The sequence below is a fragment of the Roseivivax isoporae LMG 25204 genome, assembly GCF_000521865.1.
Lineage (GTDB): Bacteria > Pseudomonadota > Alphaproteobacteria > Rhodobacterales > Rhodobacteraceae > Roseivivax > Roseivivax isoporae.
Genome location: NZ_JAME01000016.1, coordinates 54,376 through 105,086, shown reverse-complemented (window position 1 = coordinate 105,086; position 50,711 = coordinate 54,376). Strand labels below are relative to the sequence as shown.

Below are 50,711 nucleotides of genomic sequence, written 5' to 3'. Positions count from 1 at the left end.
CGAAGCTCGCGCCGACCGGCAGGACCGCGCACGCGGTCCGCGTGTCGTTCGGGGCTTGCGCCGGACCCTCTCCTCTCTCTGAACCACAAAAGCGGCCCCGCGCCTCTCCCGACGTGCCTCCGAGGACACGGCGCTCGGCCGAAAGGTTGAGGCGGGTTTTCGGCCGGAGCGCGGGACCGGCCGGGCGCGATCCTCGGGCACAGCCTCCGCCAAAAGGATGAGGGGCATGGCCATTTGGGGGATTTTCGACGCGGAGCTGCCTCGGGGTATCCCGGTGGGGCAACAGAGGAAGCCCCCACGTGTCACCGCTCGACCTTTCCCGGACCGCGCGTCCGGCCGATGCACCGGCGATCGACCTTCTCGGCGTGCGGGTCACGTCGCTGAACCTCGACGCGGCGGTGGCGCGGATATCGGACGCGATCGCACGCGGGAGCAAGGGCTATGTCTGCGCCTGCGGCGCGCACGGCCTCGTGGACAGCCAGCACATGCCAGAGCTGCGCGCGGCCTATAACGGCGCCTTCCTCGTGGCACCGGACGGCATGCCGCTGGTCTGGGAACTGCGCCGGCGCGGACACCGCGACGCGGGACGCGTCTACGGCCCGGACCTGATGCTCGCCATGTTCGCCCGCGGCTACCGGCACGTCCTCTACGGGTCGACGCAGGAGACGCTCGACAAGCTCGAGGCCCGGCTCCGTGCACGCTATCCGCAGGCCCGGATCGTCGACGCCATCTCGCCGCCCTTCCGTGCGCTGAGCGCGGTCGAGGAAGCGGCCATGGTCGACCGCATCAACGCCGCCCGGGCGGACATCGTCTGGGTCGGTCTCGGCGCGCCCAAGCAGGAGATGTGGATGGCGCGCATGCACGACAGGCTCGATGCGCCCATCCTCGTGGGCGTCGGCGCGGCCTTCGATTTCCACGCAGGCAACACGCGGCAGGCTCCGGGCTGGATGCAGCGGAGCGGTCTCGAATGGCTGTTCCGCCTCGGCGCGGAGCCCCGCCGGCTGTGGCGACGTTACGTCCGGGTCGTACCAGGATACCTCTGGCTGCTGGCTTTGCAGCGCAGCGGACTGCGGCGATTCCCGGACCCCGGCACAAACCCGCACGCATGAAGGAGGCATTCCGGCAAGTTCACGCACACAGAGAAGCAACACTTAATCGTTTTGTGACACCTCACTGTCGGACGTATGTCGCGCCGCGGTAGCACGGCGAAGTTCCGCCATACCCGCATGAGTTGTTCACCCCACCTCAAGTATTTGGCGCTGATAGATTTCTCTCAGCGCAAGTCCTTATGTAGCGACTTGCGCATGGCGATCAGGCGGCTTCTTGCCTGTTTTGCGCTGATTGTTGCCTGCGCCGCAATATCTTCTATTTCCTCACCTTCCTCCGCCCAAGTCGTGGATGAAAACGCTTTCGGGGAGATTCCCGTAAGCGACATTCTGCCTGTCAAGGATTTTTCGGCCGCCCCGGTGGGCCGAGTCGATAAGGCTGAGTCTTTAGGGCATCCCTCCAGTTCCGCCTCGCAGCGGAGCATCTTGAGTTCCGGAGGGACAACCAGAATGACAACCTATTATGTTGCCACCACGGGCAACGACGGCGCCGCGGGGACAGCCGCCGCTCCGTTCCGATCCATCCAGCAGGCTCTCGATTCAGGCCTGCGCCCCGGCGACACCGTGGTCGTGAAACCGGGCACCTACAACGAAGCCCTGAACATCTCGACCGGCGGCAACGCTTCCGCAGACGTGACCATTCGCGCAGAGACGCCCGGAACCGTCCTGCTGCGGCCGCCATCGTCGGCGTGGAACGGGATCAGCGTGAACGCGAACCACGTCACCGTGCAGGGCTTCGAGATCGCCAACGCGCGCGGCGACGGGCTCGAGGCCAACAACGTCCACCACATCACCGTGCTGGACAACGTGATCCATGGCAGCGGCGAATCCGGCATCCAGTTCAACTGGTCGGAATTCATCCGCATCGAGAACAACACCACGTACGAGAACGCCTCGGACGGCTGGTTCTCGGGGATCTCGATCTACCAGAACCGCAACATCACCGGCGACACCACGACCGAGGGCTTCCGGACCATCGTCCGGGGCAACGTGTCCTATGACAACGTGACCTATTCGGGCCAGCACACCGACGGCAACGGGATCATCATCGACGATTTCCAGAGCACGCAGACCGGCGGCTACCCGAGCTACACCTACCCGACGCTGGTCGAGAACAACCTCGTCTACCAGAACGGCGGCAAGGGCATCCAGGTCACCTGGAGCGACAACGTCACGGTGCGCGGCAACACAGCCTACCACAACAACCAGGATCTCGCGAACACGGGCACCTGGCGCGGCGAGATCAGCAACTCGCAGTCGAGCGGCAACGTCTTCGTCAACAACATCGCGGTCGCCGATCCGGGCGTGAATCCGAACAACACCGCGCTCGACAACACCTCGTACGGCGGCTACCGGAACGACGTGTTCTTCGGGAACAACCTGACGTTAAACGGCCGTGCCGGCAACGCCTCGGTGCGCACCGACGGCAACAACTCCATGCCCAGCGCGGCCGACGGCAACCTCCTCGGCGTCAACCCGCTGTTCGTGAACGCGCCGAACGACTTCCACCTGCAGCCCAACTCGCCCGCCATCGATGCCGGCACCGATTCCTACGGGCTGTTCGGCGTGGACCTCGACCTGCTGGCGCGGGAACGCGGCGACGTGGACCTCGGCGCCTACGAACTGGGCTCCGGCCCGGTCCTGCCCGATCCCACGCCCGACCCGGAGCCGGATCCGGATCCGCAGCCCGAGCCCGATCCGGACCCGCAGCCGGAACCTGAGCCCGAGCCGGAACCCGAGCCCGAGCCGGAACCCGAGCCGGAGCCGGAACCCGAGCCGGAGCCGGAACCCGGCGCCGGCCAGGGAACAGCCGACGACGGCATGTGGTCCGACAGCGTGACCCCGAACGTTCCGGTGCACACGGACGATCGCGCGCTCGAGGTCGGCATGCGCTTCACCGCCGACGAGGCGGTCGAGATCGAGGGCATCAGCGTCTACCGCGGTGCGGGCGCGGAGGGCCTGCGGTCCGTCACGCTCTGGACCGAGGACGGCACGCGGCTCGCCACGAGCCAGGTGGCCGAGACCCCGGGCGCGGGCTGGCAGCACGTCACCTTCGACAAGTCGGTGCAGCTGCAGGCCGGCGAGAAATACGTAGCCTCGTACTTCACCACGGACGGCAAGTACGCGGTGAGCACGAACTACTTCACCGAGCACACCGACGGCGGGCCGATCAGCGTCGACGAGGATGCCGGCGTCTACCGCTACGGCAGCTTCAGCGGCTTCCCGACCGCGTCCTACGATTCCAGCAACTACTGGGTCGATGTCATGGTCGCGGGCGCCGACGAGGTGCGCGAGGATGACGGCGCCGGCACGCCGGCCGACGACGTGATCGGCCAGGCGGGCGTCGCACGCTTCGCGCAGCCCGATGCCAACACCTGGCACCGGGTGACCTTCGACGAGCGGCTCGACGATCCCGTCGTGGTCATGAACGCGATGTCCGACAACGGCGCCGACCCCTACGCCATCAGGGTCCGCAACGTCGATTCCACGGGCTTCGAGTACCAGATCGACGAGTGGGACAACCTCGACGGCGCGCACATTGCCGAGGATATCGGCTGGGTCGCTATCGAGCAGGGCACCCACACGCTGGCCGACGGCCGCGTGGTCAGCGCCGGGCACGCCATGGCCGGCGAGAACTGGACAACGGTGTCCTACGGGCACGACTTCGACACGGCGCCGGTGGTGCTGGGTCAGGTCGTGGGTACGCAGAACGCGCATGCGGTCACCGACCGGATGACCGTGACCGAGACCGGCCTGCGCGCCCGGGTGGCGGATGCCGAAGGCTCCACCGCCACGGTCGCCCGGACCGGCTTCGACTGGATCGCGATGGAGGCGACGGACGACGGCGCCACTGGCGCGCTCGCCGGCAAGACCGGCCGCACAGTCGACCATGGCGGTCACGTCGTCGACTTCGACGGCACCTTCGCGGACGACTTCGCCTTCGTGAGCGACATGCAGACCCACCGGGGTGCCGACACCTCGACGCTCGTCGCGAACGTCCTCGGCGACCAGAGTGCGCTCCTGCGCGTGGCCGAGGAGACGACGAACGACGCCGAGACCGCCCATACGGACGAGGTCGCGGGCTACGCGGGCTTCGAGATCGGCCTGATCTCCGGCCTCGCGGACGACCTGCCGATCTGATCACGCGACGCGGGCGCGGCCGGGCCATCCGGCCGCGTCCCCACCCGGCGGCTTCGCCGAAAGTGCCCCCTCCGGCGCTTTCGGCGGCCCGGGTACCCCTCCCCTGAACAATCGGATGAGGCGGGCTGCCCGATCGGCGGCTTTCGCCGGAGAACGTTCTCTCCGACCGTCCCGCCATGACGATGCCGCAGGCCGATCTTTCCGGTCGCGTGCGGTGAGCATCGGAGGGACAACGTTTGGCGATACGTGATTGCGACATCGCGCCGACGGCGCGGATTTTTCAACCCGATCTTGTTAATCTCTACGGCTGCAGCATCGGCGCGGACAGCCGCGTCGGCCCGTTCGTGGAAATCCAGTCGGGATGCGTCATCGGCGCGCGCTGCAAGGTGTCCTCGCACTGCTTCCTGTGCGAGGGCGTGACCCTGGAGGACGAGGTGTTCGTCGGCCACGGCGTGATGTTCACCAACGACCGTTTCCCGGCCAGCACGAACCCCGACGGCAGCCTCAAGGGCGCGGCGGACTGGGTCTGCGAGGAGACGCTGATCTGCCGCGGCGCCTCGATCGGATCGAACGCGACCATCCTGCCCGGCCTGCGCGTCGGCGTGGGCGCCCTGGTGGGCGCGGGCGCGGTCGTGACGACCGACGTTCCCGATCACGCGATCGTCGCCGGGGTGCCGGCGCGCGTCGTGGGCGACACCCGCACGCAGCCGGCCGCGACCGAGCTGCGGCAGGCCGCCGGGATGGTGCGGTCATGATCTCGGTCGGAATCGCCGGATACGGCTACTGGGGTCCGAACTTGGCGCGGGCCGTCGCCGAAAGCGGGCTCGCCAAGGTCGAGATGATCGCCGACATGGCGCCCGCCGCGCTGGAACGCGCCGCCCGGCGCCATCCCGCGGCCCGGATGACCGCGGATATCGGCGAGATGATCCGCGACCCCAAGGTCGACGCGATCATGATCGCGACACCCGTCCACACCCATTTCCCGCTCGCCCGAGAGGCGCTGTTTGCGGGCAAGCACGTGCTGGTCGAGAAGCCCATGACCGACGATGTCGGGCAGGCGCGCTTCCTCGTCGAGGAAGCGGCCAGGCGCGGCCGCGTACTGATGGTCGACCACACCTTCGTCTACACCCCGGCAGTGCGGGCGATCTCCTCGATGATCGCCGCGGGCGAACTGGGCGAGGTCTTCTACTACGACTCGACCCGTGTGAACCTCGGGCTCTTCCAGCGCGACGTGAACGTGATCTGGGACCTCGCGGTGCACGACTTCGCCATCGTGGACCACCTGCTCGACCAGCGGCCGGTGGCGATCTCGGCCTCCGCCGCGCGCTTCGTGCCGGGCAGCCCCGAGAACATGGCCCAGCTGACCGTTCACTACGACGGCGGCGCCATGGCGCACCTGAACGTCAACTGGCTCGCGCCGGTGAAGATCCGCCAGACGCTGATCGGCGGCAGCCAGAAGATGGTCGTCTGGGACGACATGCAGACCAGCGAGAAGGTCAAGGTCTACGACCGCGGCGCCTCGCTGAGCGAGGCCGGCCCCTACGAGCACATGGTGTCCTATCGCCTGGGCGACATGCACGCCCCTGCCCTCTCGACCAAGGAAGCGCTGCTGACCGAGGTCGAGGAATTCGTCCGCTGCGTCGAGACGGGGGCTGCGCCCCTCACGGACGGCCATGGCGGCCTGCGGGTGGTCGAGATGCTCGCCGCCGCGTCCCGGTCCTGCGCGCTGCGCGGACATCCCGTCGACCTCACGACCCTCAAGGTGGCTTCATGACCGTTCCCTTCCTCGATCTCAAGCGGCAGTACGCCGGGCTCGTCGACGAGCTCGAGGCGGCCGCGCTGGCCGCGCTGCGGAGCGGCGCCTACGTCCTCGGCGAACCTGTGGAACGGTTCGAGGCGGCCTTTGCCGCCTATTGCGGGACCCGGTTCGCCATCGCCACCAGCACCGGCACCTCGGCGCTGCACCTGGCGCTTCTGGCCGCGGATATCGGTCCGGGCGACGAGGTCATCACCGTGCCGACCACCTTCGTGGCGACCTCGGCCGCGGTGATCTATGCCGGTGCCACGCCGGTCCTGATCGACGTGGACCCGGTCACGCTGACCATGGATCCCGCGCGCATCGAGGCGGCGATCACGCCGCGCACCAAGGCGATCCTGCCGGTCCATTTTCACGGCCGGCTGGCCGACATGGCCGAGATCTGCCGCATCGCAGATGCCCACGGGCTGACGGTGATCGAGGATTCGGCGCAGGCCCACGGCGCACGGCGCGGGGGCACCCGGGCAGGCGCCTTCGGCGCCATGGGATGCTTCAGCTTCTATCCCGGAAAGAACCTGGGCGCGGCCGGCGAAGGCGGTGCCGTGACCACGGACGACCCGGACCTCGCCGCTCGCCTGCGCGCGCTGCGCGACTGGGGCCAGAGCGAAGCGCGGTCGGTGCACACGTTGCACGGCTTCAACTACCGCATGGATGCGATCCAGGGCGCGGTGCTGGACGTCAAGTTGCGCCACCTCGATGCCTGGAACGCTGGAAGGCGCCAGGTCGCACGCGAATACGGGGCGCGGCTCGGCGACGGCGTGGGCAAGCCCCTGCCCTCGACCTTCGAGGATCACGTCTGGCACGTCTACGCCATCACCACCGACGACCGCGACGGCCTGCGCGCCGCGCTGACCGAGGCGGGGATCGCCACCAACGTGCACTATCCCCGCCCAGTCCACCTGCAGCCGGCCTATGCGCATCTCGGCAACGGCGTCGGCAGCTTTCCGGTGGCCGAGGCCTACGCGACGCGCACGCTGTCGCTGCCGATCTTCCCCGAACTCATGGCGCGCGAGATCGACCGCGTGGTCGACGCCGTCAACGCCGCCGCCCCGGGCCGCAGCGCCCGGCGCGCAGAACTGAAGGAAGTTGCCCAATGACCGATCTCGGCAGGATCGAAGGCGCCCGCGTGCTCGTCACCGGCGGCAGCGGCTTCGTCGGCTCGCACATCGTCGACCAGCTCGTCGCGGCGGGAGCCGCCGAGGTGGCGGTGATCGACAACATGGTCCGGGGCCGGCGCGCGAACCTCGCCGCCGCCCTGGACAGCGGGAAGGTGCAGCTGGTCGAGGGCGACATCCGCGACCGCGCGCTGATGGACGGCCTGATCGAAGGCCGGGACATCGTGTTCCACCAGGCCGCCCTGCGCATCACCCATTGCGCGGCGGAACCCGACCTCGCGATGGAGGTCATGGTCAACGCGACCTACGACATCCTGCAATCCTGCGTCCGCCAGAAGGTGAAACGCGTGGTCATGGCGTCGTCGGCGTCCATCTACGGGCTCGCGCAGACCTTCCCCACGCCCGAGAGCGACAACCCCTACGGCAACCGCACGCTCTACGGCGCGGCCAAGAGCCTGGGCGAAGGGCTCCTGCGCAGCTTCAACGACATGTACGGGCTCGACTACGTCGCGCTGCGCTACTTCAACGTCTACGGCCCGCGCATGGACCTGTACGGCAAGTACACCGAGGTCATGATCCGGTGGATGGAACGCGTGGCCGCCGGGCAGCCGCCCATCGTGTTCGGCGACGGCCTGCAGACCATGGACATGATCAACGTCCGCGACGTGGCGCGCGCCAACATCCTTGCCGCGGCGAGCGACGTGACCGACCGCGTCTACAACGTGGGCTCTGGGACCGAGACCTCGCTCCTGCAGCTCGCGCACATGATCGCCGCCGCCATGGACCGCGAGGGACTCGTGCCGGAACACGCGCCCGAACGGTCGGTGAACCCGGTCCCGCGGCGCCTGGCGGACGTCAGTGCGGCTGCGCGCGACCTGGGCTTCACCTACCAGATCCCGCACGACGAGGGGATCCGCGACCTGGTGCGCTGGTGGCAGTCCGAGCGTGACGCGCTCGCCGCCAGGGATGCCGCCGAATGATCCCCATCGCGAAACCCCTGCTCGGCCCGGAAGAGGCCGAGGCGGCCAGCCGCGCGGTGCTGTCGGGCTGGGTGTCGCAGGGCCCCGAGGTGGCGACCTTCGAGGCAGAGTTCGCGCGCTATGTGGGCGCGGACTTTGCCTGCGCGGTGTCGAACTGCACGACGGGTCTGCACCTCGCGCTGCTCGGCGTGGGCGTGCGGCCGGGCGACGAGGTCATCACGGTCAGCCACTCCTTCATCGCCGGGGCGAACGCGATCCGGCAATGCGGGGCCATGCCGGTCTTCGTGGACATCGAGACGGACGGCTACAACATCGACCCGACCGCGGTCGAACTGGCGATCACGCCGCGCACGCGGGCGATCCTCGTGGTCCACCAGATGGGCATGCCCTGCAACATGCCCGCGATCCTGCGCGTGGCGCGCAACGCGGGCATCCCGGTCGTCGAGGACGCAGCCTGCGCCGCCGGGTCCGAGATCCGGCTCGGAGACACGTGGCGCCGCATCGGCCATCCGCTCGGGGACGTCGTCTGCTTCTCGTTCCATCCGCGCAAGGTGATCACCACCGGCGAGGGCGGGATGCTGACCACGAACCGCGCCGATCTCGATGCCGCGTTCCGGCTGCTGCGGCAGCACGGCATGTCGGTGTCCGACACCGCGCGGCATTCGAGCCCGCAGGTCGTGTTCGAGGACTACCCGGTCCGCGGGTTCAACTACCGCATGACCGACATCCAGGCCGCCATCGGCCGGGTGCAGCTGACGCGCCTGCCGGGCATCGTCGCGCGCCGCCGGACGCTTGCCACCCGCTACGGCGAAAAGCTCGCGCTGGTGCGGGGCATCACCGCGCCAAACGAACCCCGCTGGGCCCGGTCCAACTGGCAGAGCTACTGCGTGCGGCTGGCCGAGGGCATCGACCAGAAGGCGCTGATGCAGGCGATGCTCGACCGGGGCGTGGCGACGCGGCGCGGCATCATGAACATGCACCAGGAAGCGGCGCACGGCGACCTGCCCACGGTGAAGCTTCCCCGGTCGGTATCCGCCCGCGACACCGCGATCCTGCTTCCGCTTTATGCGCAGATGACGGACGCCGACCAGGACCGGGTGCTGTCTGTCCTCGACTCGAGCCTCGCCGCGGTACGGCGCCGCCGCACGACGCGTCCATTAGGCCTGGTCGACACGCCCTGATGAAGCGGCGCCCCGTCCGGCCAGCGGCCGGGCGGGGTTTCCAGCGACGACCGTGTCCGGCGGCACGTCCCGGACGACGACCGATCCCATGCCGACCAGCGCCCGGTCCCCGATCGTGACGCCGTTCCGGATGGCGCTGCCGCTGCCGATGTAGCAGCTGTCACCGATGGTCACGCCGCCCGCGATGACCACGTTGGCGCCGATAACGGAATGGTCACCGAGACACACGTCATGGTGGATTATGGAGCGCGGCATCACCAGCACATGTCCGCCGATCGTCGCGTTCGAGGTGACCAATGCCCCGGAATAGAGAACGCTGCCGGTACCGATTCGCGCCTGGGGAGAAAGCTCTGCCGAGGGATGGACGAAGATCCCGAATCGATCCGCGGGGATGCCCGACCGGGCGATGATCGCGGCGCGCAGGCGGAAGGTCCGTTCGGAGGCGATCAGGCAGAGGAAGTGCGCATCTGGGAAATTTTTCCAGCAACTTACCGGCAGAACGGGCACGCCGAGAAGGTCGCGGTCCCGCCATGCCTCGCCGTCGTCGAGGATTGCCGGCAACGAGAACGAGGTCCGCAACGAATCGATGATCTCGCGGCTGTTCCCGCTGGCGCCCATGAGAATCACGCTGGACCCGGCGGGGGTCACGCTGGCTGACCCAGAGTCAACTGAGGCGTTTGCTTCCAAATTCAAGATACAATCCTAAGTTGATTAATTGCTCTCATCATTGCTTCAAGTTGTAACAATAAGCGCTTGGGCGTTCACTTCTTAAGGAAGTCTGCAGAGAAGGAATCCTCGGCGCCAGAGTTTTCGAGTAACACTTTGTTAACGGTTGGTCGCCTCGCCGGGCGGAAGGTCTCGGTGTGATTTGAGAGGCAACAGAAACCGTTGTGTATCGTTGTTGCAAGCGGGGGCCTATTTTTCAGGAGGCTTGAAAAAAACTTCGTGCCGGCATCGTTCTGACAGAGGGGATTATGTCGCTTGCTGGCGCAGACGCATTTCGAATTAAGCGCGCGTTTTTGCGCATTGGAGAATTTGAAACCATGACGAGCCTTGCGGGAGCCAGCTATATGCGGCCGACCGGTGCCGCCAAGACGATCTCAGGGATGGACCGGGACGGTAGCCGTTCCTTGTCACGAAAGATCATAAGCATGATCTGTGAACATCAGTTCGAGCGGGAGATCCTCGCCCGGACACTCGAAGCGGTATTTCCCGAAGCGGAGATACGCCATTTCGGGTCGCCAGCGGAATGGGAAGCCGAGCGATCTCGGGATGCCGAGAATGAGATCGTCCTCTACAATATCGGAGATCGGTGCATCTCCGACAACGAGACCAAGTCGGAACTCAAGAAGTTCATCCAGAAGACGGGCGACAGCCGCGTCATCGTGATTTCGCGCAACGACGATTACATGGCGGTTTTCGACGCCATCGATTGCGGTGCGTCGAGCTACATCTCGTCCGGCGTCGGGTTCGACGAACTGGTCGAGGCGATGCGCCTGTCGTCGTCCAAGAGCGTCGTGATTCCGCGGCGCAGCATGATGGCGCTGAGAGGGGCGATGCCTGCTCCGACGCCGTCCGGGCCCGGGCTCGAGCGCTACTTCACCGAGCGGCAGCTCGCGGTGGCGCAGGCGCTGAAACGCGGCGCGGCGAACAAGACGATCGCCTACGAACTCGGCCTCTGCGAAAGCACGGTCAAGGTCCACATCCGGACGATCATGCGCAAGCTGAAGGCGACCAACCGGACCCAGGCCGCCTTCAGGTTGAACGAACTCGACAACGGCAGCACCGACATCGACCTCGCACCGGACGACTGACCGGCAGGTCATGCCCCTGCGCGCTGGCGCAGGGGCAGTCGGCTGACGAGCCGCCCGGCAAGGGCGGCTATTTCCGACGCCAGCGGATTTCCCACCACGAACAGGCAGGCGCACCATGCGCCTGCCGCTCCTCCCAGGGCGAGGCCGGTCAAGGCCATGCCGGGGTCCCGTCCTGCCGCCAGCACGACGGCCATGGGAACAGCCGCGGCCGCGACCGTCACCGCCCCCGCCCGCGCGAGACCCGCCCCCAGCGCCCGGATCTCGAACCCCGCGTGGCGCTTTGCGAGCCACAGCATGGCGGCACCCTGAACGACGTTCACCGGCACCAGCGCCCACGCGACCGCAGACAGCCCGAAGGTCGAGGCGACGGCCAGCGCGCTCATGGAAAGCGGGACGAGCACCGCGTTCAGGAGGGCGAAGTCCCGGATCCGCCCCATCGACACCAGCAGCGGAAAGATCAGCGTCGCGGGAAACAGCGCCATGCCCGCCACCGCCGTCACCTGCAACAGCGGCACGACCGCGGTCCACTGGGCGCCGAGCATGATCGCGACGATGGGATCGGCGAGGATGGCGAGACATGCGAGCGCCGGCCACTGGAAGGATGCGATGATCGTAAAGGCCGTGACGCAGGGCTGCCGCAGGTCGCCGCCCTCGCGCAGGCGCGCGGCGAAGGTGGACAGGACCACCGGCTGCGCCGCGCCGAGCAGCACCTTGTCGGGCAGCTGGGTCAGCGACACCGCGCGGGAAAAGACACCGACGGCGCCGAATCCGAGCAACCGGCCGAGCAGGAGCCGCGGCATGCTCTCGTTCAGGATGCCAAGCAGTGTCACCAGCGTCGACCAGAACCCGAACGGCACGATCTGCCGCCACGCCGCCAAGGCCGGGCGGAAGGCCTCGGGCGCGGGCCGGGCGATCAGCGCACCGATGGCGGCGACCGCCGCGGTCGCAACCGACCCCCACGACAGCGACACCGCGCCCCAGCCCGCGGCTGCCAGCGCGATGGCCGTCAGCACTCCCGCCAGGTTGGCCGAGATGCCGATGACCGCGACTGCGCCGAATGCCATGTCGCGCCGCAGGAGCGCCAGCCGCACGCCGCTGATCGGCGCGAAGAGAAAGCCCAGCGCGGCCACCTGGAGAAGCGTCGCGATCTCGGGCGATCCGTAGAACCCGGCGACCCAGCCCGCGCCCGTAAAGACCACGACCCCGAAGACCGCGGACAGGAGCGTGACGATGGTCGCGGCGCTGCGCACGATCACCGGCGTCAGGTTGCGCTCCTGCACGATGCAGGCGGCGACGCCGAAATCGCGGAACGTCTCGATCAGGATCACCGCCGCGCTGGCGACCAGGAACAGGCCCACCTCGGCGGGCGTCAGCAGGCGCGACACGATCACCATCATGCCGACGCTCAGAAGCGTGCCGACCGACTTGTCGGCGAAGGCCAGGAAGAGCGAACGGCGCATGGTGGCAAAACTCCGGAGGAGATGGACCGGGCGGGATCGCCCGGAATCAGCGGCGCGCGATGCGCGACGTCATGGGCCAGGTGACGGCCGCGGCCAGCTGCCGGGCGCGCCTGCGGCCCGCCGGTGGCAAGAGCCGCCGGCCGAGCGTGTCGCGCAGGTGCCGCGCATAGCCCATGCCCGGTGCCGCCGGCACCGCTGGCCGCAGCGCACCGGCGCCCACGGCGGCAAGCGCGCGGTCGACGAGGCGCAGCGCGCGGTCCCGCAGACCGGCGCGCGGCGCCACCGTCCCGAACGGCGGCTGGCCGCACCGTAGAAGGATGTCGTCGAACCAGGCACGGTACGCCTCGGCCGACCGCACGGGCACGTCATGCACGCTGGTCCCACCCCTGGGCGCAGGACCCGACGCCGCCGGGGCTCCTCTGGCGAGCCCGGACAGCAGCGCGCGGACGTGGCGCAGTTCGACATGGTCGGCATCGGGATAGCGGTCGCGCAGCGACAGCGCGTGATCCGTGCGCCCGTCCGCCACCAGTGCGGCGAGGTAGAGCGCCCATTCCGCCGGATCGGGCCGCGTCGCGCCGTAATCGGCGAGCGTCGTCGCGATCATCCGGGCCAGCCGGTTGACCGCAGCACCCGCGCGCCCGGTCTCGAGATCGCAGAGCGCGAGGCCGTACTGTGCCTCGGGCAGGTAGCCGACATAGCCGAGCGCGGTCTGGTAGGCCGCGCGCGCCTCGCCCGGTTCGCCGCGGGCGCGCTTGCGAGCGCCCTCGCGCAGTGCGACTCGGTCGAGACCGGTGGCCGGCAGATGGCCATGGCGCGTGCCCTCGGCCGCGATGCGCAGGGGCTCGAACGGACCGGGCTGCACGATGCAGTCTCCCGGGCGCAGGCGGCGGTTCAGTTCGAACCATTCGCGGATCTGCGTTCGGTGCGCCAGCGTGTGGCGCGCATGGACCAGGTCGTGCCCGGCGGCGATCACCGCGCGCATCCGGTCCTCGTCGCGGAACATGGCATCGACGCGGTCGAGCACGTCGGACGCATCCGCAAGAATGCAGTTCTCACCGTCGCGGAAGCCCGCCGCCTCGAGCACCGGCGTACGCTCGGCGACCAGCAGACAGGCCGAACCCGGGATCTCCAGATGCTTGCGTACCAGTTCGTGGCCCATCGTACCGCAGGCCGGCGACAGCCAGCTCGCGTTCAGGGCGCGGGCATAGCTTTCGCCCGCGAGCATCCGTCGCGCACCGCCGTCCTCGTAGCGGAAGGGCGGCGTCACGAGGCTCGGATAATGCGCCGCAAGCGTCTCGTGCACGGCCTGCCGCCAAGGATAGAGCCCGTAGGCCTGTCCCGTCAGCATCACCGGCACCACCTTCTGCTGGCCGTAATCGCGGAACACCTCGGGGTCGATGAAGTTCGGCCAGACGAAGGTCCGCTCCGCCAGCGTCGGCATGTAGGCCGGAGTCGCGGTGCCGATCGCGAAGACCGTCTCGATCCCCCAGTGCTCCATGTCGGACAAAAGCCCCGCCCGCCGGTCGCACCACGGATCGCCGTTGTGCAGGGCGACCTTCGGCACGTCCGGATGGGCGCCGGTCCCGGTGATCCGGATCCGGCGCGAGCCATGCGTCCGGTAGCCCGCCTCGAACAGCGCGAGATCGGGCCGGACCCTGTCGCACACCTCGGCGTAGTCGCAATCCTCTGCGATCACGGTCACGTTGAAGCTGTGCGCGAGGCACCGCACGTGGTGCTGCATGTGCAGCGCCAGGAACCCCGACGCCGCGCCGTTCGGCCGGTGATCCCACTGGAAGAACACCAGCCGGGGCTTGGGATCGGGGCGCGTGGTCATGGCAGCGCCGCGTGGGTCGTCCCGTTCGCGCGCGCCGCGGCGGTCGTGCCGCGGACGTGGTCCACCGCAACACGCCGGGGCGTGGCCGAGGCGGCGGCACGGGTCAGCACCTCGTCGAAATGCTCGATCGTGCGGATCAGACCCTCGCGCAGCGCGATCTTCGGCTCCCATCCCAGCAATTCCTTGGCGCGGGTGATGTCCGGCCGGCGCTGGGTCGGGTCGTCCTGCGGCAACGGCCGGTAGACCATGCGCGACTGGGACCCGGTGAGCTCGTTGATGATCTCGGCCAGCTCGCGGATGGTGAACTCGCCGGGATTGCCGAGGTTGATCGGCATCGGCGTGTCGTCCGGTGCGTCCATCAGCGCGCGGAAGCCGCGGATCAGGTCCTCGACATAGCAGAAGGACCGCGTCTGCTGGCCCTCGCCATAGAGCGTGATCGGCTCGCCCTTCAGCGCCTGCACGATGAAGTTCGACACCACGCGGCCGTCATAGGGGTTCATCCGCGGCCCGTAGGTGTTGAAGATGCGCGCCATGCGAATGTTGACGCCGCATTGCCGCTGGTAGTCGAAGAACAGCGTCTCGGCGCAGCGCTTGCCCTCGTCGTAGCAGGAGCGCGGGCCGATCGGGTTCACGTTGCCCCAGTATCCCTCGGGCTGCGGATGCACGCGGGGGTCCCCGTAGACCTCGCTGGTCGACGCCTGGAAGATCTTGGATTTCGTGCGCTTGGCGAGGCCCAGCATGTTGATGGCGCCCATGACGCTGGTCTTGACCGTCTGCACCGGGTCGGTCTGGTAGTGCACGGGCGAGGCCGGGCAGGCGAGGTTCCAGATCTCGTCCACCTCGACCCAGAGCGGCACCGTCACGTCGTGGCGCAGCATCTCGAACCGGGGATGGTCGAGCAGGTGGCGCACGTTCTCGCGCGCCCCGGTCTGGAAGTTGTCGACGCAGAGCACGTCGTGGCCGTCGTCGAGCAGGCTCTCGCAAAGGAAGGAGCCGAGGAAGCCCGAGCCTCCGGTGACGAGAATGCGCTTGGTATCGAGCATGGTGTCGGTTCCCTTGAATGAAGCATGGCACCGCGCGTCGGGGACGCGAAGCGGCACCCGGTCGTGGATCAGTACGCGCCACGCCGGCCGAGCACGGCCGAGAAGGTGCGCAGGAGGATCGAGAGGTCGCCCCACAGGGTCCGCCCCGCGATGTAGTAGTCGTCCAGCGCCTGCTGGGTGGCGAGGTCGGCGCTGCTGCGTTCCGATATCTGCCAGAGCCCGGTCAGCCCCGGCACCACCGAGGCACGGCGGGCGCGGAACGCCGCGGGCATCGCCGCCAGGTGATATTCCGGGAAGGGCCGCGGCCCGACGAGGCTCATGTCGCCGCGCAGCACGTTCCAGAGCTGTGGCAGCTCGTCGAGGCTCGACGCCCGCAGGAACGACCCGACCATGGGCAGGATCCGGGGATCTCGGCGCAGCTTGAAATGCGTCTCCCATTCGGCGCGCGCGGCGGGATCGCGGGCCAGCAGGTCCGCCAGCATCCGGTCGGCGTCGAGGTACATGGTGCGCAGCTTCAGAACGCCGATGCGCCGCCCGTTCAGGCCCTCGCGGACCTGCACGTAGAAGGCCGGGCCGGGATCCACGCACTTGATGAGGATCGCGGCAAGCCCCACGACCGGCAGCGCGACGAACATCGCGGGGATGGCGATGAACAGGTCGAGCGCCCGCTTGAGCGCGGCGTGCCCGGTCGGAGCCTGCGGACGGGCGAGGCAGATCCCAGCCGCGCCACCGATCTGCGCGGGATGCAGGCCGGTCAGCTCAAGTTTCGGCAGGTCGGCGGTCAGGACCACGGTGCGGCCCGAGTGCGACAGCGCCTGCAACGTGCCCGGATCCGGCATGTCGCGCCCGGCCCAGAGCACGGTGCGGGCCTCGAGGATGTCGGACACCGGAACGTAGCCGAGCCAGCGCCGCGCCAGCAGTTCGCGCGCGAGCTCGGCCATCTTGTCCGGATCGCCCATCAGGACGACCGGTTCGCCCCACGCGCCACGGGAGGCCAGCACCGCCCGGACGACCCAGGCGGCCGCGACCTGCAGGACGCCCGCCAGCGCGAAGACGGCCCAGAAGATCGCGATCTCCTGCACGGTCGCGGGGACCAGTGCCAGTGCCGCCAGGGTGGCGACCCCGCCGGCGCAGGCCCAGCTCAGCGTGGCCCGGCGCAGCTGCGCCTCGGGCAGGAAGCCGTAGCCGGGATAGCCACCCGATGCCGCGATCGCCCCGACCTGGACCAGGGCCGCGATCTCGAAGAGGCCCGGCAGCAGGACGCCGGTGCCGGTTCCAGCGAGGGCGATCCCCGCCGCGCCCGCCGACGCCGCGAGGACCAGAAGATCGGATGCCGCAAGCGCGAGCGCCGGCAGCATCCGGCCGCGTCCGGCATGCGACCCGGGGATGGTCGCGCCGTGGGCGGCCTCCGCAGGAAAGGAGAAGTCGATGACGCTCATGCCGGCACCACGATCCGGGCATCGGAACAGAGGGGGACGCTCGGACTGGGACAAGGGCGCGGGTGCATGGCGTGTCCTTTCTGCGAAAAAATCTGTGGAGACGCTGACACCGCATCACGATCCGCGGAACATCTCCGATCGGGCATGGCCGCTGCCCGAGGGGTGGCGGTTCGGATGCGTCATTGACCTCTTCTTAACCTTTTGGCGGTTCACGCTTCGCGGCCCGTGCCGGACGACCAAAGGGGGTAGCGGGGGTGCCGGGCCTGCCTGGCCTCAGACCGCCGGAACGGCCGCGGCGCGGCGGCGCATCGCAGCGCGCAGGACGATCCGCTCACGCGCGACGGTGGCGATCGCGGCGCTGAGAATCAGCCAGAACACGTCGTTCTGCATCAACAGCGTGCTTTCGGACAGGTTCAGCACCAGCGAGGTGCCGATCACCAGGAGCGGCCACAGCGTGCCCTCGCGCGGCGCGGCGGAATAGAGGGCGAAGGCCTCGCGCCACGCGCGCACCACGACGTAGGCGAACAGGGCAAGGCCGGTCAGCCCGAGGCCCAGGAGGATGTCGCGGTAGCCGTTGTGGGCATGCGGCGCCTGCCAGCCGATGGTTTCCCAGATCCGCCAGGCATCGGTGTTCACGTCGCTCCAGAACGCGCCGAAGCCGTGGCCGAGGAGGGCGCGCTGCGCGATCTCGGCATCGACCAGCTGCCAGAGCGGAACGCGGCCGGTCAGCGTCGCGTCCTTGCCCAGCGCCTCGAGCAGGGGCAGCAGCGCCACGAAAAGCAGCATCAGCACGACCGCGCCCGCGATGAGCAGGCCCAGGTCCAGCACGAATCGCTCGAGGCCGCGCCGCCGGACCACCGCGTCGGCGGCGACGCCCATCGACAGCGCCACGACGGCGGCGAACAGGCTGGTGACCGAGGTGGACAGAATCACCCCGATCCAGCCGATCGCCAGCAGCACGAGCCCGGTGCGCCGCATGCCCCGCTCCGCGTCGCGCCGTGCGGCGATGCCGAACAGGATGGTGTAGGCGGCGGCCCAGCCCAGCACGTTCTTGTGCACGAAGATGCCGCGCAGGGCCGATTCCCCCGGCATGAACGAGAGGTGCGGCATCGCCCCCGCCATCAGGATGCTGAGGCCAGTCGCCGTCCCGAGCACCGTGCCGATCACCCGCATCTGGTCGCGCGGCGACAGGCGAGCCGCGAGCAGGAGCGCCACCGACATCGACAGCGCCAGCGCGATGGCGCGGCGCAGTGTCGTACCGGGACTGAGCGACCACGCCATGGACAGGAACGGCAGGACCACCAGCAGGACCAGCGGCAGGTTGCACGCCAGCACCGCCATGAGCCGACCCGGCCGCAGCGCGAGCAGCCCCAGCGAAGCGGCGTAGACCGGCAGCGCCAGCAGGCGCAGCTTGGAGCGGTCGCCGTCGTCGAGGATGCCGTCCGCCGCGAGGAGCAGCGGAAACAGCGCCCCCGACAGCACGAATAGCCCGATGGCAGCCACGCACACCTCGGGCCGCCGCCAGAACGGCGGCGCATTTGGCGGACCGGGACGCCCTCGCAGGTTCTTCATCGGTGCCCTCGCACGGACAGCGTCGCTCAGGGCTTACGATGCGGGCGCGCGCACGGAAAATGGCCGAAAGGCCGGGGGCTTCATCCGTTCGAGGGTCATGCGGACCCCTGCCCTGCCGGAAGGAGGTGCATCCGGTCGGGCAGCGTCCGAAAAGCGACATTTGCCTGCGCCGCCCCGCGTCGGAAGGTCCGGGACAGGTCCGCGCGCCCCCGCGCGGCCTCGCGAGGGACCGTCCGAGGAAGTCCATGCCGAACCGCACATGCCGCATCCCCACGCCGCCCCCTCGGCGGACCGGCCCCGCTTCAGCGGTCGCGGGCCTGCGGCATGTGGCCCTCGCGGCACTGGTATGGCTCGCCGGCGCGCTGCCCGCGCTCGCGGAGATCACCGTGGAACGGGGCGACGTCCTGCGGGTCGACGTGCTGAACGCGCCGGACTTCTCGCGCGATGCCCCGGTCGACGCGGACGGACGGATTGCCCTGCCCAATCTCGGCGCGCTCGTGGTGGCCGGTCGGCCGCCGCACGAGATCCGCGACCTCATCGCCGGGGAGCTCGAGAGCCGCCGGCTCGTCCACGCGCCGCTCGTGCTGGTGGAGGTCGCCGCCTACCGCCCGGTCTACGTGGGCGGCGCGGTCGAATCGCCCGGCGCCGTCGACTACACGCCGGGTTTGACCGCGCGGCAGGCGGTGATCGCAGCCGGCGGCCTGCAGACGCTGGCGCCCCGGGCGGCAGGCGACACCGACGCGCTCGACGCCATCGTGAGCAGGCGGTCGGTCGCGCTGGCGCTGGCGCAGGTCGAGGCGCGCATCGCCCGCCTGCAGGCCGAACTGGACGGTGCGGCCTCCCTGCCCGGCACCCTCGCGGGCATCGGCCCGGAGGGCGGGCTCCTGCCGGAGGATACCGCGCGGGCGGTAATCGCGTCCGAAGAGAGCCTGCTGAGCGACCGCCGGTCCGCGCGCGAGGCGGCCGATGCCCACGCGGTGCAGATGCAGGCGCTCATCGCCGGCGAGATCGACACCCTGTCGCGGCAGGCCGAACTGCAGGAGCAGGAGGAGGCGCTGCAGCTGCAGGAGATCGAGGATGCCCGCAGCCTCGTCGAGAAAGGCCTGATGCCGCGCCCGCGGCTGCAGGAGATGCTGCGCGAGCGCTCGCAGCTCAGCCGGGACCGGCTCGAGACCGCATCCTTCGTCGCGCGCGCCCGGCAGATGTCCGAGACGCTGCGCTTCGAGCTGGAGCGCGACCGGCTGCGCCGGCGCGAGGACATCCGCCTCGAGCTGCAGGAGACGCTCCGATCCCGCGCCGCTCTCTCGGCCGAGCTCGAGGCGCTGGATATCCGCGTCGTGGCCTACGGCATGAGCGCGGCTTTGCCCGAGGACATGCCCGAGCCCGCGATGGCCATCCACCGCACCCGCGGCGACGTCACCGAAACGCTGGCGGCGGCGCCCGACGCGCCGCTGCTGCCCGGGGATGTCCTCGAGATCACGATGGCGCGCGGCACGGGGCGCGCGGCGGCGTCCCCCGCCGGGTCGCCCCCAAGCGCGTCGCATTGAGCGGCCCAAACGAAAGCAGGACCATGTCGATCACACCCCAGGTCAGCGTCATCATCAACAACTACAATTACGGCCGTTTCCTGCCGCGCGCGATCGATTCCGCCCTCGACCAGACCGGGGTCGCGGCCGAGATCATCGTCGTCGACGACGGCTCGACGGACGACTCGCGCGCGATCCTCCGGGGCTACGGCGACGCGATCCGGCCGGTGCTGCAGGCCAATGCCGGGCAGGCCGCGGCGCTGAACGCGGGCGTCGCTGCGGCGCGCGCACCGCTGCTCGCCTTCCTCGACGCGGACGACTGGTGGTACCGGGACAAGCTCGCCCGGGTCTGCTTCGCCTTCGAGAAGGCGCCGAAAGCGGGCCTGGCCTACCACCGGCTGCAGCCCATGGACTCCGGCGAGCGGCCGGCCTTCGCCCCCATTCCCCGCACGCTCTGTTCCGGCGACCTCGCGCCGCGGCTCCTGCGCAGCGGCGGGCGCTGGCCCTTCCCGATGACCTCGTCGCTGACGGTGCGGCGCGGTGTCTGGGACGATGCGGGCGACATTCCCGCCGGGTTTCGGATCTCGGCCGATGCCTGGATCGCGGGCATCCTGCCCTTCCTCGCGCCGGTCGTCGCGCTGGCCGAACCTCTCGGAGCCTACCGCATCCACCAGAACGCCTGGTACCGCGCCAGCGACGACCACGCGATGCTCGCGCGGCGGCACGCGCACTGGGCCGAGACGGTCGCGGTCACCAACCGGGTGCTGGCGGCCCGCGGCCTGCCCGGTCGGCTCCGGATCGAGGACCACTTCGCCGCCAGCGTCGCCGCGGCGCGCCTCGGGCTCGACGGGGCGCCGGGTCCCGCAGCGCTCGCGCTGCGCGGGCTCCGCGACCGGGGCGAGCCGAACCTCCTGCGGCGCGCGCGCGACACGGTTGCGGCCCTTTCCGACCTGCGCCGCGACCGGCTCGCCGCGCGCGGAGAGCTGCACGCATCATGAAGGTCCTTCTCGTCGGATCGGAGCCGGTCGACCACGCCATCGCCTATGCCAACGGGCTGGCCCCGCAGGCGGACGTGCAGGCGATCCTGCCCCGCACGCGCTACGAGGCGCTGCTGCCCTGGATCGACCCGCGGCTCAATCTCGACCTCATCGACTGGCCGCGCACCCGCAGCCTGACCAATCCCGCGTTCCTGTGGGCGCTCACCCGGCGGATCCGGGCGTTCCGGCCCGACGTGGTGCACGTGCTCAGCAACACGACCCTCTGGCTGAACGCGGCGGTGCCGTTCTGGCGCCCCTACCCGGTCGTGACCACGGTGCACGACGTGACGCTGCATCCGGGCGACCGCGACACCGCGCAGCTTCCGGGATGGGGCGCGCGGATGATGGCACGCCAGTCCGGCGACCTCGTCGTGCACGGCGACCGGTTGCGGCGCGACGCGGCCGCGGCGTTCTCGAAGCCGCTCGAACGGGTGCACGTCCTGTCCCACCCGGCGATCCGGCGCTACGCCGACCTCGCCCGCGAGAAGGGCATGATGCGCGCGGGTCCGGCCGGCGAGGTGCGCGTGCTGCTCTTCGGCCGGATCTTCGCCTACAAGGGGCTGTCGACCCTCATCAAGGCCGAGGCGCTGCTCGACGACCTCGCGCAGGACGTGAAGCTGATCATCGCCGGGCGCGGCGACGATCCCTGGGCCATGCAGCCGCTCATGGGTCGACCGGAGCGCTACGACATCCGGCAGGGATTCGTGCCGGACGAGGACGTGGCGCGGCTGTTCACCGATGCCGACATCGTGGTGCTGCCCTACGACGAGGCATCGCAGAGCGGGGTCCTGCACCTTGCCGCCACCTTCGGGAAACCGGTGATCGTCACCGACGTGGGGGAACTGCGCGCGACGGTCGAGCCGAACGGCATCGGGCGGGTGGTGCCGCCGGGCGCGCCGGCGGCGCTCGCACGCGCGATCCGCGACCTTGTCGCCGATCCCTGCACCCGGGCCGCCATGGGACGGCGCGCGCGGCTCTGGTCCGAGGGGCCGAACGCGCCCGAAACCGTGGGCCGTGCCGCAATGAAGATGTACCGCGCGGTAACCGAAAGACGGGCCGGCCCTCCACCGAATTGATGCCCCCGGCTGGCCGCCGGGACGCTTGCCGCACGTGCCGCCGCAGCGCGAAATCAGCCAGAGATCCCCTCGTACCGAAGAGACCGCAGCATGCGATCACGCCCAGCCGATCCTCCCATTATCCGCCACCACGTGGCTGGCGGAACCGAACAGGGCGGCGGCATCGGCCGCCTCGTGGAACACGTTGTGGTCAGCCGGGAGACGACGCTCGCGCATCGCGCCGTGGACACGCGGGGGCCGCGCTTCCACCCCGTGGGCTCGATCCTGCCCTTCGCACGCGCGATCCGGACCATCGTCGCCGACGCGCTGAACCCGCGCCCGACCCTGCAGCACCTGCATGTGGCCGGTCGTGGCAGCACGGTGCGCAAGACCGTGCTGGCGACCGTCGCGCGGATCGTGGGGCAGCCCTACGTGCTTCACCTGCACGACTACGATTATGCCAGCGATCTCGACCGCCGGCCGCGCTGGCAGCGGGCGGCGGTCGCGTCCGCCTTCCGAAACGCGGCGGCGGTCATCGCGCTCGGCCGCCGCGACGCCGCGACGCTGGCCGACCGCCTGGGCGTGGCGCCCGAGCGGCTGACCGTGCTGCGCAACTGCGTGCCGGTACCGCCAGAGACGGCGCCGGCGACATCCGGCGCGACGGCGCGGATCCTGTTCCTCGGCACGCTTGGCGCGCGCAAGGGCGTGCCCGAGCTGGTCGCGGCACTCGCCCATCCTGCGATGCGGACGCAGACCTGGCGCGCGACGCTGGCCGGCGACGGCGCCGTGGACCAGTTCCGGGCAGAGGTCGCCCGCCGCGGGCTGGCCGACCGTGTGCGGCTGCCCGGCTGGGTCGGGTCGGAGGAAACCGCGCGCCTGCGCGCCGATGCCGACATCCTCGTCCTGCCCTCACATGCCGAGGGGTTCGCCATGGCGGTGATCGAGGGCCTGGCCCATGGGCTCGCGGTCGTGACGACCCGGGTCGGGGCCCATGACGAGGTCCTGGTGGACGGCGAGAACTGCCTCCTGGTCGCGCCGGGAGACGTCGACGGTCTGGCCGGGGCGCTGGCCAGGCTGGCCGGGGACCCGGCGCTCCGGCAGCGACTGGGGGAGGCCGGGCGCGCGCTCTACGCGCGGCATTTCCGGCTGTCGCCCTATCTGCGCGACCTCGAACGCCTGCACCGCGAGGCGCTGACCGACGCGTCGGCCCAGACGAGGTCGGCATGAGCTCGCACCTGACCCTGGTGTCCCCGACGCGCGGCGTGCCGGTGTCCCAAACTCCGGATCGGGAAGCGGGGTTCGGCGATACCTTCGGCTGGACGGACATCCTGCTGCTGGTCCGCCGGCGGCTGCGGATGATCGTGCTCATCGCGTTCGTGGTCAGCGTCGCCGCCCTGCCCTCGATCCTGGCGGTGCCGAAACTCTACTATTCCGAGACACGCGTCCTGCTGACGCCCTCGCCGGCCGCGACCGCCGACCCCCGCACGCCCGTCGCGGCGCTGACCATGGAGACCGAGATCGAACGGCTCCTGTCGCACGAGGTTGTGCGGTCGGTCATCGACCGGTTCGACCTCGCGTCGCGGGCGGAGTTCAACCCGCAGCTGCAGGCGCCCTCGCCGGTCGACCAGGCGTCCGCCCTCGGGCGGTCCGCGGTCCTGAACCTGCTCGGGCTGGCCCCGGCCGAGACGGGTGAGACGCCCCGCACCGAGAAGGTGACGCAGACCTTCCGCGAGTCGCTCGCCGTGTCCCGGCAGGGCACGACCAACGTCCTCGCCGTCGGCTTCGTGTCCGAGGATCCCGGCCTGTCGGAAACGATCCCGACCGCCATGATCGACGCCTACCTGTCGGCGAGCGGCCGCAGCCAGCGCGAGGCCACGCGCCAGTCCGTCGCCTGGCTCGACAACCGCATTGCGGTCGAGCGCGAGCAGACCGAGGCGGCGCGCCTGCGGCTCGACGGGTTCCTGCGGGAGACCGGCATCGCCTCCATGGAACGGCCCGAGGTCATCGGGTCGCGCCTGCGGCTGCTCGAGACGCGGCAGGAACAGGTGGCCCGCGAGCGGCGCGAGGTCGCCGCCGCCCGCAGGTCGGTGAAGCTCGCGCTGGCCTCTCCCGACCGGCCGGCACTGGCGGAGCCCGACCAGCTGGTCGACCTGCGCCGGGACCTGCAGCGCGAGATGCAGGAACTGGCCAAGACCGCATCCGTCTACGGCGAGGAATATGGCGGGGTGTCCGCCCGCAAGAACCGCATCGACGCCCTGAAGGCCGAGATCACGTCCGAGCTGAACACCTATTCCAGCACGCTCGACCTGCGTGCCGGAGCGCTGGCCGACGAGGCCGACGGGCTCGAGAGCGACATCGACCGGCTGAGCGCCGATCTCGGGCGGCTCGAGGATGCCCAGCCCGAGACCGACCGCCTGACCGAGGACCTGATCACGCGGCAGGAGATGCTGACCGATCTCGAGGGCCGCCGCGCGACCCTGTTGTCGATGATCGACGTGCCCCCGGTCGCGCTGGAGGTGCTGAAGCCCGCAAGCTATCCCAGCGACCCGCTGGGGCCCGGCCGCAAGGTCTACCTGCTGGCCGCGATGCTGGCGGGGACCGTGCTCGGGCTGCTGGCGGCGGCGCTGGCGGAACTCTGCGACCGCACCGTGCGCAGCCCCGAACAGCTGCCCGAGATGCCGCGCAGCCAGCCGCTGGGGCTTGTCCCGCGGCCGTCGCGACGGGCCCGGCGCACGATCCCGCGGCTCTTGAGCCAGGGATCGGGCGCGGACGTGCCGACCGCCGAGGGGATACGGGACGCGCTGTTCCTGCTCGGCTGCGCGGATGGCGGGCGTCTGCCACCCCTCGTCATCGTGGCGCCTGCGCGCCGCCGCGACGCGGTGGTGCCCGTGGCCGAATGGCTGGCCGCGGCCGTTGCCGGGTCCGCCATGCCGGTCTGGCTCGTCTCCACGGGCGCGCGGTACGACCGGCCGCGCACCGACGACGGCGCGGTGGTGCGGCTGACGCTCTCCGCCGAGGCCGAACGCCACGGCAGCACCGCGAAGGCGATCGAGGAACTCGCGGCGATGGCCCGGCAGCTCGGAGGCACCGTCTTCGTCGACGCGCCGCCGCTGCACACCTCGCAGAGCCTCGGGCTCGCCCGGGCTGCGGGGAACGTGCTTCTCGTACTCCGCTGGGGCCGCACGCCGCGCAAGGTCGCGGGTCTCGTGCTGCGGCTCCTGTCGCGGGTCGGCGCGGTGCAGGTGGCGACGCTCATCGTCGACGCCGACCCGGCACGGCACCGGCTCTACGGCTTTGCCGACCGCCTGTCGCTCGTCGCGCGGGACAGCGCGGGCCGCGGCTGATGCAGGACATCCCCGCATCATGATCCCGCGACATGTCGCACAAGACCCAGCAGCCGGCCTGACACACGGGCCGACCGCGTCTCCGCGGGCGTGGTCCCGCTGAGCGGACACGGCCAGAGAGGGAACGTTCATGGCCACACGGTACTTTCTCGCGGGGCATCGCGGCATGACCGGCAGCGCCATCCTGCGCGCGCTCGAGGCACGCCGCGCCGCCGGCGAGCCGATCGAGGTGCTCACGCGCGGGCGCGACCAGCTCGACCTGACGGATGCCGCCGCGGTGCGCCGCTTCCTCGCCGCCGAGCGGCCGGACGGGGTGATCCTAGCCGCCGGGCACGTGGGCGGCCAGCACGCCAATGCCACCTACCCGGCCGATTTCATCCGCCAGAACCTCGCCATCGGGCTGAACGTGATCTCGGCCGCGCACGAGGCCGACGTGCCGCGGCTTCTGCAGATCGGGCCCGGCTGCATCTACCCCGCGGACCCCCACGGCCGGATCCGCGAGGACGCCCTGCTGTCGGGTCCGCTCGCCCCCGTCAACGAACCCTTCGCCATCGCCAAGATCGCCGCGATCAAGCTCTGCGAGAGCTACAACCGCCAGCACGGGCGGGACTACCGGTCGATCGTGGCCTGCTGCCTCTACGGCCCCTGCGACTTCTTCCGCCCCGACAGCTCGCACGTCATCCCGTCGCTGATGCGCCGCTTCCACGAGGCGGCACGGCTCGGCGCCCCGTCGGTCACCATCCGGGGCGACGGCACGCCGCGCCGCGACGTCCTGCACGTGGACGACCTCGCCGCCGCCGCGCTGTTCCTGCTCACCCTGCCCGAGGTCAGCTACCGCGCCACCACCCGCCCGACCCTGTCGCACCTGAACGTGGGCAGCGGGACGGACGTGTCGGCGCTGGAGCTCGCGCAGATGATCGCGCGGGCGACCGGGTTCCGGGGACGGATCCTGACCGACCCGACGCGCAGCGAGGACGTGCCGCGCCGGCTGCTCGACACGGGGCGCCTGACCGCGCTCGGCTGGCGCCCCCGGATCGGGCTCGCGGCGGGACTCGAGGACACGTACCGGTGGTTCCGGGACCACGTCGACAGCGTGCGGGTCTAGCCATGGAAGACGTGATGGCCCTTCGTCCGGTTCTCCTCTGCCACGACGACGGCGGAACGCTCTGGCCGCTGGCCCGCAGCAGCCATCCCAAGCCCTTCGCGCCGGTCGCTGGCGGCGAGAGCCCGTTCCAGATCGCCGTGCGCTGCCTGTGCGTGCCGGGATCTGTCGAGCCGATCGTCGTCACGCCCGAGCGCTACCGCTTCGTGGTACAGGACCAGTTGGCGCAGGTGGGCATCGCCCCGCGCGCCATCCTGATCGAGCCGGCCGCACGCGGGGCGGCCGCGGCGACGCTTGTCGCGGCGGTGCACATCGCCGCGCAGGACCCCGACGCGATCCTCGTGGCGATGCCCGCCGACCATGTCATCACCGATCCCCACGCCTTCCGCGCCGCGATCATCGACGCGCTGCCGCGCGCCGGCGCGGACGAGATCGTCGGGTTCGACCTCGAGCTCGAGGAGCCGGACACCGGCAGACCCCTGCCCGAACCCGAACCCGCCAACGACGCGGGCGCGGGCGTGGTACAGCTTCAGCGGATGCGGCCGCGCGGCAACGGGGACCGGCCCCGCGCGTCCCGCCCGACCCACATGGTGGTCTGCCGGGCGGGCGCACTCCTCGCCGCGGTCACGGCGGCGGTGCCTGGCGCGGTCGAGGCGATGCGGGCGGCGCTCGACGCCGCGCGCAACGACCTCGGGTTCCTGCGCATGGCCGCGGACAGCTGGACGCCGCTGTCGCGGCAGGCCCTCGACCGGGCCATGGGCGCCGCCGCCTCGGCGCTGCCGGCGATCCTGCGCAGCGACACGCTGTCCGACGCCCGCGACTGGAACGAGATCTGGCGCATGGCCCAGCGCGACGAGAGCGGGACCGCCACCATCGGCAGCGCCACCGCCATGGGCTGCCACGACACGCTGCTGCGGTCGGATTCGCCGCATGTCGAACTCGTGGGGATCGGCCTGACCGACATCGTCGCCATCGCGCTGCCCGACGCCGTGCTGGTCGTCCGCCGGTCGGAGGCGTCCCGGGTGCCCGACGCGGTCGCGGCGCTTGCCGCCATGCGGGCGCCGCAGGCCACGCAGCTGCCGGTCGACAACCGCCCCTGGGGCTTTCTCGAGAACCTGTCCCAGGGCGCGCGCTTCCAGGTGAAGCGGATCGTGGTCAAGCCCGGCGCGGCCCTGTCGCTGCAGAGCCACCACCACCGCGCCGAGCACTGGATCGTGGTCGCCGGCACCGCGCAGGTCACGGTCGACGACGCGGTCTCGCTCGTGTCCGAGAACCAGTCGATCTACGTGCCGCTCGGCGCGCGGCACCGGCTCGAGAATCCCGGCAAGGTGCCGGTCACATTGATCGAGGTGCAGACCGGCAGCTATCTCGGCGAGGACGACATCGTGCGCCACGACGACCTCTACGCCCGCGACTGAGCCGATCACCTTTGCGAGACCGCGCGCCGCCCGGCTTGCCGGCGCGCCGGTCCTGCCACACCCTCCGCCGCGCAAGCGATTGGGGAGAGACCGCATGAAACGCCATCTGAGCGCGCTGTGCCTGTCGGCCTTCGGCACCCTCGCCGCGCTCCCGGCCCAGGCCGCAGAGATCGTCGTCGCGGGCGGCTGCTTCTGGTGCGTCGAGGCCGATTTCGAAAAGGTCGAGGGCGTGTCCGAGGTCGTGTCGGGCTATACTGGCGGCACCGTGGAGGATCCGACCTACAAGCAGGTGACCGCGGGCGGCACCGGCCATTACGAGGCGGCGCGCATCGAGTACGATCCCGGAACCGTCGACCGGCGCCAGCTCTACGACCTGTTCTTCCGCTCCATCGATCCCTTCGACGCGGGCGGCCAGTTCTGCGACCGGGGCGAAAGCTACCGCACCGCGATCTTCGTCGACGGCCCCGAGGCGCGCGCCGATGCCGAGGCGGCCAAGGCCGCGGCGGAACGGGCGCTCGGCCGCGAGGTCGTGACCCCCATACTCGACGCGGGCACCTTCTGGGAGGCCGAGGACTTCCACCAGGACTACTACAAGAGCGACGCGCGCACGCTGACGCGGTTCGGCTGGATCGACCGCGCGGACGCCTACGAACGCTACCGCGAAGGCTGCCGCCGCGACGAGCGCGTGCGCGAGATCTGGGGCACCGAGGCGCCCTTCGTCTGAGGCCCGCGCCGCGTCAGCCGAGCCGCATCGCCTGCACCTCGGCAAGATCGGGGATGACGTCCGCGGTGCCCGCGCGCGTGACCATCAGCGCCGCCGCCCGTGTGGCGAGGCCCAGGGCCTGCCGCATGGGCATGCCGCGGTCGAGGCCCGCGACGAGGTAGCCGGTGAAGGTGTCCCCGGCGCCCGTCGTGTCGACCGGCGTGACCGGCAGCGCCGGGATCGTGACCACCTCCCCGCGCGCGGTGGCGATCCAGCGGCACCCCTCGGATCCGAGCGTCACGACGATGTCCGCCACCGTCAGGTCCGACAGGTCCCGCCCGGTGGCCGCCTCGAGCTGCGCCGCCTCCACGGCGTTCAGCACCAGGAGGTCGAGATGCGGCAGCACCGCGCGCACCGCCTCCGCCTCGAACGGCGCCGCGGCATGCACCACCCGCAGGCCCCGCGCCGCCGCCGCCGCGGCCCCCTCCTCCTGCGCGCTCGTCTCGTTCTGGAACAGGAAGCTGTCGCCGGGCGCGGCCTCCTCCAGCGCCGCCGCGACGGTCTCGCCGGACACCTCCCGGTTCGCGCCCGGGTGCAGCAGGATCAGGTTCTCGCCCGCCGGGTCGACGGCGATGACCGCGTGCCCCGACGCCCCGTCGCGCGTCGCGATGCCCCGCGTGTCGACCCCGTATTCGAGAAGCCGCTCGACCATCCACGCACCGTCCCGCCCGACCGCGCCCACGTGCCGGACATGCGCCCCGGCCCGGGCGGCGGCGACCGACATGTTCGCCCCCTTGCCGCCCAGCCAGACCTCGCGCGCGGTGGCCGAAAGCGTCTCGCCCGGCGCGGGCAGGTGCGGCACCCGGTAGACGAGGTCGGCATTGATCGAGCCGAGGTTCCAGATGGTCATCGCGCGTCCCCTGCTTCTTCTTGGCCCAAATATCCCCGCCGGAGGCATCCCGCGCCGCCACGGGCACGGCCGCCGTGCGCGGGGCGCGGCGACCGCCTCACCCGACCTTGCATGCCGCCAGCACCGCCATGTTCAGGATGTCGCTCGCCGTGGCATTGGTCGAACAGATCTGGATCGAGTGGTCGAGCCCCGCGAGGATCGGCCCGATCACCGTGGCGCCGCCCATCTCCTGCATGAGCTTCACCGAGATCGACGCCGAATGCCGCGCCGGGACCACGAGAATGTTCGCGGACCCGGTCAGGCGCTGGAACGGATAGGCCTCGCGCGCACGCGGGTTCAGCGCCACGTCCACCGTCATCTCGCCCTCGTACTCGAAATCCGCGCCGCGCGCGTCCAGCACCTCGGGGGCAAGGTGCATCTTCTGCGCGCGCTCGGATACCGGGTAGCCGAAGGTCGAGAACGACACGAAGGCCACCCGCGGCTCGAGCCCGAGATGCCGCGCCACGGCGGCGGCGCGTTCGGCGATGGTGGCGAGGTCGTTCTCGTCCGGCCATTCGTGCACCAGCGTGTCCGAGATGAGCACGATCCGCCCGTGCGCGAGGAGCGCCGTCACCCCCGCCGCACCGTGCGCCGCGTCCGCGTCGAAAACATGGTTCAGGAGCCGCAGCACGTGGGCCGACTTGCGCGTGGCCCCTGTCACGAGCCCGTCGCCATGCCCGTGCGCGAGCATCAGCGCGGCAAAGACGTGGCGGTCCCGCGCGGCCAGCCGGTGGATGTCCTGCCGGTCCTGGCCGCGGCGCTGCAGCCGGCGGTAGAGGAATTCCTTGTAGGTCTCGAGATGCCGGGTATTGGCCGCGTTGACGACCTCGAGCTCGCGCACCGCGTCGCCCATGCCGGCCGCCTCGAGCTTGTCCTTCACGTCCGCCTCGCGGCCCACGACCAGCGCCTGCCCGAAGCCGCCGCGCTGGTACATGACCGCCGCGCGCAGCACCCTCGGGTCGTCGCCTTCCGCGAAGATCATCCGCGCCTGCGCCGCCCGCGCGCGCGAGGTGATCCCCTGCAGGATCGACGCGGTGGGATCGAGCCGGCTCTTCAGCCGCTGCACGTAGCCCTCCATGTCGACGATGGGCCGCCTTGCGGCACCGGTCCGCATGCCGGCCTTCGCGACAGCCGGGGGGATGGTGTAGATCAGCCGCGGATCGAAGGGCGTCGGGATGATGTAGTCGCGCCCGAAGCTCAGGCTGCGCCCGTAGGCCACGCCCACCTCGTCCGGCACGTCCTCGCGCGCCAGCGCCGCCAGCGCCTCGGCACAGGCGATCTTCATCTCGTCGTTGATCGCCCGCGCATGGATGTCGAGCGCGCCGCGGAAGAGGTAGGGAAAGCCCAGGACGTTGTTCACTTGGTTCGGATAGTCCGACCGCCCGGTGGCGACGATGGCGTCGGGGCGCACGTCCTGCGCCTCCTCCGGCGTGATCTCGGGGTCGGGATTGGCCATGGCGAAGATGACCGGCTTGTCGGCCATCGACTGGACCATCTCGGGCGTCACCGCGCCCTTGACCGACACGCCGAGGAAGACGTCCGCCCCCGCCATCGCCTCCTCGAGGGTGCGGGCCTCGGTGGCGACCGCATGGGCGGATTTCCACTGGTTCATGCCCTCGGTGCGGCCCTGCCAGATCACGCCCTTGGTGTCGCAGACGATGCAGTTCTCGTGCCGCGCGCCCATGGATTTCAGCAGCTCGATGCAGGCGATCCCGGCCGCACCCGCGCCGTTCAGGACGATCTTCACGTCCTCGATCTTCTTCCCCGACAGGTGCAGCGCGTTGATGAGCCCCGCGGCGCAGATCACCGCGGTGCCGTGCTGGTCGTCGTGGAAGACCGGGATGTCCATCTCTTCCTTCAGGCGCTGCTCGATGATGAAGCATTCGGGCGCCTTGATGTCCTCGAGGTTGATCCCCCCGAAGGTCGGGCCCATCAGCCGCACCGCGTTGCAGAATGCGTCCGGATCCTCGGTGTCGAGCTCGATGTCGATGGAGTTCACGTCGGCGAACCGCTTGAAGAGGACCGACTTGCCCTCCATCACCGGCTTCGAGCCGAGCGCGCCGAGGTTGCCGAGCCCGAGCACCGCCGTGCCGTTCGAGATCACCGCGACGAGGTTGCCCTTGTTGGTGTAGTCGTAGGCGCGCTCGGGATCCTTCGCGATCTCCTCGCAGGGCACCGCGACCCCGGGCGAATAGGCGAGGCTCAGGTCGCGCTGCGTGGTCATCGGGACCGTCGCCTGCACCTCCCACTTGCCGGGCTCGGGTTCCAGGTGGAAGGCCAGCGCCTCTTCCCGGGTGAATTTCTGACGCGCCATGATCCCTCCCTCGCCCGTGGCGGACCACGCTTAGCCGATGCCATGGCCGCGCTCAACAATCGCCGGGCGCGGTCCGCCAGAATGCCCTTTCTGACCGGCGCCCGCGTTTGTAAGGTCTGCCCCGGTGCGAGACGGGGGCGAGATGAACGCTGCGACGCCGATGATGGCGCAATACCTCGAGATCAAGGCGCAGTATCCGGACGCGCTCCTGTTCTACCGGATGGGCGATTTCTACGAGCTGTTCTTCGACGACGCCGTCGCCGCGTCCGAGGCGCTCGACATCGCGCTGACGAAGCGCGGCAAGCATGCCGGCGACGACATCCCGATGTGCGGCGTGCCGGTGCACGCGGCCGAAGGCTACCTGCTCACGCTCATCCGCAAGGGCTTCCGCGTCGCGGTCTGCGAACAGATGGAAAGCCCCGCCGAAGCGAAGAAGCGCGGCGCGAAATCGGTGGTCCGGCGCGACGTGGTGCGGCTCGTGACACCCGGCACGCTGACCGAGGACACGCTGCTCGAGGCGCGGCGGCACAATTACCTCGCCGCGCTCGCCTGCGTGCGCGAGGACTGGGCGCTCGCCTGGACCGACATCTCGACCGGCGCGTTCCGCGTGATGCCGCTCGGGCGCGCCCGCATCGGCGCGGAACTCGCCCGTCTCGCGCCGTCCGAGCTTCTCGCGACCGAGGAATGCGACGCGGCCCTGCGCCCGGTGCTGGACGACCTGGGGCTCGTCCCCACGATCCTCGGGCGCGCCTCCTTCGATTCCGCCGGCGCAGAGACGCGTCTCTGCGGGCTCTTCGGGGTGCAGACGCTCGATCCCTACGGCAGCTTCGCGCGGTGCGAGCTCGCGGCCATGGGGGCGCTCGTCGACTACCTCGACATCACGCAGAAGGGAAAGCTGCCCCTCCTCATGCCGCCCCGGCAGGACAGCGTGTCGCGGCTCCTGCAGATCGACGCCGCCACGCGGCGCAACCTCGAGCTGACGCACGGCGCGGGCGGCGGGCGCACGGGATCCCTGCTGTCGGTGATCGACCGGACCGCCACGGCGGGCGGCGCGCGGCTGCTCGAACGGCGCCTCTCGGCGCCCTCCTGCGAGCTCGCGACCATCCGCGAGCGGCAGGACGCGGTCGCCTGGGCGGTCGACGCGCCCCACGAGGCGCGCGCCCTGCGCGAGGCCCTGCGCAAGGTGCCCGACATGGAACGCGCCCTCTCGCGCCTCTCGCTCGAGCGCGGCGGCCCGCGCGACCTCGCCGCCCTGCGCAACGCGCTCGACCAGGCGGAGGAGATCGCGCGGCGGCTCGATCCCGAGACGCTGCCCGACGCGCTCGCGCGCGAACGCGCGGCACTGACGGGACACGATGCGCTCCGCGCGCTGCTCGACGAGGCGCTCGTCGCCGAGCCGCCGCTCCTCGTGCGCGACGGCGGCTTCGTCGCGGCGGGCTTCGACGACGATCTCGACGCCGCGCGCGAGCTGCGCGACGAGGGCCGCGGCGTCATCGCCCGCATGCAGGCGGACTATGTCCGCGAAACCGGCATCGGGTCGCTGAAGATCAAGCACAACAACGTGCTCGGCTACTTCATCGAGACGACCGCAACCCATGCCGAGCGGATGATGACGCCGCCCCTGAACGAGACCTTCATCCACCGCCAGACCACCGCGAACCAGGTGCGGTTCACCACGGTGCCGCTGTCGGATCTCGAGACGCGCATCCTGAATGCTGGTGCCCGCGCGCTCGAGATCGAACGCGCGATCTTCGACCGCCTGCGTGCCGAGGTGGTCGCCGCCGCGCCGGCCCTGGGCGAGGTGGCCGCCGCGCTCGCCGAGTTCGACCTCTCGACCGCGCTGGCCGACCTCGCGCAGGCGGGCGACTGGTGCCGGCCGCGCGTCGACGACAGCCGCAGCTTCGACGTCGTCGCCGGCCGGCACCCGGTCGTCGAGCGCGCGCTCGCCGCCCAGGGCGGCCAGCCCTTCATCGCCAACGACTGCACGCTCTCCCCCGAGGGCGACGCCGCCGCGCTCGAACTGCTCACCGGCCCCAACATGGCGGGCAAGTCCACCTACCTGCGGCAGAACGCGCTGATCGCGATCCTCGCGCAGATGGGGTCCTGGGTGCCGGCGGACCGCGCGCATGTGGGACTCGTCAGCCAGATCTTCAGCCGCGTCGGCGCGTCCGACGACCTCGCCCGCGGGCGGTCCACCTTCATGGTCGAGATGGTCGAGACCGCGGCGATCCTCAACCAGGCAGACGATCGCGCGCTCGTGATCCTCGACGAGATCGGCCGCGGCACGGCCACCTATGACGGGCTTTCCATTGCCTGGGCGACGCTGGAGCACCTGCACGAGGTCAACCGTGTGCGCGGGCTCTTCGCGACCCACTACCACGAACTGACCGTGCTCGCCGCCAAACTCGCGGGCGTCCGCAACGCCACCGTCGCGGTGAAGGAATGGCAGGGCGAGGTGATCTTCCTGCACGAGGTCCGGCCGGGCGCCGCGGACCGGTCCTACGGCGTGCAGGTGGCGCAGCTCGCGGGCCTGCCGCCCTCGGTGGTGGCACGCGCGAAATCGGTGCTCGAGGCGCTGGAGAAGGGCGAGCGCGACCGCGCCGCGCCGAAGGCGCTGATCGACGAGCTGCCGCTCTTCGCCGCCGTGGCCGAGGCGCGCCCGGCGCAGCCGGCCCCCGCCGCCTCCGCGGCCGAGGACCGGCTCCGGGCGCTCGATCCCGACGCCATGACGCCGCGCGAGGCCCTGCAGGCGCTCTACGACCTCAAGGCCGCGCTCGGGACATGAGAAACCCCGGTTTCACGTGAAACCGGGGCCCTGCTTCTTCTTGGTCGAAATATCCCGGGGGTCCGGGGGCGGAGCCCCCGGCGCGCCGCCGCGGTTCAGGAGGCGGGCGTCGAGCTGACGCCCACCTGCGCCGGACGCAGCAGGCGGTCGTGCAGCATGAAGCCCACGGTCGAGACCTGGATGATCTCGCCGGCCCGCGTGCCCGGCACCGGGGCCTCGAACATCGCCTCGTGCAGCTTCGGGTCGAACCGGTCGCCGGCCTGCGGCGCGATTTCCTCGATCCCGTGCTTCTGGAACACGTTGCGCAGTTCCTTCAGCGTCAGCTGCACCCCCTCGATCAGCGGCGAGGGCTCGGCGCCCTCCTGGTCGCCCGCGGCGGCCAGCGCGCGGTGCAGGTTGTCGTAGACGGGCAGCAGGTCGCGCGCGAGCCGCGTGCCGCCATAGGCCTCGGCGTCGCGCCGTTCCCGGTCGGCCCGCTTGCGCGCGTTCTCGGCGTCCGCAAGCGCCCGCATGAACCGGTCGCGCAGCTCGTCGCGCTCCGCGCGCAGTGCCGCAAGCTCGTCCGCCTCGACGTCGTCCGCCTCGATTTCCTCGGTTTCGGCAGCGTAGGCCTCGGCCTCGGCCGCCTCGACGTCGTCGAGAAACTCGTCTTTCTTCGAATCTGCCATGCTCTTCCTCTAGCTCCGGTCGGAGATCAGCTTGCCGACCAGCTGCGCCGTGTAGTCCACGATCGGCACGATCCTTCCGTAGTTCAGGCGCGTCGGGCCGATGACCCCCACCGCACCGATGATCTTCCGGTCCGCGTTCATATATGGAGAGACCACCAGAGAGGAACCCGAAAGTGAGAAAAGTTTGTTCTCCGAGCCGATGAAAATGCGCACGCCCTCGCCCTGCTCCGCCAACTCGAGGAACTCGGCGATGTCGCGCTTGCGCTCGAGGTCGTCGAAGAGCTTGCGGATCAGCTCCAGCTCCTCGGTCTGACCGTCCTGCCCGAGGAGGTTGGCGCGTCCGCGCACGATCAGCCGTTCGGGCTGCTGGTTGTCCTCCGACCAGACGGCGAGACCCGATTCCACGAGATCCTGCGCCAGGGTGTCGATCTCGCGCCGCCGCTTGCCGATCTCGTCGGCCACGTCGCGGCGCAGCTCGCTCAGCGTCTTGCCCTCCATCAGCGCGTTCAGGAAATTCGCGGCCTCGCGCATGGACGACGGAGTCTGTCCCGGCGGCGGGGTGAAGAGGCGGTTCTCCACGTGCCCGTCGGCGAAGACCAGCACCACGAGCGCACGGTCGCGCCCGAGGCTCACGAACTCGATGTGGCGGATCGGCGCCTCGTGTTTCGGCGTCAAAACCAGCGACGCGCCCTGCGTCACGCCCGACAGCGCGGCCCCTACCCGGTCGAGGAAGCCGCCCACGTCGTCGGTGTTCGACCCGAGCGTGCGGTCGATCTTCTCGCGGTCGTCGTCACCGAGTTCGCGCACCTCGAGCAGGCCGTCCACGAAGAGCCGCAGCCCGAGCTGCGTGGGCACCCTCCCGGCGCTCACGTGCGGCGAGTTCAGAAGCCCGAGATATTCGAGGTCCTGCATCACGTTGCGGATGGTGGCCGCGGACACCTGTTCGGTCAGCGTCCGGGTCAGCGTACGCGAGCCGACCGGTTCGCCGGTGTCCAGATAGCCCTCCACGACCCGGCGGAAGACCTCCCGCGAGCGGTCGTTCATCTGGTCGAGGATGTGGGTTCCCTCGTTCATGACTGCCATTCCCTCTGACGGCCATTAAACGGCGTGCGGTTCCGCGGTCAATCGTGCGCCGCGCGAACGGGCTTGCGGCGCCCCGCCCGGCTTGGGTATGGCGCGGTCACCATGACCAGGAGGATGCCATGCGGCCGTCGGGACGAAATCTAAGCGAGATGCGGGCGGTTTCAATCGAGACCGGCGTCACGAAACACGCGGAGGGCTCGTGCCTGGTGCGCGTGGGCGACACCCACGTCCTGTGCACCGCGACCATCGAGGACCGCGTGCCGCCCTTCATCAAGGGGTCGGGCCTCGGCTGGGTCACCGCGGAATACGGGATGCTGCCGCGGTCGACCACGTCGCGCATGCGCCGAGAGGCGAGCGCCGGCAAGCAGGGCGGCCGCACCATCGAGATCCAGCGCCTGATCGGGCGCTCCCTGCGCGCGGGCGTGGACCGAGTCGCGTTGGGCGAGCGGCAGATCACCATCGACTGCGACGTGATCCAGGCCGATGGCGGCACGCGCTGCGCGGCGATCACCGGCGGCTGGGTCGCGCTGAAGCTCGCCGTGAAGAAGCTGATGAAGGCCGGTGACGTGGTGAGCGACCCGCTGGTGTCGCCGGTCGCCGCGGTCAGCTGCGGCCTCTATGCCGGCCAGCCCGTGCTCGACCTCGACTATGCCGAGGACAGCGAGGCCGGCGTCGACGGCAACTTCATCCTGCGCGGCGACGGGCAGCTCATCGAGGTGCAGATGTCGGCCGAGGGCGCGACCTTCTCCCGGACACAGATGGACCAGCTCCTGACCCTCGCGGAAAAGGGCGTGGGCGAGCTTGTCGCCCTGCAGGAAGCGGCAGTCGCATGAGCGGACGCCGCCTGACCGAGGAGAGGCTGCTGGTCGCGACGCACAACCGCGGCAAGCTCGAGGAGATCGCGGCGCTTCTCGAACCCTACGGCGTGTCGGTCACGGGCGCAGCCGAGCGGAACCTGCCCGAACCCGAGGAAACCGGCACCACCTTCGTCGAGAACGCGCGCATCAAGGCGCACGCGGCGGCCAGGGCGACCGGCCTTCCGGCGCTCGCGGACGATTCCGGCATCGAGATCGACGCGCTCGACGGCGCGCCGGGGGTCTACACGGCGGACTGGGCGGAAACCCCTGCGGGACGCGATTTCGTCATGGCAATGACCCGCGCCCACGACGCGCTGGTCGCGAAGGGCGCGCCCGAACCCTGGACCGCGCGGTTCCGCTGCACCCTGGTCCTCGCCTGGCCCGACGGGCACGACGAGGTCTTTCCGGGCGTCATGGAAGGCCGCGTCGTCTGGCCGATGCGCGGCGACCAGGGTCATGGCTACGACCCGATCTTCCAGCCCGAGGGTCACGACATCACCTTCGGCGAGATGGACCGCTGGACCAAGAACGAGATGAGCCATCGCGCCGACGCCTTCCGGAAGTTCGTGGCCGGCTGCCTTGACTGACGCGGCCGGGCCCGACAGGCCCGAGGGCGGGTTCGGGCTCTACCTGCACTGGCCGTTCTGCGCGGCCAAGTGCCCCTATTGCGACTTCAACAGCCACGTGGTCCGCGACATCGACGAGGACCGCTGGGCCCGCGCGCTCGAGGCAGAGATCGCCCGCGTGGCGGAACGCACCGGACCCCGGCGGCTCGACACCATCTTCTTCGGCGGCGGCACACCGAGCCTCATGGAGCCCGACACCGTGCGGCGCTGCCTCGACGCGGCGCGCGCCGCCTGGGATCTCGCGCCCGATGCCGAGATCACGCTCGAAGCCAATCCAGGCTCGGTGGAGGCGGGACGCTTTCGCGCCTTCGCGGCGGCGGGCGTCAACCGCGTCTCCCTGGGCGTCCAGGCGCTGAACGACCGAGACCTGAGGCGTCTTGGCCGGATCCACGGCGCCGCCGAGGCCCGCCATGCCTTCGACATCGCGCGCGACGCCTTCGACCGGGTGAGCTTCGACCTCATCTACGCGCGACAGGAGCAGACGCTGGACGACTGGCGCGCGGAACTGACCGAGGCGCTCGCCATGGCGGTCGACCACCTGTCGCTTTACCAGCTGACCATCGAGCGCGGCACCGCCTTCTGGGACCGCGCGCGCCGGGGCACGCTCCGCGGCCTGCCCGACGAGGACCTGTCGGCCGACATGTACGAGCTGACGCAGGAGCTGTGCGATGCCGCGGGCCGTCCCGCCTACGAGGTGTCGAACCACGCGGTGCCGGGCGGGGAATCCCGCCACAACCTGATCTACTGGCGCTACGGCGACTATGCCGGCATCGGTCCGGGGGCGCATGGGCGCCTGACGTCGAACGGGTCCAAGCGCGCGGTCGCAGCGTGGCGCAATCCTGGGGCTTGGCTGGAACAGGCCGAGGCAGGCAACGGCGACAGGATCGACGATGCCCTGACGGCACAGGATCAGGCCGCAGAATACCTCATGATGGGTCTTCGACTGTCCGAAGGTCTAGATGTTGACAGGCTGCACGCACTCGACGCCAATGCCGCCCCAGAGGCGCGCATCGAGTCGCTTCGGGAACTCGGTCTCGTCACGCGGGACGGATCCCGGCTTGCGGCCACCCGCCAGGGGCGGATGGTGCTGAATCAGGTGATCGCGGATCTGGCGTCCGATCTGGACCTCTAGCGCGCCGCGCTCAGGATCGCGCAGAGCGCATCAAGCTGCTCGAGCGTGTCGTAGGCTATCGAGACGCGGCCCGCCTCGTGCCCCGGCTTGTGGTCCACGGTGACCTTCATGCCGAGCGCTGCGGACAGGTCGCCCTCGAGCGCCCGCGTGTCCGCATCCTTGTCCGCCGATCCCGCCCCGTTCGGACGCTGCGGCCGCGCCTGCGTCTGGTCCTCGCCACCGAACTTCGCCAGCCGCTCGGTTTCGCGTACGGACAACTTTTTCTGCACGACTTTTCGGGCCAGGGCCGAGGGATCCTGCGCGGTGATCAGGGCCCGCGCATGGCCGGCGCTCAACGCGCCCTCGGTGACGAGCGTCTGCACATCGTCCGGCAGGTTCAGAAGCCGTAACAGGTTCGCGATGTGCGACCGGCTCTTGCCGAGCGCTTCGGCAAGCTTTTCCTGCGTGTGTCCGAACTTGTACATGAGCTGACGGTACCCCGCCGCCTCTTCGATGGCGTTCAGGTCGGCACGCTGGATGTTCTCGATGATCGCGACCTCGAGAACCTCGGTATCGGTGAACTCGCGCACGAGCACCGGCATCTCGTGCAGGCCGGCAATCTGCGCCGCGCGCCACCGGCGTTCGCCCGCGACGATCTCGTAGGTCCCCTCCTCGCCCGGTTTGGCCCGGACGATGATCGGCTGGATCACGCCCTTGGCCCGAATCGATTCGGCCAGTTCGTCGAGCTGCCCCTGCGTGAAGGTCCGGCGCGGCTGGTCGGGATTCGGCGCGATCTTCTCGATCGGGATCAGCCGGTCAGGCCGACGGGGTTCCCGTTCCGCGCGCGCCTCGGTGGACACGGTCGGCTCCACGTCGGCCATGAGGGCGGAGAGGCCGCGGCCGAGGCCGCGACGGGGCTGGGATTTCTCTGACATCTGCTCGTCCTCCGGGTCAGGCCGCGAGTTTGGTGTTCTTTTTCAGGAGTTCTTCGGCCAGCTGCCTGTAGGCCCGCGCCCCGCGCGACGTCGTGTCGTAAGCCAGGACCGGCAGCGCGAAGGATGGCGCCTCGCTGACGCGGACATTGCGCGGAATCACGGCGTTGAACACGAGGTCACCAAGATTCGCGCGCGCATCCGCCTCGACCTGCTGCGACAGGTTGTTGCGCGCATCGTACATGGTCAGCACCACGCCCTCGATTCGCAGCGCGGGATTGGCAGAGGTCCGGACCTCGCGGATCGTCAGCATGAGCTGCGACAGCCCTTCAAGGGCGAAGAACTCGGATTGCAGCGGGACCAGCACCGAATCGGCCGCGACCATCGCGTTGACGGTCAGCAGGTTCAGCGACGGCGGGCAGTCGATCAGGATGTAGTCGAAGCCGAAACCGGCCATCGCCGCCTGCCGGAGCGCACCTCGCAACAGGAAGCTGCGCCGCTCGTTGGTATAAAGCTCGATGTCGGCGGAACTCAGATCCACCGTTGCCGGTACAAGCGACAGGCCGCCCACCTCGGTCGGGCGGATCACGTCCGACAGGTCGATGTCCTCGAGCAGAAGCTCGTAGGTGGTGTATTCGCGCTCGTCCGGCTCGATCCCGAGGCCCGTCGACGCGTTCCCCTGCGGATCGAGATCGACGATCAGCACGTTCAGCCCCTGCTCCGCCAGCGCGGCGCCGAGGTTGATCGTCGTCGTGGTCTTGCCCACGCCGCCCTTCTGGTTCGCGACCGCGATGATCTTGGGACCGCTGGCACGGGTCGGATCAGACATGCGAAACATCTCCAATTTCCAGGATGACGGCCTCGGGGTGTGTCATACTTCTATGCGGAATCGCGGTGAAATTCCATCTCGCGCGCGCCGCCTCGACCTCTTTTTCCCAGGTGGCACCCTTCGGGAACAGGGCTTTTCCGGCGGGCACGAGGTGCAGGGTGGCGAAGGTCAGCAGTTCGCCGAGGTCGGCCAGTGCACGGGCCGAAAGGCAGTCAGCCTGCAGCGGCGTCGTGCGCTCGATCCGTTCGGCGATCACCTCTGCCCGCACCCCGGTTTCGCGCAGCACGGTGCGCAGGAAGGTCGCCTTCCGGATGTCCGCTTCGACCAGGGTGAACCGCGTTTCCGGCATCAGCTCCGCTCCGGCGATCGCGCAGACGATCCCGGGCATGCCTCCACCGCTCCCCAGATCGCTCCAACGGGCTGGCTGCCCCGCCAGCGGCAGGAGCTGCAGAGAATCCGCGATGTGGCGCGTGCGAATTTCCGGAAGCGTGGACCGGGACACGAGATTGATCCGCGGATTCCACTTCCGCAGGAGCGTTTCGTAGATCTCCAGCCGCTCTGTTGTTTCACGTGAAACATCGGGAAGCGACGGACCGCTGCCGGCGACGGTCATGCGGGACGTTTCCGCTGTTCCCTTTGCAGACGGGACAGGATGATGGTCAGCGCAGCAGGCGTCATCCCGTCGACCCGTGCCGCCTGGCCCATGTTCGCCGGCCGTGCACGGTCAAGTTTCTGCTGCAACTCCCGCGAGAGCCCCTGAAGGTCCGCGTAATCGAATTCCGCCGGGATGATCGCGGCTTCCTCACGGCGCAGCGCTTCGACGTCCCGCGCCTGCCGGTCGATGTAGTTGGCGTAGATGGCGTCGTTGCCAAGCTGCCGCCGAATATCGGTGGAAACCTTTGCCAGTTCCGGATCGTGCGGAAGCAGCAGCTCGAAATCGGCCTCCGGCAGCGCAAGGATCTGCAGCCCGTTCCGCCGCGCGCCGTCGCGCGCCACGTTCAGCCCGGCATCGTTCAGCTGCGACGCGGTGATGCTGAGCGCGGACAGCCGTTCCCTGCCCTGCGCCAGCGCTTCCATCTTGGCGTCGAACTGCGCCTTGCGCTGCTCCGATACACAGCCGAGCGCGATGGCCTTGCCCGTCAGGCGCTGATCCGCGTTGTCCGCGCGGAGCGACAGCCGGAACTCGGCACGCGAGGTGAACATCCGGTAAGGCTCGGCAACCCCACGCGACGTCAGGTCGTCGATCATCACGCCGATATAGCTGTCGCTGCGGCTGAAGGTGATACGCTCCCGATCATTTGCCCGTGCCGCCGCGTTCAGACCGGCAACCAGACCCTGTGCTGCCGCTTCCTCGTACCCGGTCGTGCCGTTGATCTGGCCCGCAAGGTACAGACCCGGGAAAGCCCGCACCGAAAGATCAAGGTCCAGCGCCCGAGGATCCACGTAATCGTACTCGATCGCATAGCCTGGCTGCAGGATACGGGCATTCTCGAGGCCGGCGATGGAATGTACGTAGTCCTCCTGCACGTCCTGCGGCAGCGAGGTCGAAATGCCGTTCGGATAGATGACGTCGTCACTGAGGGATTCCGGCTCGAGAAAGATCTGGTGCGCGTCCTTCTCGGCAAACCGCACGACCTTGTCCTCGATCGACGGGCAATAGCGCGGCCCGACCCCGTCGATGTGACCGCCATACATGGCCGATCGCGACAGGTTCTCGCGGATGATCTCGTGCGTCCGCGCGTTCGTATGCGTGATCCCGCAGGACACCTGGCGGGCAGTCGGCGCATGCGACATGAACGAGAACAGCTCGGGGGTCTCGTCTCCCGGCTGCATGTCCAGACTGGACCAGTCGATGGTCCTGCCGTCGAGCCGTGGCGGTGTTCCGGTCTTCAGGCGGCCGAGCGGCAGGCCAAAGCTGTCGATTCGCTCAGCCAGCCGGACGGCAGCCTTGTCACCCATCCGCCCGCCGGATCGGCGTTCGTCGCCAATATGGATGACCCCGCGCAGGAATGTGCCCGTGGTCAGGACAACCGATGCGGACCGCAGCACCGCCCCGTCCGCCAGGGTGACGCCGCGGATCGTGCCGGTTTCGACCAGAAGGTCCACAACCTCCCCTTCGACGATCCACAGATTCGGCTGGCGTTCCATTTCCGCGCGCATTTCCGTACGGTAGATCCGGCGATCCGCCTGGGCGCGCGGTCCCTGCACTGCCGGACCCTTGCGGCGATTGAGCAGGCGGAACTGGATACCCGCACGATCCGCGACGCGGCCCATCACGCCGTCCATCGCATCAATCTCGCGCACGAGATGACCTTTCCCAAGGCCCCCGATGGCAGGGTTGCAGGACATCACGCCGATTCCGTCCGCGCTCATGGTCACGAGCGCGGTCTGCGCGCCCATGCGCGCCGCGGCATGGGCGGCCTCCGCCCCGGCATGTCCGCCGCCGATCACGACGACATCGAAGTCGCGATGTTTCACGTGAAACACTCCTACTTTCCGAGGCAGAAGCTGGAGAAGATCTCGTCGAGCAGCGTTTCCACACCGACACGGCCGATCAAGGCATCCAGGTTCCGAATCGCCGCCCGAAGCTCTTCGGCCGCGATATCATATTCGTCAGGTCCCTGCAGCACCACCAGCCGCGCGGTGTCCAGTCCTTCGAGCCCAGCTTGCATGGCCGCGCGGTGCCGTTCGCGGGTCACGAGGCCTGCGGCCGAGGCCCGTTCGGACAGGACTCGCGACAGGTCGGACAGGACGCGATCGATCCCCTGCCCCGTGACGCCGGAAATCCCGGTCTCGTCTCCGGTCAGGTCGGCCTTCGCACCGTAGTGCAGATCCCCTTCCCGGCTCTCCACCCCATCCGCGCTGCCGCCGAGGAACACCCGCACGTCCGCCGCTGCCGCCCGTTCGCGCGCCCGGGCCACGCCGATGAGTTCCACGGCGTCCCCGGTTTCGCGCAAGCCCGCGGTGTCGAGCAGCGTGACCGCCAGCCCGCTCAGATCCATTCGCACCTCGATCACGTCGCGGGTCGTGCCCGCGATCTCGGACGTGATCGCGGCTTGCCGGCCCGCGATTGCGTTGAGCAAGGTAGACTTGCCGACGTTCGGCGCGCCGACGATGGCGACCTCGAATCCCGACCGAACGCGTTCCGCGCTGCCAAATCCGTGCAGTTCCTGCCGGAGATCCGTCGCAACATGGTCAATCAGTTCAACCACCTCGCCCGAAACGTCGACCGGCACCTCTTCGTCGGCGAAATCCATCACCGCCTCGAGCAGCGCAGCCGCCCGCACCAGCCGCGTGCGCCAGGTCTCGACCTTGCCGCCGAGCGCACCGGAGAACACACGGAGCGCCTGCTGCCTCTGGGCCTCGGTTTCGGATTCGATGAGGTCGGCCAGCGCCTCGACCTGGGCGAGGTCCATGCGTCCGTTCTCGAGCGCACGCCGGGTGAATTCGCCCGGTTCGGCATGGCGCACGCCGTCATGGCTCAAGAGCTCGCGCAGGACCGCCTGAACGATGGCAACCGACCCGTGCAGGTGCAGCTCGGCACTTTCCTCCCCGGTAAAGCTCTGCCCCTCGGGAAACGTCAGGACAAGCGCCGAGTCGAGGAACGTCCCGTCGGCAGCGATCAGCCGTCGCAGGCTGGCGCGGCGGGGTTCGGGAACGGTTCCGCTCAGCGCGCGGACGGAGTCCCACGATCGCGGTCCGGACAGACGGACCACGGCGACGCCCGCCTTTCCGGCGGCCGAAGCCAACGCAAAGATCGTGTCCATGGCACTCCGCGCCCCCGCGCGGTCAGGTGTTCATCGAGTCGAAGAATTCCGCGTTCGACTTCGTCTGCTTCAGCTTCGACAGCAGGAATTCGATCGCGTCCGTCGTTCCCATCGGGTTCAGGATCCGCCGCAGCACAAAGGTCTTCTGCAGGTCGCCCTTGTCGACCAGCAGTTCTTCCTTCCGGGTGCCGGACTTGAGGATGTCCATGGCCGGGAACACGCGCTTGTCCGCCACCTTGCGGTCGAGCACGATCTCGGAGTTGCCGGTCCCCTTGAACTCCTCGAAGATCACCTCGTCCATCCGGCTGCCGGTGTCGATCAGCGCCGTCGCGATGATGGTCAGGCTTCCGCCTTCCTCGATGTTCCGGGCCGCACCGAAGAACCGCTTCGGACGCTGCAGGGCGTTGGCGTCGACGCCACCGGTCAGGACCTTGCCCGAGGACGGCACCACGGTGTTGAACGCTCTACCAAGTCTTGTGATCGAATCGAGCAGGATAACCACATCTCGCTTGTGTTCCACGAGACGCTTGGCCTTCTCGATGACCATCTCGCTGACCGCCACGTGGCGCGTCGCCGGTTCGTCGAAGGTCGAAGATATGACCTCGCCCTTCACGCTCCGCTGCATGTCGGTGACCTCTTCCGGCCGTTCGTCGATCAGCAGGACGATCAGGTAGCATTCGGGGTGGTTGCGCTCGATCGAGCTCGCGATGTTCTGCAGCAGAACGGTCTTGCCGGTCCGCGGCGGCGCCACGATCAGCGACCGCTGCCCCTTCCCGATGGGCGCGACGAGGTCGATGATGCGGGCCGAGCGGTCCTTGATCGTCGGATCCTCGATCTCCATCTTCAGGCGCTCGTCGGGATAGAGCGGCGTCAGGTTGTCGAAGGCGATCTTGTGGCGCGCGCGCTCGGGATCCTCGAAGTTGATCTGCGTGACGTCGAGCAGCGCGAAGTAGCGCTCGGTCTCCTCCGGTGCCTTGATCTGGCCTTCGACGGTGTCGCCGGTCCGCAGCGAGAACTTCCGGATCATGTCCGGCGAGACATAGATGTCGTCCGGGCCCGGCAGGTAGTTCGCCTCGGGCGACCGCAGAAAGCCGAAGCCGTCCTGCAGGACCTCCAGAACCCCGTCACCGTAGATGTCCCAGCCCTCGTCCGCGCGCTCGCGCAGGATCTGGAACATCATCTCGCCCTTCCGCATCGTCGAGGCGTTCTCGATCTCGAGCTCCTCGGCCAGCGCCAGGAGCGCCTTGGGGCTCTGCGCCTTCAGGTCGGACAGGTTGAGTTTCTCAAGGTTCATGGCGCTTTCCCGCGACCGGAAAACCGGAACGCAGCCTCTAGCTCGGAATGACGTGTATCGTTCTACGGAGAAACGCGGGTTCCCGGACGGGACCGCGTGACGAGCGATATAGAAAGCCCGGCGCGTGGAGTCAATCGGACAGGTCCGCGGCGCCACGGACCCTTTCTTCTCCATAACCAGAAAGAAAAGAAAGGTAGTTGGGTTTTGTAGGTCGCCCGGATCCTGTGGATCCTTCATCCCTACAGGATTCATGCACAAGTACGGGACCTGTGGATAAAATCCGGGACGGATTCTTGGACCAGGTCGGTGATAAGGAAAATAAAATTTCAAAATCAGATACTTGTGGAGATAAGTGAAACTGGACAGGCGGTGGAAAAGTCCGGGATTGTGCCGCGTCGCGGCGTCCGTGAACAGTCGCGGATCCATCCCGTCCACCGGCGGCACAACCCGCCTCGCGGCAGGGACGGAAGGGGACGAAAGCGGCGTCGCTTGCAATGAGACGCGTTTTTCCCCAGAACCGCCCCTGACCTCTTCCCCCTGTTGTCTTCCGGTTTGTCCACATGACAAAAGCGATCGTGCTGGCCTCGGGCTCGACCATCCGGTCCGAGATGCTGCGCCGCGCAGGCGTTCCGCACAGCGTGCGGCCCGCCCGGGTCGACGAGGATTCGGTGCGCGCGGCGCTTCGGGCCGAATCCGCGCCGCCGCGTGACGTCGCCGACGCCCTGGCCGAGACGAAGGCGCGCAAGGTCGCGGCCGCGGCGCCGCATGACCTGGTCCTCGGCTGCGATCAGGTCCTCGCCATCGACGGTGACATCCTCGCAAAGCCCGAAAGCCGCGCCGAGGCCGCCGACCAGCTGCGCAGGCTGCGCAACACGCACCACCAGCTCCTGTCGGCGGCGGTGCTCTATGAGGACGCGGCGCCGGTCTGGCGGCACGTGGGTGTCGCGCGCCTGTACATGCGCGATTTCTCGGACGCATTCCTCGAGGCCTATCTCGACCGGAACTGGCCCGAGGTGCAAAGCTCGGTCGGCGCCTACCGGATCGAGGAGGAAGGCGTGCGCCTCTTCTCGCGGGTCGAGGGCGATCATTTCACCATCATGGGCCTGCCTCTCATGGAACTCCTGAACCACCTGACGCTGCGCGGTGTGCTGCCCTCATGAGCGATGCCAGTGCACCCCTGCCCCGCATTCCGCTGGCCGGCGTGATCGGCTCGCCCATCGCGCATTCGCGCTCGCCGCGCCTGCACGGGCACTGGCTGCGCCGATACGGTCTGCCGGGACATTACGTTCCGCTCGACGTGCCGGCGGACAAACTGCTCGACGTCGTGCGCCTGATGCCGTCCATGGGCTTCGTCGGGGCGAACGTGACCGTCCCCTACAAGGAAAAGGTGATGGAGGTCGTGGACCAGGTCACCGACCGCGCGACGCTGATCGGCGCGGTGAACACGCTGATCTTCCGCAGCGACGGGCGCATCCACGGCGACAACACCGACGGGTACGGCTTTCTTGCCAACATCCGGCAGGAAGTGCCGGACTGGTCGGCGGCGGACGGCCCGGCCGTGGTGCTGGGCGCAGGCGGCGCGGCGCGTGCGGTGATCGCCTCGCTTCTCGATGCCGGCGTTCCCGAGATCGTCCTGACGAACCGCACGCGCCTGCGCGCCGAAACGTTGCGCGAGGCATTCGGCCACCGGGTCCGGGTCGTGGACTGGCTGCAGGCCGGCAACGCCTTCGACGGCGCGGCGACGGTGGTCAACACGACCTCGCTCGGCATGGTCGGCAAGCCCGAACTGCGCGTGCCGCTGGACGGACTGCGCGCGGGCACGCTCGTGACCGATCTCGTCTACGCGCCGCTCGAGACGCGGCTCCTGCGCGTCGCGGCCGCGCAGGGCTGCCGCACGGTGGACGGGCTCGGCATGCTGCTGCACCAGGCTGTGCCGGGGTTCGAGCGCTGGTTCGGCCGCCGTCCGGACGTCGACGCCGCAACGCGCGAGGCGGTCCTCGCATGACGTTGCGGGTCGGGCTCACCGGATCCATCGGCATGGGCAAGTCGACCACCGCCGCGATGTTCCGCGACCGTGGCTGCGCCGTCTGGGACGCCGACGCGGCGGTGCACCGTCTCTACGCCGCGGGCGGTGACGCGGTGCCCCCGCTCGGCGCGGCCTTTCCAGAGGCGATCGTCGACGGCGCCGTGTCGCGGGACCGCCTCAGGGCCGCGATCGACGCGGATCCGACCGCGCTCCGGCGGATCGAGGAGATCGTGCACCCGCTGGTGCGCGCCGACCGGGATGCCTTTGCCGCAGCGGCACGCGCACCGGTCGTCGTGTTCGACGTGCCGCTGCTTTTCGAGACCGGCGCCGATGCCGAGATGGACGCGACCGTCGTGGTCTCCGTTCCGTCCGATGTGCAGGAGGCTCGCGTGCTTGCGCGCGGCACCATGACCCGCCCGCAATTCGAGGCGATCCGCGCCAAGCAGATGCCCGACGCCGAGAAACGCGCGCGGGCCGATCATGTCATCGACACGACAAGCCTTGAGAGCGCCGCGCACGGCGTGCAACAGGTGCTGGACGCCCTCCTGCACCGCAGCTGACACGGAAAGGCCCAGGCCATGCGCGAGATCGTCCTCGACACCGAGACCACGGGCTTCGATCCCGAACAGGGCGACCGGATCGTCGAGATCGGCGCGGTCGAGCTCTGGAACCACGTGGCGACCGGCCGGCACTACCACCAGTACATCAACCCCGAGCGGTCGATGCCGCAGGAGGCATTCGAGGTGCACGGCCTCGGCGACGACTTCCTGCGCGACAAGCCGGTCTTCGCGCAGATCGCCGACGATTTCCTCGCCTTCGTGGGTGACGCGCCGCTGATTATCCACAACGCGTCCTTCGACATGAAATTCCTGAACGCCGAGCTGCGATGGGCAAAGCGGCCGCTGCTCGCCATAGACCGCGCCGTCGACACCGTGGGCATGGCGCGCAAGAAGTTCCCGGGCTCGCCCGCCTCGCTCGACGCGCTCTGTCGCCGCTTCGCGATCGACAACTCGGCGCGGACGCTGCACGGCGCGCTTCTCGACAGCGAGATCCTGGCCGAGGTCTACCTCGAGCTTATCGGCGGCAAGCAGCCGGATTTCGGCCTGTCGCAGGCGCAGGGGGCGACCGCCGGCGGCGACGATGCGGACTGGCGCCCCGGCCGGAGGCCCGAGCCGCTGCCCCCGCGACTATCGGACAGCGAAAAGGCGGCTCACGCCGCCTTTGTGGACCGCCTGGGCGCGAACGCCCTCTGGTCGCGGGTCTGATCGGCGATCAGGCCTGGCCGGTCTGGTCGGGCGACGCGGCCTGCGCGGCCTGACGGCGCTGGAGTTCCGCGCGGTAGAGCTGCACGAAATCGATCGTCTCGAGGTTCAGCGGCGGGAAGCCCCCGTCCCGGGTCACGTCCGCCACGATGCGGCGCACGAACGGGAACAGCATGCGCGGGCATTCGATCAGAAGGAACGGATGCAGCTGGTTCTCGGGCACGTTCTCGATGTGGAAGACGCCCGCATACTCGATTTCCATCAGGAACAGCTGGCTCGACGTCGCCTTCGCCTTGCTGTCGATCCTGAGCTTCATCACCACTTCGTACTGGTGCTCGGTGGTGCGCTTCTTGGCGTCGAGGTTCACCTGCACCTGCACGTCGGGCTGCGTGTCGCCCTGTGCGCCCTTCTGGGCCAGGATGTTCTCGAAAGACATGTCGCGGATGAACTGTGCAAGCACGTTCATCTTGACCTGGGGTGCCTGCTGGCCGGCTTCGGGCGGCGTGGCATCCCCGCCGTTGGCGTTCGTATTCGTGTCGCTCATGTGCGCGCTCCGGAAGAATAAGGCCCGCCGGGTCTAGCAGCCCGGGACCGTGGGCTCAATGCTTCGTCCAGCCGGAACCCGTGGTTCCCGGATGCGTCGGCCGCTTGGTCGGCGTGACGTCCGTGTAGTCGCCCTCGATCACATCGTCGTCCCGGCGCGGGCGCGGGGTCGGCCCCTGCGGTCCGGGACCGCGCGGACCCGCGCCCGTGTGCACGTGGAACTGCCGCGTGCGCACGTGCTTGCGGGCGTAGCGCATCACCGCCTGCCGCACCGGCGGCATCAGCAGCGCGAAGCCGACCGCGTCGGTGAAGAAGCCCGGCGTGAGCAGCAGCGCGCCCGCGATCAGGATCATCGCGCCATGTGCCAGCGGTTCGGACGGGTCGCGCAGCTCGTTGAACGAGCGGCGGATGTCGTTCATCGCGCCGGCGCCCTCGGAACGCACCAGCCACGTGCCGACCAGCGCCGTCAGGATCACGATCCCGAGCGTCGGCCACAGACCGATCAGGCCGCCCACCTGGATGAACAGCGCGATCTCGATCAGGGGCACCGCGAGGAATGCAACGAATAGCCACATGGGCACGACCTCCTATCCCGGGTCCGGCAGGTAGACTCGCCCGGTCCCAACTCCTACATAGGAATGCAAGCCAATCGTTTCCACGCACCCCTCACGCGAGGCCTTGATGAATTCTCAAATTCTGTCGCTTCTGGTCCTGGCTGGGATCGCGGTATTCCTGATCCTGCGCCTCAAGAGCGTTCTTGGCTCGCGCGAGGGATTCGAGAAGCCGACGGCATCCGCCTCGTCGCAGACGCGATCGGACCGGCCCAGCTTCGAGGTGATCGAGGGCGGACCGGATCACGACATCGTCGATCACGTTCCGGCGAACAGCCCCGCAGCCAAGGCCCTGGCGCAGATGAAGCAGGTCGAACCGAGCTTCTCCGTGAGCGAGTTCCTGTCGGGCGCCCGCGGCGCCTACGAGA

The 50,711-nt window shown here is 69.5% G+C and carries 43 protein-coding genes (1 of these 43 running past the window's edge); 25 read left to right on the top strand and 18 right to left on the bottom strand.

What is annotated here, in order from left to right; genetic code table 11:
* Positions 1–299: 299 nt before the first annotated feature.
* The 7 genes from RISW2_RS11910 (at position 300) to RISW2_RS11880 (ending at position 9,339) form a co-directional block, all read left to right on the top strand.
* A complete protein-coding gene (locus RISW2_RS11910; RefSeq protein WP_043771241.1) occupies positions 300–1,109 on the top strand; it encodes a WecB/TagA/CpsF family glycosyltransferase in 810 nt (269 codons plus the stop codon).
* A 447-nt stretch (positions 1,110–1,556) separates the two neighbouring features.
* Positions 1,557–4,247, top strand: coding sequence for a DUF4082 domain-containing protein (locus tag RISW2_RS23520; RefSeq protein WP_051491972.1), 2,691 nt, complete (start codon positions 1,557–1,559; stop codon positions 4,245–4,247).
* 236 nt (positions 4,248–4,483) lie between these two features.
* Complete coding sequence (locus tag RISW2_RS11900) at positions 4,484–5,002, top strand: acyltransferase (protein WP_051491971.1); 519 nt, start codon at positions 4,484–4,486, stop codon at positions 5,000–5,002.
* Positions 4,999–6,021, top strand: coding sequence for a Gfo/Idh/MocA family protein (locus tag RISW2_RS11895; RefSeq protein WP_043771238.1), 1,023 nt, complete (start codon positions 4,999–5,001; stop codon positions 6,019–6,021). The genes RISW2_RS11900 and RISW2_RS11895 overlap by 4 nt, the downstream gene beginning before the upstream one ends.
* The gene (locus RISW2_RS11890; protein WP_043771235.1) at positions 6,018–7,160 is read left to right on the top strand and encodes a DegT/DnrJ/EryC1/StrS family aminotransferase; all 1,143 of its coding nucleotides are present in this window, start codon (positions 6,018–6,020) and stop codon (positions 7,158–7,160) included. Before RISW2_RS11895 ends, RISW2_RS11890 begins: the two co-directional genes overlap by 4 nt.
* Positions 7,157–8,158, top strand: coding sequence for an NAD-dependent epimerase/dehydratase family protein (locus RISW2_RS11885; RefSeq protein WP_043771232.1), 1,002 nt, complete (start codon positions 7,157–7,159; stop codon positions 8,156–8,158). Before RISW2_RS11890 ends, RISW2_RS11885 begins: the two co-directional genes overlap by 4 nt.
* Entirely contained in the window at positions 8,155–9,339 is a 1,185-nt protein-coding gene (locus RISW2_RS11880) for a DegT/DnrJ/EryC1/StrS family aminotransferase (protein ID WP_043771229.1), read from the top strand. Before RISW2_RS11885 ends, RISW2_RS11880 begins: the two co-directional genes overlap by 4 nt.
* Here the strand turns inward: RISW2_RS11880 and RISW2_RS11875 are convergent.
* Positions 9,316–10,032, bottom strand: a complete 717-nt coding sequence (locus tag RISW2_RS11875) for an acetyltransferase (protein ID WP_244437554.1) — start codon at positions 10,030–10,032, stop codon at positions 9,316–9,318. The genes RISW2_RS11880 and RISW2_RS11875 overlap by 24 nt on opposite strands.
* A gap of 281 nt (positions 10,033–10,313) precedes the next feature.
* On the opposite strand from RISW2_RS11875, the gene RISW2_RS11870 reads away from it, so the two are divergent.
* Positions 10,314–11,153 (top strand): response regulator transcription factor, encoded by an 840-nt coding sequence (locus tag RISW2_RS11870; RefSeq protein WP_244437553.1) that lies wholly within the window; start codon positions 10,314–10,316, stop codon positions 11,151–11,153.
* 8 nt (positions 11,154–11,161) lie between these two features.
* On the opposite strand, the gene RISW2_RS11865 is transcribed toward RISW2_RS11870, so the two are convergent.
* The 5 genes from RISW2_RS11865 to RISW2_RS11845 form a co-directional block, all read right to left on the bottom strand.
* Positions 11,162–12,613 carry an oligosaccharide flippase family protein gene (locus RISW2_RS11865; RefSeq protein ID WP_043771221.1) on the bottom strand — a complete coding sequence of 484 codons (1,452 nt, stop codon included), beginning with the start codon at positions 12,611–12,613 and terminating at the stop codon, positions 11,162–11,164.
* 46 nt (positions 12,614–12,659) lie between these two features.
* Entirely contained in the window at positions 12,660–14,447 is a 1,788-nt protein-coding gene (locus tag RISW2_RS11860; protein WP_043771217.1) for a glycosyltransferase, read from the bottom strand.
* Entirely contained in the window at positions 14,444–15,490 is a 1,047-nt protein-coding gene (locus RISW2_RS11855) for a UDP-glucuronic acid decarboxylase family protein (RefSeq protein WP_051491969.1), read from the bottom strand. Before RISW2_RS11855 ends, RISW2_RS11860 begins: the two co-directional genes overlap by 4 nt.
* A 68-nt stretch (positions 15,491–15,558) precedes the next feature.
* Positions 15,559–16,929, bottom strand: coding sequence for a sugar transferase (locus RISW2_RS11850; protein ID WP_051491968.1), 1,371 nt, complete (start codon positions 16,927–16,929; stop codon positions 15,559–15,561).
* Positions 16,930–17,202: 273 nt separating this feature from the next.
* Positions 17,203–18,432 carry an O-antigen ligase family protein gene (locus RISW2_RS11845; protein ID WP_162164325.1) on the bottom strand — a complete coding sequence of 410 codons (1,230 nt, stop codon included), beginning with the start codon at positions 18,430–18,432 and terminating at the stop codon, positions 17,203–17,205.
* Between the two features lie 314 nt (positions 18,433–18,746).
* Between RISW2_RS11845 and RISW2_RS11840 the strand changes: the two genes are divergently transcribed.
* The 8 genes from RISW2_RS11840 (at position 18,747) to msrA (ending at position 28,707) form a co-directional block, all read left to right on the top strand.
* A complete protein-coding gene (locus RISW2_RS11840) occupies positions 18,747–20,048 on the top strand; it encodes a polysaccharide biosynthesis/export family protein (RefSeq protein ID WP_162164324.1) in 1,302 nt (433 codons plus the stop codon).
* 23 nt (positions 20,049–20,071) lie between these two features.
* Positions 20,072–21,025, top strand: coding sequence for a glycosyltransferase family 2 protein (locus RISW2_RS11835; protein ID WP_043771209.1), 954 nt, complete (start codon positions 20,072–20,074; stop codon positions 21,023–21,025).
* The gene (locus RISW2_RS11830; protein ID WP_043771204.1) at positions 21,022–22,140 is read left to right on the top strand and encodes a glycosyltransferase family 4 protein; all 1,119 of its coding nucleotides are present in this window, start codon (positions 21,022–21,024) and stop codon (positions 22,138–22,140) included. The genes RISW2_RS11835 and RISW2_RS11830 overlap by 4 nt, the downstream gene beginning before the upstream one ends.
* 90 nt (positions 22,141–22,230) lie before the next feature.
* Positions 22,231–23,346: a glycosyltransferase family 4 protein gene (locus RISW2_RS11825; protein ID WP_043771201.1), complete on the top strand. Its 1,116-nt coding sequence runs from the start codon at positions 22,231–22,233 to the stop codon at positions 23,344–23,346.
* Entirely contained in the window at positions 23,343–25,463 is a 2,121-nt protein-coding gene (locus tag RISW2_RS11820) for a GumC family protein (RefSeq protein WP_043771198.1), read from the top strand. The genes RISW2_RS11825 and RISW2_RS11820 overlap by 4 nt, the downstream gene beginning before the upstream one ends.
* A gap of 130 nt (positions 25,464–25,593) precedes the next feature.
* Positions 25,594–26,568, top strand: a complete 975-nt coding sequence (locus RISW2_RS11815; protein ID WP_043771194.1) for a GDP-L-fucose synthase family protein — start codon at positions 25,594–25,596, stop codon at positions 26,566–26,568.
* Positions 26,569–26,582: 14 nt separating this feature from the next.
* On the top strand, positions 26,583–27,983 hold the full coding sequence (locus tag RISW2_RS11810; protein WP_084615367.1) for a cupin domain-containing protein: 1,401 nt from the start codon (positions 26,583–26,585) through the stop codon (positions 27,981–27,983).
* 94 nt (positions 27,984–28,077) lie between these two features.
* Entirely contained in the window at positions 28,078–28,707 is a 630-nt protein-coding gene (msrA, locus tag RISW2_RS11805; RefSeq protein WP_043771188.1) for a peptide-methionine (S)-S-oxide reductase MsrA, read from the top strand.
* Between the two features lie 13 nt (positions 28,708–28,720).
* Here the strand turns inward: msrA and RISW2_RS11800 are convergent, their stop codons facing one another.
* Entirely contained in the window at positions 28,721–29,596 is an 876-nt protein-coding gene (locus RISW2_RS11800) for a ribokinase (protein ID WP_043771185.1), read from the bottom strand.
* A 97-nt stretch (positions 29,597–29,693) separates the two neighbouring features.
* Positions 29,694–31,949 carry an NADP-dependent malic enzyme gene (locus RISW2_RS11795; protein WP_043771183.1) on the bottom strand — a complete coding sequence of 752 codons (2,256 nt, stop codon included), beginning with the start codon at positions 31,947–31,949 and terminating at the stop codon, positions 29,694–29,696.
* Positions 31,950–32,091: 142 nt separating this feature from the next.
* On the opposite strand from RISW2_RS11795, the gene mutS reads away from it, so the two are divergent.
* Positions 32,092–34,734, top strand: coding sequence for a DNA mismatch repair protein MutS (gene mutS, locus RISW2_RS11790; protein ID WP_043771179.1), 2,643 nt, complete (start codon positions 32,092–32,094; stop codon positions 34,732–34,734).
* Positions 34,735–34,829: 95 nt separating this feature from the next.
* On the opposite strand, the gene RISW2_RS11785 is transcribed toward mutS, so the two are convergent.
* Positions 34,830–35,402, bottom strand: a complete 573-nt coding sequence (locus RISW2_RS11785; RefSeq protein ID WP_043771176.1) for a nucleotide exchange factor GrpE — start codon at positions 35,400–35,402, stop codon at positions 34,830–34,832.
* Between the two features lie 9 nt (positions 35,403–35,411).
* Complete coding sequence (gene hrcA / locus RISW2_RS11780) at positions 35,412–36,476, bottom strand: heat-inducible transcriptional repressor HrcA (RefSeq protein WP_043771171.1); 1,065 nt, start codon at positions 36,474–36,476, stop codon at positions 35,412–35,414.
* 128 nt (positions 36,477–36,604) lie between these two features.
* Here hrcA and rph point away from each other — a divergent pair, with 128 nt between their 5' ends.
* From rph to hemW, 3 genes are read left to right on the top strand one after another with little or no spacing between them, the layout of a single operon-like run.
* A complete protein-coding gene (gene rph, locus RISW2_RS11775) occupies positions 36,605–37,318 on the top strand; it encodes a ribonuclease PH (protein WP_043771165.1) in 714 nt (237 codons plus the stop codon).
* On the top strand, positions 37,315–37,929 hold the full coding sequence (gene rdgB, locus RISW2_RS11770; RefSeq protein WP_043771162.1) for an RdgB/HAM1 family non-canonical purine NTP pyrophosphatase: 615 nt from the start codon (positions 37,315–37,317) through the stop codon (positions 37,927–37,929). The genes rph and rdgB overlap by 4 nt, the downstream gene beginning before the upstream one ends.
* Positions 37,922–39,100: a radical SAM family heme chaperone HemW gene (hemW, locus tag RISW2_RS11765; protein WP_043771157.1), complete on the top strand. Its 1,179-nt coding sequence runs from the start codon at positions 37,922–37,924 to the stop codon at positions 39,098–39,100. The genes rdgB and hemW overlap by 8 nt, the downstream gene beginning before the upstream one ends.
* On the opposite strand, the gene RISW2_RS11760 is transcribed toward hemW, so the two are convergent.
* From RISW2_RS11760 to rho, 6 genes are read right to left on the bottom strand one after another with little or no spacing between them, the layout of a single operon-like run.
* Entirely contained in the window at positions 39,097–40,014 is a 918-nt protein-coding gene (locus RISW2_RS11760; protein ID WP_043771154.1) for a ParB/RepB/Spo0J family partition protein, read from the bottom strand. The genes hemW and RISW2_RS11760 overlap by 4 nt on opposite strands.
* A gap of 16 nt (positions 40,015–40,030) precedes the next feature.
* Entirely contained in the window at positions 40,031–40,840 is an 810-nt protein-coding gene (locus RISW2_RS11755; RefSeq protein WP_043771151.1) for a ParA family protein, read from the bottom strand.
* Positions 40,833–41,453: a 16S rRNA (guanine(527)-N(7))-methyltransferase RsmG gene (gene rsmG, locus RISW2_RS11750; RefSeq protein ID WP_043771148.1), complete on the bottom strand. Its 621-nt coding sequence runs from the start codon at positions 41,451–41,453 to the stop codon at positions 40,833–40,835. The genes RISW2_RS11755 and rsmG overlap by 8 nt, the downstream gene beginning before the upstream one ends.
* On the bottom strand, positions 41,450–43,318 hold the full coding sequence (mnmG, locus tag RISW2_RS11745; RefSeq protein ID WP_043771281.1) for a tRNA uridine-5-carboxymethylaminomethyl(34) synthesis enzyme MnmG: 1,869 nt from the start codon (positions 43,316–43,318) through the stop codon (positions 41,450–41,452). Before mnmG ends, rsmG begins: the two co-directional genes overlap by 4 nt.
* 11 nt (positions 43,319–43,329) lie before the next feature.
* Entirely contained in the window at positions 43,330–44,607 is a 1,278-nt protein-coding gene (gene mnmE / locus RISW2_RS11740; protein WP_043771145.1) for a tRNA uridine-5-carboxymethylaminomethyl(34) synthesis GTPase MnmE, read from the bottom strand.
* Between the two features lie 22 nt (positions 44,608–44,629).
* Entirely contained in the window at positions 44,630–45,901 is a 1,272-nt protein-coding gene (rho, locus tag RISW2_RS11735) for a transcription termination factor Rho (protein WP_043771142.1), read from the bottom strand.
* Between the two features lie 560 nt (positions 45,902–46,461).
* Here rho and RISW2_RS11730 point away from each other — a divergent pair.
* The 4 genes from RISW2_RS11730 to dnaQ are packed head-to-tail and all read left to right on the top strand — an operon-like array spanning position 46,462 to position 49,192.
* A complete protein-coding gene (locus RISW2_RS11730) occupies positions 46,462–47,061 on the top strand; it encodes a Maf family protein (RefSeq protein WP_043771139.1) in 600 nt (199 codons plus the stop codon).
* Positions 47,058–47,906, top strand: coding sequence for a shikimate dehydrogenase (locus tag RISW2_RS11725; protein ID WP_043771136.1), 849 nt, complete (start codon positions 47,058–47,060; stop codon positions 47,904–47,906). The genes RISW2_RS11730 and RISW2_RS11725 overlap by 4 nt, the downstream gene beginning before the upstream one ends.
* Complete coding sequence (coaE, locus tag RISW2_RS11720) at positions 47,903–48,487, top strand: dephospho-CoA kinase (protein ID WP_043771134.1); 585 nt, start codon at positions 47,903–47,905, stop codon at positions 48,485–48,487. Before RISW2_RS11725 ends, coaE begins: the two co-directional genes overlap by 4 nt.
* Before the next feature lie 18 nt (positions 48,488–48,505).
* On the top strand, positions 48,506–49,192 hold the full coding sequence (gene dnaQ, locus RISW2_RS11715) for a DNA polymerase III subunit epsilon (RefSeq protein WP_043771131.1): 687 nt from the start codon (positions 48,506–48,508) through the stop codon (positions 49,190–49,192).
* A 7-nt stretch (positions 49,193–49,199) separates the two neighbouring features.
* Here the strand turns inward: dnaQ and secB are convergent, their stop codons facing one another.
* Both secB and RISW2_RS11705 read right to left on the bottom strand, forming a co-directional pair.
* Positions 49,200–49,733: a protein-export chaperone SecB gene (secB, locus tag RISW2_RS11710; protein ID WP_043771128.1), complete on the bottom strand. Its 534-nt coding sequence runs from the start codon at positions 49,731–49,733 to the stop codon at positions 49,200–49,202.
* 55 nt (positions 49,734–49,788) lie between these two features.
* Positions 49,789–50,307 carry an FxsA family protein gene (locus tag RISW2_RS11705; RefSeq protein WP_043771124.1) on the bottom strand — a complete coding sequence of 173 codons (519 nt, stop codon included), beginning with the start codon at positions 50,305–50,307 and terminating at the stop codon, positions 49,789–49,791.
* A gap of 106 nt (positions 50,308–50,413) precedes the next feature.
* Here RISW2_RS11705 and RISW2_RS11700 point away from each other — a divergent pair, with 106 nt between their 5' ends.
* Positions 50,414–50,711: the beginning of a Tim44/TimA family putative adaptor protein gene (locus RISW2_RS11700; RefSeq protein ID WP_043771122.1), read on the top strand. 362 nt of this gene lie beyond the right edge of the window; only the first 298 of its 660 coding nucleotides appear in the window; it begins with the start codon at positions 50,414–50,416; its stop codon lies beyond the right edge, outside the window.

Coding starts and splice junctions, on each gene's coding strand:
- RISW2_RS11835 (WP_043771209.1), top strand. CDS start 20,072: ATGTCGATCACACCCCAGGTCAGCGTCATCATCAACAACTACAATTAC.
- RISW2_RS11850 (WP_051491968.1), bottom strand. CDS start 16,929: ATGAGCGTCATCGACTTCTCCTTTCCTGCGGAGGCCGCCCACGGCGCG.
- RISW2_RS11885 (WP_043771232.1), top strand. CDS start 7,157: ATGACCGATCTCGGCAGGATCGAAGGCGCCCGCGTGCTCGTCACCGGC.
- RISW2_RS11890 (WP_043771235.1), top strand. CDS start 6,018: ATGACCGTTCCCTTCCTCGATCTCAAGCGGCAGTACGCCGGGCTCGTC.
- RISW2_RS11815 (WP_043771194.1), top strand. CDS start 25,594: ATGGCCACACGGTACTTTCTCGCGGGGCATCGCGGCATGACCGGCAGC.
- RISW2_RS11785 (WP_043771176.1), bottom strand. CDS start 35,402: ATGGCAGATTCGAAGAAAGACGAGTTTCTCGACGACGTCGAGGCGGCC.
- RISW2_RS11755 (WP_043771151.1), bottom strand. CDS start 40,840: ATGTCTGATCCGACCCGTGCCAGCGGTCCCAAGATCATCGCGGTCGCG.
- RISW2_RS11705 (WP_043771124.1), bottom strand. CDS start 50,307: ATGTGGCTATTCGTTGCATTCCTCGCGGTGCCCCTGATCGAGATCGCG.
- secB (WP_043771128.1), bottom strand. CDS start 49,733: ATGAGCGACACGAATACGAACGCCAACGGCGGGGATGCCACGCCGCCC.
- mutS (WP_043771179.1), top strand. CDS start 32,092: ATGAACGCTGCGACGCCGATGATGGCGCAATACCTCGAGATCAAGGCG.
- RISW2_RS11860 (WP_043771217.1), bottom strand. CDS start 14,447: ATGACCACGCGCCCCGATCCCAAGCCCCGGCTGGTGTTCTTCCAGTGG.
- RISW2_RS11795 (WP_043771183.1), bottom strand. CDS start 31,949: ATGGCGCGTCAGAAATTCACCCGGGAAGAGGCGCTGGCCTTCCACCTG.
- rph (WP_043771165.1), top strand. CDS start 36,605: ATGCGGCCGTCGGGACGAAATCTAAGCGAGATGCGGGCGGTTTCAATC.
- rsmG (WP_043771148.1), bottom strand. CDS start 41,453: ATGACCGTCGCCGGCAGCGGTCCGTCGCTTCCCGATGTTTCACGTGAA.
- RISW2_RS11800 (WP_043771185.1), bottom strand. CDS start 29,596: ATGACCATCTGGAACCTCGGCTCGATCAATGCCGACCTCGTCTACCGG.
- RISW2_RS11725 (WP_043771136.1), top strand. CDS start 47,058: ATGAGCGATGCCAGTGCACCCCTGCCCCGCATTCCGCTGGCCGGCGTG.
- RISW2_RS11825 (WP_043771201.1), top strand. CDS start 22,231: ATGCGATCACGCCCAGCCGATCCTCCCATTATCCGCCACCACGTGGCT.
- RISW2_RS11880 (WP_043771229.1), top strand. CDS start 8,155: ATGATCCCCATCGCGAAACCCCTGCTCGGCCCGGAAGAGGCCGAGGCG.
- RISW2_RS11870 (WP_244437553.1), top strand. CDS start 10,314: ATGTCGCTTGCTGGCGCAGACGCATTTCGAATTAAGCGCGCGTTTTTG.
- mnmE (WP_043771145.1), bottom strand. CDS start 44,607: ATGGACACGATCTTTGCGTTGGCTTCGGCCGCCGGAAAGGCGGGCGTC.
- rho (WP_043771142.1), bottom strand. CDS start 45,901: ATGAACCTTGAGAAACTCAACCTGTCCGACCTGAAGGCGCAGAGCCCC.
- RISW2_RS11830 (WP_043771204.1), top strand. CDS start 21,022: ATGAAGGTCCTTCTCGTCGGATCGGAGCCGGTCGACCACGCCATCGCC.
- hrcA (WP_043771171.1), bottom strand. CDS start 36,476: ATGAACGAGGGAACCCACATCCTCGACCAGATGAACGACCGCTCGCGG.
- dnaQ (WP_043771131.1), top strand. CDS start 48,506: ATGCGCGAGATCGTCCTCGACACCGAGACCACGGGCTTCGATCCCGAA.
- RISW2_RS11730 (WP_043771139.1), top strand. CDS start 46,462: ATGACAAAAGCGATCGTGCTGGCCTCGGGCTCGACCATCCGGTCCGAG.
- RISW2_RS11820 (WP_043771198.1), top strand. CDS start 23,343: ATGAGCTCGCACCTGACCCTGGTGTCCCCGACGCGCGGCGTGCCGGTG.
- RISW2_RS11865 (WP_043771221.1), bottom strand. CDS start 12,613: ATGCGCCGTTCGCTCTTCCTGGCCTTCGCCGACAAGTCGGTCGGCACG.
- RISW2_RS11895 (WP_043771238.1), top strand. CDS start 4,999: ATGATCTCGGTCGGAATCGCCGGATACGGCTACTGGGGTCCGAACTTG.
- rdgB (WP_043771162.1), top strand. CDS start 37,315: ATGAGCGGACGCCGCCTGACCGAGGAGAGGCTGCTGGTCGCGACGCAC.
- coaE (WP_043771134.1), top strand. CDS start 47,903: ATGACGTTGCGGGTCGGGCTCACCGGATCCATCGGCATGGGCAAGTCG.
- RISW2_RS23520 (WP_051491972.1), top strand. CDS start 1,557: ATGACAACCTATTATGTTGCCACCACGGGCAACGACGGCGCCGCGGGG.
- RISW2_RS11760 (WP_043771154.1), bottom strand. CDS start 40,014: ATGTCAGAGAAATCCCAGCCCCGTCGCGGCCTCGGCCGCGGCCTCTCC.
- RISW2_RS11855 (WP_051491969.1), bottom strand. CDS start 15,490: ATGCTCGATACCAAGCGCATTCTCGTCACCGGAGGCTCGGGCTTCCTC.
- RISW2_RS11840 (WP_162164324.1), top strand. CDS start 18,747: ATGCCGAACCGCACATGCCGCATCCCCACGCCGCCCCCTCGGCGGACC.
- RISW2_RS11810 (WP_084615367.1), top strand. CDS start 26,583: ATGGCCCTTCGTCCGGTTCTCCTCTGCCACGACGACGGCGGAACGCTC.
- msrA (WP_043771188.1), top strand. CDS start 28,078: ATGAAACGCCATCTGAGCGCGCTGTGCCTGTCGGCCTTCGGCACCCTC.